This window comes from Algoriphagus ratkowskyi (assembly GCF_002150505.1).
Classification (GTDB): domain Bacteria; phylum Bacteroidota; class Bacteroidia; order Cytophagales; family Cyclobacteriaceae; genus Algoriphagus; species Algoriphagus ratkowskyi.
Map to the genome: position 1 here is coordinate 57,672 of NZ_MSSV01000015.1, position 57,671 is coordinate 115,342.

A 57,671-nucleotide genomic window follows, 5' to 3' on the forward strand; every position below is an offset into this window, starting at 1 on the left:
TGACTGGTATTTTTGGTGCAGAAATTGAAGGAATAGGAGTTGTAACCTGCTTAACTGAGTCGTTTTTTGCTGCTAGGTAATTCAGCATATCCTGTTTAGTCACTCGAGCGTCTTTTCCAGAACCAACAACTTTAGTAAGTTCGGCTTTAGAAATACCCTCTTCCTTTGCAATACTCAATACTAATGGCGAATAGAAACGATCATCTCCTGAGTCGTTAGATTCTTTAGTTTCATCAGAACTGAGTAATGCAGCATTATTTTCAGGAGCTAGATTTACTAATTCTTCTTTTTTCGTACTTGTATCTGCACTAGTATTGGGTACAGCGTTGTTTTCAGCAGCTGTTTCAATAATCGCAATAGGAGCCCCTACAGCGATCACATCTCCTTCTTTCGCAAGTATTTTCTTCAAAACCCCTGCGTGGGTTGAGGGTACTTCCGTATCCACCTTATCGGTAGCAACTTCTAATACAGATTCATCCTGCTCGATGATGTCACCTTCGTTTTTTAGCCAGGTCAGTACTGTACCTTCTGTGATACTCTCGCCCATTTTGGGCATAAGCATTTCTACAATCGCCATGGTTATGATTTAATGATTTATTGGGTTTATTTTCAAGATTTAAAATTAAATTTTAAAAAACTCGATCCCAAACCTTTCAATAGAAATATTATTCGTCATTTCTCTAAAATACAAATTCTTAGCAAATTCAAAACCGCAACTGCCGTCAGTTGAATGTTCAACATCCTATCCTGAGTTAACTGAAGCTTCTTCGTCTCTTGAAAACCATCTCCAGTGCAAGCTATCCAGATGGTGCCCACTGGTTTTTCTTCTGTTCCTCCAGTTGGCCCAGCTACTCCGCTACTAGCCAAACCAAAGTCGGCCTTGAATAATTTGCGAACTCCAGTTGCCATCTCTAGCACCGTTTCTTCACTTACTGCTCCTTTTGAGGTCAATGTATGATTCTTTACATGGATAATTTCTTCCTTGAATTGGTTCTGGTAAGGAATTACCGCTCCTTGAAAATACGAACTACTGCCCGATATACTGGTAATCAAATGAGAAATATACCCGCCAGAGCAGCTTTCTGCCAAAGCAACTGTTTTGTGACTTTCGGTCAAAAGTTTTCCTATAGCAGTTTCCAATGACTCTGAATCGTACCCATATACGTATTTTTCAATACTCGGTAAGACTAAATCAATTTGTTGTTGAATGGCATTTTCGATTTCAGTTTTTTCCGTTCCAAATCCTGTAAGTCTAAGTTTGACATGCCCTAAAGATGGTAAATATGCCAATCTAATGGTGGAAGGAAGTGCATCTTCCCAAAGTCTAATCAAGTCAGCCAGCCAGCTTTCACCAATTCCTACGGTTTTGATCATTCTATGGACAATAACCGGAAGTGGGAAAAGTGTTGGGAGTTTTGGCAAAACGAAGTCTGTCATAAGTTTTTTCATCTCATGCGGTACTCCAGGCATAGACATCCAATAGGTTCCGTTGCGCTCAAACCACATTCCTGGAGCTGTTCCCACTTCATTTGGAACGTAAGTGCAGCAAGCAGGTAAGTGACCTTGTAGCAAGTTTAATGGTGTCATTTCTCTTCCGCGCTTGCGAAAGAACTCTGTCACAGCCTCTACAGCTGCGGTATTTTCCACGATAGCACAGCTGAAATATTCCGCCATCAGTGGCTTGGTGAGGTCATCCTGTGTAGGGCCAAGACCACCAGTAATCAAAATTATGTCAGCTCTAGCTTCTGCTGAAGCGAAAGCTGCTAGAATATCCTTTCTATCATCACCTACAGTCGTTTTCCGAACTACTTTCACGCCCATCAAATCTAGCTCTTGGCTGATCCAATGACTGTTTGTATCCACTATCTGTCCATAGAGCAACTCGTCTCCTATGGCTATGATCTCAGCTCTGACTACTTTCATCTGTTTATATCTGATTTTATATGGTCATCCACTTAGCTTTCGTAAGAAATCTCGCAAATGTTCTTGTCAATTGGCTGTGTAAAGCTTCAAGGACAGGCGATTTGATAGGCTTACCTTACTTCTGATTTTAGAAGAATCTTCGTGAAAATTGTTGGGACAAATCGTTTTAAATAAATCCCCATCGTTTCTTTTCCACCTATATAAACTTCTTCTTTCTTTTTTATGAGCGCATTGAAAATCTCCTTAGCGCAATCCTCAGCACTCATTCCATTTTCCTGCGCTTTGTCCATTTCATTGAGTGGAGTTCCGTCAGCAGTCAATGCGTTTTTGGATACATCTGTTTTAATAAATCCTGGACAAATCATCGTGACGGAAATATTATCCTCGAAATGCTCTAACCTAAGTGATTCGAAGAAGCCATGTAGTGCATGCTTGGCAGCAGCATAGCTTGATCGATAAGGTGATCCAAATTTCCCTACCAAGGATGAAATTACGCCGAACTGGCCAGATTTTCTAGCTATGAAATGGGGGAGAAGCGCCTTGGTAAGGGCTACAGTGCCAAAGAAATTCACTTCCATCAATTTGCGATCCACTTCTAATGGCGTGTCCTTGATAAGAGATCGCTGACTGATGCCACCATTGTGAAGTATTATATCTATATGCCCAAAAGCAGCGATAGCTTCCTTAACTTTTTCTTCGAAAGAAGCCTGATCTATCAAATCGAGCGGAAGTACTTTGCAGTCATGCGGATGTGCACTGTCAGCTTTAACTTGCTCAAGAGCTTCTTGATTTCGAGCCGATAGAATGACCTGATATCCCTCTTTCACGAATTTATAGGCCGTAGCTTCACCGATTCCTGATGAAGCGCCAGTGATCCATATTACTTTCTTAGCCATGTTCTTTTAAATTCTTTCGTAATCTACATACGTGAATGAATACTCATGTCGCTCATCTGCCGGATGGTGTTCTGAAAATGATGTTTTCCAATTCGACTTGTCAAATTCTGGAAAAAAGGCGTCCCCTTCTGGAGAAGCATTTACCTCAGTGAGTTGCATCTGATGTGCATGAGGCAATGCTTCTTTGTAAATTTCTCCACCGCCTATTACATAAAGGTGATCCACATTTTTTGATTCACAAAATGCCAATCCTTCTTCCAAACTGTGAAACACAAAGTGTCCCTCTGGCATTGAATAGTTTTTGTTCCTAGTGATAACGACATGAGTTCTATTGGGAAGCAATCCGTCTAAAGACTCAAATGACTTTCTTCCCATCAGGATAAAATGATTGCTGGTAAGTGCTTTAAATCTTTTGAAATCGTCAGGTAACCTCCAAACCATTTCATTGTCCTTCCCAATTACATTATTTTCGGCAACTGCCGCTATCAAAGAGATTTTCATTATCACAGATTATTTGCCTTGAAGATACTAGTCATGAACTGTTGAAAAAATAAAATGGAACAGAATTACTTCTGTTCCATTCACTTTAATTTTTTTTAGATCGTTCGGCTGAAAAATTAATTCTTTGCTCCGGCCGTCATTAGGTTTGGATATTCAGCCATGGTAAGTGAATTAGCAGAATTTTCATTGATTTCTACCACTTTCATCTCGATGATTCCAGATTCTGTAGAGGTGTAGGTAAGCTCCATAAAGTTTCCTTTTGGCATATTCTTGAATCGCTCAGCATACTTAGCCTGAGCCTTTGAAGTCATCATTGGACTATTGGTGCTCCAGAAAGATGAAAATCCTCCAATTGGCTCATCTGTGATCCAATAATACCCTTCGCCATCTTCATTCTTCACATGATATTCCTCACATTGATATCCTAGAATTTCTTTTGTATTACCAGTTTTTTCTATGGTGACATCCATATCATCGACATCGGAGATTATTTCATCTTCAAGAGTTTCATTAACAGCGTCAAAATCCATCTTATAGGCAAAACTAGATTTCTGACCTTTGTTGTCTAGAAAAATTATTGAAGCTTTATTTTTCATGTCAAAAACCATTGAAGTAACAGCTCCTTTATTTTTGGGGTCTACCAGTTCCATTCCTGTATACTCAGTAGATTTAGCCAGATAAGATTTTAATAAAACGGGGTCAGCTTTCTTGCCTTTTTCATCTGTACTATTCATTTCAAGTACAATATGTCCGAAGAAGTCATATGAGGATTCAGTGTCAACTGGTTCTCCCATACCTTTCATGATTGCGCTCATATCGATACCACTTGCAGTCGCACCATCACTGCCTCCATACATATCAGCAAACAACTTTTCTAGCTGATGCTCAGTGAATTTGGTGGCTTCCTGCTCTACTTTTCTCTCTAATGCATTTTCTATACCTCGATTGGCGGCATTTTGGATTTTTTTAATGAATTGAGCCTCTGCTGAAAATGAGATCAGGACTAAGAAAAACAATGGGATAACGTAATTTCTAAGATTTTTCATAGATATAATTTTAAAAATATGTTTAAATAATATCCATAAGTTCTTAAAAATCAGACTAAAAACGAAATTATTGCCACTTAAATATCCCGGTTGATTTAAGAGAATTTATATCCTCTAAGTAAATCATCGACCTTCATTCGTTTTTTTCCTTCAAGTTGAAGTTCTAAAATCTCCAAAACTCCTTTTCCTGTTTGAACTTTCAAATATGTTTTATTGTCAGTCTCTAGTTCACCTATTGCCTTTTTACTTTTTTGGTCGGGGAAAAATTTGGTCTTGAAGATTTTGCAAATCTTATCATCAAATCTTGTCCATGCCGCAGGATAGGGAGAAAGTCCACGAACCAAATTATGAATGGATTCTGCAGAATTATCCCAATTGATTTCACCTGTTTCTTTGAAAATCTTTGGAGCATGATGTAGCGCTTTTGATTCATCCTGAGGTAAGGCTAGTACGGTATCAGCAGCGATGTCTTCGACCGTTTTGACAACAAGCTTTGAGCCCATAGTCATCAGTTTATCATACACAGAACCTAAATCATCTTCATCTAGGATCGCAACATTTTCCTGATAGATAATGCTTCCAGTATCGATTTCATGCTTTAGGAAAAAAGTGGTCACTCCAGTTTCTTTATCGCCATTGATGATAGCCCAATTGATCGGCGCAGCACCTCTATAGTTTGGCAAAAGAGAAGCGTGAAGATTGAATGTGCCTAGTTTCGGCATATTCCAAACTGACTCTGGCAGCATTCGGAAAGCTACCACGATCTGCAAATCAGCTGCTAAAGCCCGAAGCTCCTCTTGGAATTCTGGAGATTTCAGATTGGTAGGCTGAAGGATGTTCAAGTTTAATTTTAGTGCAGCTTCCTTCACTGGTGAAGGGATTAACTTTTGGCCACGACCCTTGGGTTTGTCTGGGGCGGTAATCACTCCGACGATATTCCAGCCATTTTCCACTAATAACTCTAAAGCAGGCACAGCGAACTCCGGCGTACCCATGTATATGATTCTAAGATTCTTCTTCATGGTAAGGATAAAATGAGATTTGAGGAAAGATATAGGATATGCACTCTCAGTCTAAGTCTCAATTATAGATTAAGTATTGCTTACGAAGTACTCTGTATTTATTCAAGTCAGCTTCCCAACTTGCAGTGATTTCCGCCTCGGTTTTCCCTTCCATAATCATCTTTTTCAATTGGTCCGTTCCAGCAAGTGTATTGAAGAAATTATTGAAAAAAGCCTGACCCTTACCGGATTTTTGGTAGGCGTCCAGAAGGTATTTCAAAGTAAATTCATGCGTCAATAATTCCTTTCGGAGATCCACTCCATAGCATTTCTTGTCCTGTAGAGGCGGCGTTTTAGACATCCCATCAATACTGACCGGAGTGAACGTGAAATCACCGAATTTTGGATCTGGGTAGCCATATACCTGAAAAGGAAATTGGGTGCCTCGACCTAGAGAAACGATGGTCCCTTCGAAAAAGCAAGTGCTAGGATAAAGTTTGACGGATAGATCATTTGGCAAGTTTGGAGAAGGCTTTACAGGTAAATTATAGGGTTTTTGATGATCCCAATTTCCTACTGGAATCACCTTCAAATCTACTGTAAGTCCACCTTTCAACCATTTCTCTCCATTGATCATTTGCGCCAGCTCACCTACAGTCAATCCGTGAACGACAGGGATGGGATGCATTCCTACAAAACTTTCATAGCCTTTTTGACGAACAGGCCCAGCGATGTAATTACCATTTGGATTGGGTCTATCGAAGATGATTACTTTTTTGCCATTTTCTGCAGCCGCCTCCATCAAGTAATGCATCGTGCTGATGTAGGTGAAAAAGCGAGCGCCAACGTCTTGTAAATCGAAAATTAGGATATCCAGCTCTTGAATTTGTTCAGGCTTTGGCTTTTTATTATTTCCGTAAAGGGATATTATTGGCAAGCCAGTTTTGGAATCTACGCTATTGTCGACTTTCTCTCCTGCATCAGCCTGCCCACGAAATCCATGTTCTGGCACAAATACTTTTTTCACTTGCACACCTTTTTCCAGGAGAAAGTCGACAACATGCTTATTGTCACTTTGAGTCAGAATACTAGTTTGGTTGGCAACAATTCCAATTTTTTTTCCTTCAAGTTGCTTGAGATACAGCTCTGGGCGCTCGGCACCTGGCAGGGGAGTTCCTTGCCTAGCCAAAGTGGAGATGGAATTAAGCAGAATTATGAGTGCTACACTCAAAAAGTAAATAAAGGGCGAAAGTTTCGTTTGCTTCATGCTATTTTGCGGTCTAATTGAACAAATTAAAGCAGTCCTTTGAACCTTTCCTATTTCATCGCCAAAAGAATCAGTTTTAAGAAAGCTGGTGGATTTTCGGCCACTATTCACAAAATCGCAGTAGGAAGTCTCGCCTTGGGTCTGGCCGTATCGCTCGTTTCCTTTATGGTTTTGGGAGGTTTTCAGAGTACCGTTTCGGAAAAAGTTTACGGATTCACTGGACATTATCAGGTACAGCGATTTACGATGAGCAATGCATTCGAAGAGGCTCCTTTTTCGCTGAATTCTGACTTTAGTAAAACCTATCAGGAACTCCCTTTCATTACAAAAGTACAGTCATTTGCTCACAAGGCTGCATTAATCAAAGGAGAGGATGAAGTAGAAGGTGTGCTGATGAAAGGTGTGGGTCAGGATTTTGATACGCTTAGCTTCAAAAAGTATGTGATTGACGGCCGGATGATTCATGTTCCCGACGAAGGAATAAGTAATGAAGTGATGCTAAGCCAGTTTATTGCAAATAAGCTCTTGCTAAAAGTGGGTGATAAAATAACACTCTACTTTGTACAAGATCCGCCAAGATATAGGCGAGTGGAAGTTGTCGGCATTTTTCAAACGTATCTAGAGAACTTCGATGAAAAGATCATAATAGGAGAGCTACAGACCATAAGGAATCTGAATAACTGGACGAAGGATCAGATCGGTGGAATGGAGATTTTTGTGGATGATTTTACTAAAATTTCTTCATATTCTCCAGAAATAGAGGAGTATATGGATTATGATCTAAAGTTGATTAGTAGTGAGGATAAATTCGTAGAGATCTTCGATTGGCTGAAGCTTTTGGATAATAACGTCTATGTATTCATAGGTTTGATTGGCTTTGTGGCAATCTTCAATATGGGAGCGATTCTGTTTATTCTGATCATGGAGCGTACTCAAATGATAGGACTACTTAAAGCCTTGGGATCTAGCAATGTTCAGATCCAGAGAATCTTCTTTTGGAACGGAATAAATATCTTGATGAGAGGAATAGTAATCGGAAATGTACTAGGCTTAGGGATTGGCTTTCTGCAAGATCAATTTAAGTTAATTCCTCTCGATGCGGCGAGCTATTACATGAGTTATGTGCCCATAGATTGGAACTGGCCTGCATTTATCTTAATAAACATAGGAATCGTGATACTGACGGCGGCCGTTTTAATTATTCCTGTAATGGTGATTTCCAGAGTGGATCCTATTCGGTCAATCCGCTTCGATTAAGTTGATACGGGATGAAAATGCTCTTAATTTTCATGGACACCACACCAAATCCAGCTTCTTTAAAAATACCAGGGCTCATTTTAGATGTCCCTTTCGTGCGATCCGTGAAGATGATGGGGATTTCTACAATCTTGAATCCTAGCTTCCAAGAAGTGAACTTCATCTCAATCTGGAATGCATAACCAACGAATCGTACTTCGTCCAATTTGATCCCGGCGAGAACGGATTTATGATAGCATTTGAAGCCTGCTGTGGCATCTTTTACAGGTAATCCTGTGATAAACTTCACATATACACTGGCGAAATAAGACATCAAAACTCTGCCCATCGGCCAATTTACCACATTTACTCCGGTGATGTACCGTGATCCAATTGCCAGATCAAAACCTTCATTTGCACAAGCTTGATATAATTTTATGAGATCATTTGGATTGTGAGAGAAGTCCGCATCCATTTCGAAGATGTAATCATAATCTCTCTCCAAAGCCCATTTAAAACCTGTAATGTAGGCGGTACCCAAACCTAATTTCCCTTCACGTTCGATTAGATGTAGTCTGCCCGGAAAGGCTACCTGTTGACTTTTTACCAAGCTTCCGGTTCCGTCTGGACTTCCGTCATCAATCACCAAAAGTTCAAATCCACCATCCAAAGCCATCACGGCATGGATCATCTCCACGATGTTTTCTTTCTCATTGAAAGTTGGAATTAAGACGAGTTTGCGGTGAGTCATAATTTTAATAAATGCCAAAAGTAACGCTAAAGACCGATTTTAGAAGAATTGAGATTGATAATTTTGGTTAAAGTATAGCTTTACATAAAAAATATAGAATGGCGCAACATATAGCAATAGTTAGTTACTTTTCGAAAGGTGCTTACGACACCAATACTACTGACGAAAACCTCATACTTTCTACAATTCTACATGAACTTGGCATATCTCATCAAATCGTAGCTTGGTCAGATTCTACGGTGGATTGGTCTAGCTTCAGCTCTTTGCTCATCAAATCTACTTGGGATTATTTTGACTATTATGAGGAGTTCAAATTATGGCTTGCAACTATTCGTGAATTAGGAATTCCAGTGTTGAATAGCTTGGATACGCTGGAATGGAACTCATCGAAAAGGTATTTGCTGCAAATTGAGTCCAAGGGATTTCCAGTTATTTCTGGACATATTTTGGAAAAAGGAACGGTAATTTCCGCTTCCGCTATTTTCAAAAAGATCTCTTCCGAAATATTGGTAGTCAAGCCGTTAGTAAGTGGTGGTGCCAAAAACACGTTAAAGATTGTAAAGAAAGATTGGGGAAACTATGCTAATCAGGTGCAAGCTTTGGTAGATGAAGAAGCATACCTCGTTCAGCCTTTTGTCAATGAGGTGCAAGAAGTAGGTGAGTACTCACTTATTTTTTTCAATGGAGAATTCTCCCATGCAGTTCTCAAGACACCAGCAAATGAAGATTTCAGAGTACAACACTATTTTGGAGGGACAATTAAATCAGTGGAGCCATCATTGAAAATGCTTGACTCTTGTCAAAAATTGATGGATAATTTTGGGAAAGATACACTTTACGCACGTGTGGATGGTGTTGACTGCGCAGGTGAATTTTTCTTGATGGAGTTGGAGCTGATTGAACCTTACTTATTTCTGGATATTTCAATAGAAGCTTTGGCAAATTACAAGCGTGCAATTGCCACTTGTTTGGCTTAGGTAAAGCAGTTTTCCAGTTGTGCTTTTGCGAGCTCACTGCCTTTCTTAGCAGCAGTTTGAATTAGCTCACAGCCTTTAGAATCTCCCAAATATGTCATACATATACCTTTTTGGGCCATTGCTTCTATGTGGTTTGGCTTTTCTTTGAGCACTGCATCAAAGTCTTCTAATGCCCACTCTATATATCCAGCTCTCATGTAAGCGAAACCTCGGTTATAAATTCCTACTAGGTTATCTGGCTCTCGACTGACATAGGCATTGAAGGAGCCTGCGCATCCCAAAGCATCTCCTTGAAATGCCAAGGCCATGCCTGTGTAGTAATAAGCTTTAGCGTAGTCAGGATCCAATTTCGTTGCCATTCGAAGAAATTCCTCCGCCTTTTTGTACTTCTCGGTCATGATCATGGTTCTACCAAGGAGATATAAAATATTAAAATCTTCGGAATCAAGCATGGCTGCCCGAAGAAGTTTCAGCTCGGCATTTATATAGTCCTTTTGATCAAATAGTAACTTACCTAATCCTGCATATGCCTGGGCATACTGATCATCAATTAAAATAATTCGCTCATAGTCTGCTTTGGACTTCTCCAGTTCGCCGATCTCCTCATAGGAACGCGCGCGGAGGTGAAGTGCCTTTACATCTGTGACATGAAAAAATAAGTATTGATTTAGGTCAGAGATGGCATCCTCATATTTCTGCTCATTGAAAAGATGCTCAATTTTCTGAATGCTACTTGAGCAGGAGCTGCTAATGCAGACTAATAAAAGAATAGTGAATGTACGTAAAAGTCGTTTCATGACTAAATGAACAAAAAAGTAGGGATTAGGAAAAATAAATCTAATGTTATTTTCCTAATCCCTACGAAATTTTCATAAATACCCTTTTCGTAAATTGCAAAGGACTTAATCTATTGACTTCTAAAGAACTCCCTTCGTGCTTGGAAGTTGATTGATATTTCTAGGATCACGCATTACAGCCATTTTAATTGATCTCGCTAGGGCTTTGAACATTGCTTCAATTTTGTGATGCTCATTAGCTCCTTCAGCTTTTATATTCAGATTGCATTTAGCTGTATCTGAGAAAGATTTGAAGAAATGATAGAACATCTCTGTTGGCATATCGCCTACTTTCTCGCGCTTGAATTCGGCATCCCAGACGATCCAAGGTCTTCCACCAAAGTCGATCGCAACTTGTGCCAATACATCATCCATCGGCAAAAGAAAACCGTAGCGGTAGATGCCTTTTTTATCTCCCAAAGCCTTCAAATAAGCTTCACCAAGAGCCAAAGCTGTATCTTCTATCGTGTGATGCTCATCTATATGCAAATCACCATTTACTTTAATCTCAAGGTCTGTGCTTCCATGCTTACCGAGTTGCTCTAGCATGTGATCAAAGAAATGTAAGCCTGTTTTGATATCACAATGCCCGTTTCCATCCAAGTTTAACTTGATATAGATATCGGTCTCAGAAGTTATCCGCCTTACTTCCGCCAATCTAGGAGGCATTTTCAAGAACTCATAGATCTCATCCCAATCCGTAGTGCTCAAAGAAGCTCTATCAGTTGGTTCACCTATAAATATTGCTTTTGCGCCAAGGTTTTCGGCAAGTTTCACATCAGTCAGTCGATCGCCAATCACATATGAATTCGCCAAATCATATTCTTCTGAAAAGTACTTGGTCAACAGGCCAGTTTGTGGCTTACGTGTTGGCGCATTCTCATGCTCAAAAGTTGAATCAACAAGGATTTCAGTAAAGAAAATATTCTCCTGCTCCAATGTTTTCAACATCTTATATTGTGCTGGCCAAAAGGTGTTCTCAGGAAAGGAGTCTGTCCCCAAACCGTCTTGATTAGTCACCATGACCAATTCAAAATCCAATTCTTCGGCAATCTTTCTAAGATTGGAAATAGCCTTCGGCAAAAACTCTAGCTTCTCAAGGCTATCTACTTGAAAGTCAGTAGGTGGTTCTTTGATGATTGTACCATCTCTATCGATAAAAAGAACTTTCTTTTGCATGGGTTATAGGTTGAAGCTTTCGGTATAGATTTTTTTAAGCGCTTGGATAAACGCTGTATTTTCAGTTCTTGTCCCAACAGTGATTCTCAAGCATTCTTCACAAAGTTGAACTTTAGCTCTGTTTCTGACGATAATTTTTTCTTCGATCAGATCATCATACACGTGACTTGCATTTGGCATTTTCACTAACAAGAAATTAGCATGAGAAGGATGAATTTTTTCTACATAATCAAGCTTTGCGAGTTCATTTCTTAAGTAATCACGTTCTTGAAGTATATCAGCGATCATCGCATTGACTTTATCTACATTCTTGAGTGCAGCTAATACTGTCTGCTGTGTCAGTCCAGATATATTGTACGGAGGCTTGATCCTATTAAGGATCTTGATCATATCCTTGCTGGCAAAAGCCATCCCAAGTCTAAGTGAAGCAAGTCCCCAAGCCTTGGAAAATGTCTGCATCACCAACAGATTCTTATACTCATTTAAAAGTGTTGTAAAACTCGGCTCGTCACTGAAGTCAATATAGGCCTCATCTACAACTACAAGGCCATTAAATTCCTGTAAAAGTTTCAATATATCTTCTCTATCTACCTTATTTCCACTAGGGTTGTTAGGTGAGCAGACGAAGATGATCTTTGTGTTTTCATCTACAGCTTGTAAAATAAGATTAGGTTGAAGCTGGAAGTCTGCTGTAAGAGGAATCTTACGAGTTTCCACGTCATTGATTCCTGCACTCACTTCATACATTCCATAAGTAGGAGGTAGGAGTATAACATTGTCTTTTCCTGGATTACAAAAAGCTCTGAAAAGCAGGTCAATTGCTTCATCTGAGCCATTTCCCAAGAATATCTGGGAAGGTTTCACTTGTTTGATTTCAGCGATTTCTGCTTTCAGCTCATGCTGATAAGGGTCTGGGTATCGATTATAATCCTCATCTGTGACAGATCCGTACGGATTTTCATTAGCATCTAGGAATATTCCCTCCTTTCCGGTGTATTCATCACGAGCGGATGTATACGGCAGAAGGTTAACAATATGTGGCCGAAGTAGTGGAGTTAAGTCAAACTTCATTTTTTCTGATTTTTGAGGTAGTTGAGGCGTATTGATACGGCGTTTTTATGCCCATCTAGCAGCTCATTTTCTGCCATGATTTCTATCGTGGGCCCTAAATTCTTCAATCCTTCTGGAGAGATTTTTTGATAGGTAATTTTCTTTACAAAACTGTCTAGAGACACGCCGCTGTAATTCCTGGCATAACCATAAGTTGGCAACGTGTGATTTGTACCAGAGGCATAATCGCCGGCAGATTCAGGAGTGAAGTTGCCGATAAAGACAGATCCAGCATTATAGATGGAATTAACAGCCGATTCTTCCTCTCTAACACTTATTATCAAGTGCTCAGGCGCATAGAAATTAATCAATTCAATTGCCTTTTCAGCACTATTCATGAGTACAGCTCTAGAGTTGGACAAAGCTTTTTTTGCAATATCCTTTCTAGGAAGATCTTCCAGTTGTTCTTCGATTTCTATGATTACTTGCTTTGCAAATTGCTCAGAATCAGTAACCAAAATAACCTGACTATCCACTCCATGCTCAGCCTGAGAAAGTAGATCGGCCGCCACAAAAGCTGCGTTGGCAGAATTATCCGCATAAACCAACAACTCTGATGGGCCAGCCGGCATGTCTATGGCCACTCCATGTTTAGTAGCAGTTTGTTTTGCTGCTGTCACAAATTGGTTTCCAGGGCCAAAGATCTTATCAACTTTTGGGACACTTTCTGTTCCAAAAGTCATTGCAGCTATAGCCTGAGCTCCACCTGCCTTTACGATTTTGGTAATACCAACCAAACTGGCAGTGTATAGAATCGCAGGGTGGATTTTACCTTCTTTGTTGGGAGGTGAACAAAGCACGATTTCCTTACATCCAGCTAGTATAGCAGGGATTCCAAGCATCAATACAGTACTGAATAATGGTGCAGTCCCACCAGGAATGTATAAACCAACCTTTTGAATTGGGACACTTTTCCTGCTACAAACTACTCCGGGCATCACTTCATCAACCAGTTCAGGAGTTTCCTGAGCCCTGTGAAACCGTTCAATATTAGTTTTCGCAACTTGGATCGCTTCTTTCAATTCTGGCGATATAGCAGCTGCCGCTGATTGGATCTCTAATTCCGTTGGGAACAGTGATTCCAACTCCACATGATCGTATTCCAAAGCGAATTTGAAAAGGGCTTTGTCGCCATTTCTTTTCACTTTCCTAAGGATAGGTTTTACGATTTTATTAATCTGCTTGGTTTTAAAAGTTGGTCGAGCCAACTTTTTCGCCCAAGTTTCCTTACTAGGATTGTCCAGGATTTTCATTAGAATGCTATTCTAGGTATGTGCAACTAGTTTGTATGAATTACAGAATCATCTTTTCAATTGGAACGACTAAGATACCTTCTGCTCCGGCAGCTCTGAGTTCCTCAATATTTTCCCAGAAAGTATCTTCATTCAATACCGAATGTACCGAAGACCAACCCTCCTGCGCCAAAGGCAAAATAGTAGGGCTTCTCATTCCTGGAATCAGGCTGGTGATCTTCTCTATGGATTCATTTGGGGCGTTGAGTAGTACATACTTGCTGCTCTTTCCAGCCTGAACAGCATTTATTCTAAAGAGTAATCTTTCTGCGATTTCCCTTTTCCAATCAGGAAGCTCGTTATGAGCTATTAAAACAGCTTCGGATTTAAAAATCTCCTCTACTTCCTTCAAGCCATTCATCATCAATGTAGAGCCAGAGCTTACGATATCACAGATACCTTCTGCCAAACCTATGCTAGGAGCGATCTCAACGGAGCCTGAGATTTCGTGGATTTCTGCATTAATATTTTGGCTTTTGAGGTAATCGCCAAGGATTTTTGGGTAAGAAGTTGCAATGCTTTTTCCTTCGAAAAATTGTACTCCTTCATACGCTTGGCCTTTGGCTACCGCAAGTGATAGTCTGCATTTGGAGAATCCAAGAGCCTTCATCGTAGTGACATTCTTGTCTTTCTCTACAACTTCATTCTGGCCCACAATACCAAGATCGGCTACTCCATCAGCTACATATCCTGGGATATCGTCGTCTCGGAGAAAGAGGAATTCAATTGGGAAATTGGTGGAAGTTGACTTGAGTTTGCCCGTTCCATTATAAAATTTGATACCACATTCTTTGATGAGGCTAAGTGAATCGTCTGATAGTCTGCCGCTTTTCTGCACAGCAATACGGATAATTTTTTCCATGGTCGTAAGTTACGCTAAGAAGTAAAATGTTATAGTAAATGTTGGCGAAAAGCGGAATCCCTATCATCGGCTTCACCGGGTGTGTAAAAATATTCCTCAGGAGGAATGATGGAAATGGTGCACCAAGTTGCCTTGGTGTGCAGTTGCTAAAAAATCAATATTTCTATTGTTGTTTTCCATTATCGTTGGCAAAGATAGGACGTGACTGAGAAAATGCAAATTGAGTGCTGAAATTTTAAGTAATAACTTTTTTAACCGCAGAGCGGCACAGAGTTTTACGCAGAGATCGCAGTTTTCTAATCTATTGATATTTTTCATGAGACAGGAAAAGTGGAGAGAGACTCTTATCTTATTTGAAACCGTTCGTGTGACACGAACGGTGGCGCGGTGAAGTCTTTTTTTATTGTGACAGTTCTTGTGACACGACCAGCGGCGGGGCTTATGTGTCTGAAAACTGTCACTGAAAACTGAGAATGATTACCTACAACCATCACACATATCGCTATTTAAGTAACTCATCCAAGCTCTCCATATCCCCCAGTAATGCTTTTCTAATGGCCTGATTCCAATCTGATTGTATTCCCTTATTTATGCCATTGTTGGTTTGATCGTCGTACGCATCTTGAAACCTATTCATCTCCCGATATGCATCCAAGTAGATGTCATTAAGCGTTGCTTCGAATAGCTTCGGTTCAAATTCTACGCTTTTTAATCGCTGGATCATACGATCAGCAGCAATTCTGGTCAAATCAAAATGTCGTTGCTCATGGTTATTCGCATAGTCATTAGCCGATTTTACCCAAGATTGACCTGGAAGCATATATACCTTGACTTCAATATTTTGCACTATCTCTCCATTATGTATCGAAGCATTACCTGCAATGGACAAACTGCTAAAAATCGTCGCATTGAAGGCGCTCTTGTTTGGGGGTGCTTCGGTAAAGTCCGCCCATGTCAATGGTCGTTTAGGATCATAAAAAACCGTGTCCTTAGTACTTTTCCTTTTTATATCGAGAATATTCAGACGTACACTCTTTGCAAGCAACCTATTGCTGGAATATTGGGTGTTGAGCCATTCGTCAAAGTATTCCCAGCTATTTTCAAAAAGATTCTGAATGGAAATTTCAACGTTTTGCATCTGATTTGCAGGTCTGCCATATTCAGCTTTACTAGTGAAGTCCACCAAATTAATTAGCTTATTTTCATCCACTAAATAAAATCCCAAGCTTAGCTGGACTTCACCTTTGTAGCCTCTTTGTGCTGCTTGATAGATTTCCTTCATTTCAAGCTTATAGATTTTTACCTGAAATTTAAATGAAGGATTAGGCGTAGGGTTTATCCTAGATTGATAAAGAGTAAGTGCTTGCTGGGCTAGCTTTCCATTGAAACTAGCGTTACGCTTATTTCGATCCGAATCATAAATCTGCCCAATAGTCTTTTTCAGTCGGGTATCTAAAACCTCTTCAAACTGATAATCTTTATTGTGAACCGGTTTAGTGCTAGGCGTAAGCTTCAGAATAACTTCTTGTCCCTGAGAATAGCTAAGAGAAATTAGGAGACAAAAAAGGCTGATAAGCGAAAGTTTCATGAATTGGAGAACGATAAAGTACCCAAAAAGTTAAAGCTGCTCGTGAGACACTAGGTTACATACATAGAAAAGAAGCGCAGCTTTTAACTGCGCTCCAAGGGTATCTTTAATTTTTGAATTAGTTGAAAAGCTTGGGAGCAAATATGGCGAGATAATCCCTCCAGTTTGCCCAAGTATGTCCACCTTCACTTTCGTGATACTCGTGTTCAAAATCTGTTTTGTTCAAAATTGCAAGCAATCTTTCGTTTGATGACATTAGAAAGTCATCCTTACCGCAGCCCACCCAGTAGGTACTTACACCGCTTGCTTTCAAAGCAGTGAATTTTTTCTCCAGCTCTGCCATGTCTGCATTTGCATCAAAAATCCCAGAACTGAATACTCCTATATATCCAAATGTTCCTGGGTATTGAAGAGTTGCTGTGATTGTATGTGCTCCGCCCATGGATAGTCCTGCAAGTGCGCGGCCTTCTTTATTGGCTTTTACGCGATAATTCTTTTCGATATAGGGTATCACGTCTTCTACAATACTCTTTTCGAATTGCCCTTGGAACTTCGCTCGACTTTCTCTCGTCATTTCTCCCACATTTGCAACATTTCTTAAAGTGCTGCTTTGCCAAGCGTTACCATTAGTCATGACTATCAGCATTGGTTTGGCTTTGCCTGCTGCTATGAGGTTATCTAAAATGTAATTTGCTCTGCCAAGTGCGCTCCATGCATCTTCATCTCCACCTGCCCCATGAAGTAGGTATAGGACTGGATATTTTTCATTTCCAGAATCATATCCCGGAGGGGTGTACACGTACATTCTTCTGTTCATATCTAAGGATGGAGATTCATACCATACTTTAGAGATGTTTCCGTGAGGAGTATCATTCAATTCAAATAGTTCAGCTTCCTCGCCTGGAACTATAAGCATGCTTGCGTAGCGAACTCCATCCCTTAGCGCTTGCGCATTGGCTGGGTCAATTGCCGCTACACCATCGATGAGGAAGTTGTAGTGGTACATAGTAGATGCAAGTGGGGCAGTAGTTGCAGACCATACACCCTGATCATCTTTCTTTAAGGAGAGCTTTTCCCCGTTATTCATCCAACTTCCGTTGACCGTTACTGCATCAGCATTTGGTGAAAAGACACGGAAAGTAACCGAGTTGTCACTAGCGATTTCTGGAGAGACTACCTTGGGTGCCTGCATAGCACTCATTTCCTGTGCTTGGGCGATTGTCCCTACACTGATTAGGAGCAAAGCCAATATTCCGGATTTTAGATTAGTGAATTTCATAAGGAAGGATTAAGGTTAGTATTGAAACTAAGGAATTTAGGATATCAGAGGCGCACTGATTAGTAATTACGAAGGTTTGATTCTGACATCTATTGTGTCTTGGTTATAATTACATCAAAATGTGAGGATTTCCCAAGAAGGATTATTCTACCGGAGTAATTGATGTGATTTAAGAGAAGAGTAAAAAAGAAGAGGCCTTTTTTTTTAGCCAAAAAGGAAGGAGAGATAGGGTCTTTCCTTGCATTTCCCCAAAAAGTGATCGCTGATTAAATCTAATCGGACGAACTGTGTACGGGAGCGTACAGGTCATCAAATGGCATCACATATTACATCGGGGAATTTACAGTTTTCTAAAAATTAAATTTAGTTAATGCGTCAAATTTGGCCCAATTTTATAAAGTCTTGAATTGTCTTAAAACTGTACGCTTACAATACAGTCGGTTAGAGATATGATCATTATTTATACAGATTCAGGTAAAACCATGACGATCATTTCAAAATATAATTTTGAAATTCTGTTAAAAATCTAAGAAAAAGGAAAATTAACAACAGTGGGGCAAAGATTGTTTTTTAGGTTGGTATGCGCTTCGCAGTAGGGAGAGCACAACACTTCTAAACCAACAAAATTATGAAAGCCTTATTCACAGTAGTATTAGCAAGCGCATTATCTTTTAGCTCATTAGCAGCCAGCGCAAGTGAGGATTTGAAAGCACTTTCCACAGTACATTCAAACTACAAAAAAATTAGCGTCACCCTTACTGAAGGCCTTGGTAAAGCGACAATATCTATTCTTGATGCAGACGGAAAAAGCTTGAGTAGTAGAAACGTACGTGTCAAAAAGGAGAATATGATGGTCCCTTATGATTTGAAGAACCTTCCTGCTGGAGAATATCAGGTGAAAATCGAAACAGGAGCGGAGCAAGTAATTTATACCGTAGAAACTAAAGATAAGCCAGTTGCGACCGAAGCATTGCCTTTGATGGCTTCTGTCAAAATTGTGGACAATAATACAGTCAACCTTTCAGTGATGGGACTTGAGGAAGCAGGAGTAGATGTGAAAATTTATTCAAAGGTTTCTGACGAAGTTATCTATACAGATCACATAATTCAGGCTGAAGGATTCAGAAAAGATTACTCATTTAGCAAAATGAACGTCTCGGACATCTATTTCATAGTGACCGATTCACAAGGAAGAAGTAAAACATTTAATTTCTAAAATTAAGCCAACTAGCACCACAAGCCCTAATTTTCGAATTAGGGCTTTTTTTATGTAAAAATATTAACAACAGAACCCACAAAGGGAAACGCCGAGAGCGCGGCTATTCACTTTCTTTGGATCCATATTTTCATGAATTCAAAAATCGTCGTATCCAGTTCAAAGTTAGAAATTGAAAAGATCTGAAAATACTGAGAGTTTTATCCTGTAAAATCTGCGGGAATGAAATATCCAGTACACTACAACCACTTTTTCCTTTTGAAATAAATGAAGGGTAATATCGCTGAGCAGATCATCGCAAGGATTACCACAGGATAGCCAAAGTCAACTGTTAGTTCTGGCATTGATTCAAAGTTCATCCCATACACGCCAGCAATGAGTGTAGGTAGTGAAATACAGACAGTGACTACGGTGAGCATCTTGAATATATGGTTTTGCTCCAAGTCAATTTTGTTGGAAACATTCTCCTTGAGATCATCCAGCCTGTCAAAATTGAATTGAATGTAATCAGAGATCACAAGCATATCATTCAGTTCAGCCCGGACACTTTCCTTTAAGTCTACTTCTTGCTCCCAATCGCTCTTCATATATAATCTCAAAACACGTCTGGTCTCCAGAAGTGATTCTTTAATCAATAGGTTGTTGAAATTATAGCTGGTGATAATGTCCATGACATTGCTGGAAAAGTCTTTTTCTACCAAAATTTTATTAGCGAGAACTTTGACTTTTCTACTTAAACTCTCTGTGATATCGGCAAAATAATCAGAGATAAATTCGAATTGAAAATTGAAAATACCCTTCAAATCTTTTATTCTCTGCAAGGACTTTATTTTAGCTGGATACAGCTCATTGAAATACGCATCAAGATTGGAGCTTGAGAATAAAAAAAGACCAGTTTGCGTGATGATGATGAAAAGCGGTTCTTCAATCATTCTTTTCTCCTTGCTGTAATAGGGGATGGAGAAGTGAAATGCTGCTTGGAATTCGTTTTCCAAAAAGTGGGAACTGATCTCGATGTCTTCGAAATGCTTCATGATGGTGAAGTCAAGCCCATAATTTTCTTCCAGCCAGCTCAACTCTGATTTGCCATAGTCCAAGAATTGCATGACATGAAAATCCAGTTCGGAAACGGTCAGTTCACTTACGCTTTGTGCTTGAAAGGACTTTTTATTGGCTAGGAGGATTTCGATCATTGGGTTGATTTTAAGTAAGAAATAGTTGCCGCAGCATTATTCTCTATTTTAAATTTTATGTATATCCGCTTTTCTACCAGTAAAGACGGAAAAGCAATCTAGAATTTGTTCAAATTTATAATTGAGGTCACTTCGGTCTTCGGTCATCGGTCTTCCGACCAGATAAACAAAGAATCTAAGGCAACTGGCATCATTACGGATAATCACATTAAATTTAAATTCCTTTCATCTTCTTTTCCCTTACTATCCAAAACGCCACTAATATATTTGGAACCCAGCACAACCAAGCGACTATCTGATAAGCTGGGATAAAATCTCCTTGATGCATTATGATTAGAATTGGCAGCCAAATCCTCAGCGTTACTGCCGCGAAGCATGCTGCATAGCTAAAAATCATCCAGTTTTCGTGAGCATCAAAATTTCGCTTCTTTGCAGTAAGCCATCCCATCATCGTAGTGCCAAGCCAGATAATTCCTAAGGACACGAATCCGAGAATGCTGACGATTCCTCCTGTGGCATATAGTCCTATGTATATTCCAGCGATGCTACTGAAGAATGCGGCGGTGACGTATGCCATTCCGATTTTCTTGTGAATCTTCCTGTTTCTGTCTCGAAATGCCTTAGGGAATTGAGACCAGCCGATCAGTAAAGCGAAACCTCCAAGAATAATGTGGGTGTAGAATGCAGCGTTCCAAATTGGGTTGCTCAGGAGCTCTACTGATTTCTGCTGAAGCAACCCAAAATTCCTGTCTATCACAAAGTAGATTGAAGGGTAGAGTCCTATCGCGATACACAGGAAGGTAAATATCCACCAGCCAAATTTTCTCATGATAGCTTTCATGAATGACCGATGTTAGATCGAGTAACGTTTTGTGTAGGGAATATTTCCATGGAGTATTACTTCGCTAAATATTTCTCTAGCTGGTCAAATGTCCCGCCAAAGCCTTTCTCCATATTATCAATATTTTCTGAGAATATCTGTTTGGAAACATCAGAAGCATTGTGTGGGAAGGAGACTAAATCTATGCGGGTTTTGTCATCTTCCACATAAAACTCCAGATCTACAATCATTTCAAGTGGCCAATCAGCTCCGAAAGGCACTTTAGGAGCTTTAGCTGTTTCACCGGCTTCATTAGAGAAGCTGTTTATAAACTGAAGTTTGGAAGATTCCTTAATGTCTTTGAGCACCCATTTTGCCCACATTTCATTGCCGTCATTTCCTTTGAGCACAAAGTGGAAAATGCCTTCTGGATAAAATTCGAAGGTTTGCACTTCCATCTCATATCCCGCCGGTCCCCACCAGTGTTGGAGGCTTTCTGAAGTGGTAAAAGCATTGTAAACTTCTTCTTTGGATTGGGTAAAGTAGCGGGTGATTTCGAGTTGGGCAGACATGAAGTTGGGTATTAGTGTTTTGAGAAATTTTGCTCGTATTTCATTAAACCAAAAACAGTTATTCTATCAATTTCAGTTTTGTAAATAATCGTGTATCCCATAAAAATCATATCACGAATAGTGACATCATCGAAATAAATGGATTTTCGATGCTTGAGTGGGTGATGCTCAAGAGTTTTGATTTGTTTAAAGAGTTTTTGCTTAAACCTTCAAGCTGCTTCTGGTTTATCACTTGATATATAAGCTATTTGTCTATTGAGTTTCTTCAGAAATAGATCCTGAATCTCAATTTTCATATGATTGTATTTGGTTTTTTATAGGTCATATGGAATCTTGCATAGTTTTTTATCATTCTTCAGTTTGAAGCATGGTGACTTACTCGATTTCATAGCGCTTTATTGTTTCTTCTAAAATTTCGTCAGCTTCTTCTAAAGAATAGGTTTTTGTTTTCCCGGAATTAAGTTTTTGATATTCATTCTGTAATTCTGGTTCTGAAAATCCAAAATGAAGCTCATTTTCGATCACTTGAAGATCTTCTTTATCAAATTGCTGGAGAAGAGATAAAACTTTATCACGAATCTTCTCACTGACTTTTATTTTGATCGTTTCCATCCTGTAAGATAAGATTTTAGACTTTTAAAATAAGTGAATGATCTTGATTTTAAAGAATATCATGCAACCTCAAATGCTGAATCAACATAATAGTCTTTGCATCTTTGATCTCACCTGTATTTATCATCTTTAGAGCTTCTTCAAAAGGCATTTCCAACACTTCGATGTTTTCTTCCTCGTGATCTACGCCACCACCTTCACTGACTTTCATGTCCTTTGAGTACGCAGCGATAAAGAAGTAGAGAACCTCAGTTACTGATCCTGGCGACATATAGGCTTCAAAGACCTTTTTCACATCATTGACCATATAGCCAGTTTCCTCCTCAGTTTCTCTGCGAATGCAGTCTTCTGCATTATCCTTATCCAAAAGCCCGGCACAAGCTTCGATCATCATGCCTGTTTCATTGCCATTGGTGTAAGTTGGTAGTCGAAACTGACGTGTAAGAATTACGGTTTTCTGATCTTGATTGTACAAAAGAATGGTGGCTCCATTTCCCCTATCGTATACTTCTCGGGTTTGTGTAATGTCTTCACCAGATTTCTTCGTGTACGCGTAAGTGATTTTCCGAAGTGTGTACCAATTGTCTGAGAGTACTTCGGTATTGGTGATTTTTACGTCTTTGATCATGTTTTAGACTAGTGTTAAAAATAAACCCAGAGTTGTGGTCTGGGTTTAAAATGATTTTAAAATTTTTAAACATCGCGCGAAGAGAATAATAACTACTGTTTACTATTTCACCTCTCACCTCTCACTACTTACTTCTTACAAATCTTACAATTTACTTCACTAAGAAGCCCTCAGCGTGATCCACCATCTTTCCATCCAGTGTCATATACTCACCCATACAATCAGCTGTCATACAAGAGTGTACAGGGAGAATTCCCAGAAGATCTCCAACTTTTACCCTAGCCAGCAGTTCATCTGAAGCCTTGATGATTCCATGCTCTTGGGAAATACTTTTCAGAAAGGATTTATTCTCAGGAATTGTCCAGCCATTTTCAGTTAGGTAAACAACTTCGCCAAAGTTTTTCAAGCCGTTTTCTCCTACCAAAACATCTTTGGCCAAATGAACTCCTCCACCGTGAATAAGAATTTCTTTGCGATCTCTTTTGATATCCACTACAGGGACAGCTAAACAAATAGCGATGTCTTCTTTATCACAACCTCCCAATTCAGCTTGCATCAAGTCATAGAATACAAAGTTTCCCGGACCCATCTCATCTATGTCGCCGAAGTCTTCCATGACCGCACAGCCTGGCGTATCACCTGTTCGGGTTACTAATTTTGGATATTCAGAATTGTATTTATGCTTCAGCATGCTCAGGGCATTTCGGGTTTGCTCGTACAGCGCCGGTATATCTGGCATATAGTAAGAGTGACCAGCATGCAGGTAAAATCCTTTGAAATTGAGTTTATCCGACTTTTTGGCAATCAACATGATCTCTTCAATCAATCCAAAATCGCTCACTTCCACACCTGTTCTGCCGTAGCCAGCATCGATTTCAATGAAAAAACCTACAGTATGTTCAAGTTGATCTACGAGCATCTGAGTTGTTTCAGCATTGATCAATTGAACAGAAATGGACTGTCTTTCTGCAATTCCATTGAGTTTAGGAATTTCCAGGGGGTTGAAAGGGAAAGCGATATGGATATTCACCCAACCTTGTCCTACAAGGTATTCACCCATTTTTATGGAAGAGACTGTCACTTCAGTGATATTATATTGTTTCGCCCAGTCTCCAATTTGATGAGATTGAGCTGTTTTGAAGTGAGGAACCAGTTTCATATCATGGCGCGCAGCCTTGTCAGCCATTTTCTTAATGTTGGCTCGGCATATTTTTTCGTCGAGAAGTAGCGTAGGGGAGGTTATTTGATCGAGGTAGCTCATTTGTTATAATTGAGTTTTTAAAAGTTTTATTGAAAGTAAGAAAGATTTACGAAGTGAGAAATTCGATTTACGAGATTCCCGAGGAGTTGAACGGGTTTGGTTTTGCTCGCGGCGGCGCAGCGACTCAGCGAAAATTGATTATAAATTTTATGGATACACTTACAATTTATGAGATATCAAAGCTGATAATACCAATTGAATTAGGAGATAGAGCATTTTGGTTTTAGCCCTGAATGGGCTGGATATATAAGCGATGGGTTAAGCCCATCGTAATTAAAAGCGCAAATTCCATAGCCCTGAAAGGGTGTGATCTTAAATTGAATTTGATTCGATTTTTCCAGAAAAGTATTTTGCCCTTTCAGGGCAGGTGGCCTTCTTTGATTTATGTGCGCCATAGAGCAAATATTCAATTCTATTAAGCCAAAGGAACGACCCTTAAACCTTTGCCGCGCCGTTGCGCCGCCGAGAGAATATTTTTTATTGTTTCCGATGTTGCTGGAGTTATGACCTTAGAGAAATTCTCACCGCTATGCACGTAACACCGCCAATTCTATTAAATTTGTCACCCAATATTATCGGCTAAAATCGGCCAAAATAGCATTCTTAATTGCCTCAAAACCTTCATGGAAGCAAAGAAAATACGGAGCACCTTTATTGAGTTTTTCCAATCCAAACAGCATCATAACGTTCCTTCATCACCGATTGTGGTCAAAAATGACCCAACCTTGATGTTCACTAATGCGGGAATGAACCAGTTCAAAGACGCATTTTTGGGTAATGAGATAGCCAAATATTCCCGTGTCGCCAATTCACAGAAATGCCTTCGTGTAAGCGGAAAGCATAATGATCTCGAAGAAGTGGGCGTGGATACGTACCACCACACGATGTTTGAGATGCTGGGTAACTGGTCATTTGGAGATTATTTCAAGAAGGAAGCGATCGAGTGGGCTTGGGAATTATTGACTGAAGTTTATGGCTTGGAAAAAGACAGATTGTACGTATCTGTTTTCGAAGGAGACAGCGGTGATAATCTAGGTTTGGATCAGGAAGCCTATGATCTTTGGAAAGCTATCGTGCCTGAAGAACGCATCATCATGGGTTCCAAGAAGGACAACTTTTGGGAAATGGGTGATGTAGGACCTTGTGGTCCATGTTCGGAAATTCATGTGGACTTAAGACCAGATGCTGAGCGAGCTCTAGTAGCTGGTAAGGATTTGGTGAATAACGATCACGAGCAAGTGATCGAAATCTGGAACTTGGTGTTCATGCAATTCAACAGAGTGTCAGATGGGTCTTTAAAAGCACTCCCTGCAACTCACGTAGACACAGGGATGGGTTTTGAGCGATTGGTGAGAGCTATTCAGCACAAATCTTCTAATTATGATACTGATTTATTTGCACCATTTTTGGCTGCATTAGCGAAGAAATCAGGTAAAGTTTACGGTGAAGATTTGCCAACAGATATTGCCTTCCGAGTGATTGTGGATCACATTCGTGCGATTTCATTTACGATTGCAGATGGTCAGTTGCCATCTAATAACAAAGCGGGTTATGTGATACGTAGGATTCTGAGAAGAGCAGTACGCTACGGATATACATTTTTAGGTTTCACTGAGCCTTTCCTATATGAATTGACTTCGTTGATTGCTGATAATTTTGGAGATGTTTTCCCAGAAGTTAGACAGCAGCAAGAGTTTATTGCCAAGGTGATATTTGAAGAGGAAGCATCTTTCCTTCGCACGCTGGATAATGGACTTAAAATTCTAGATCAGATTAAATTAGAATTGAAAGCAAATAATGACACTGTTATTTCAGGCAAAACTGCTTTTGAATTATATGATACCTTCGGTTTTCCGCTGGACTTGACTTCGTTGATCGCGCGTGAAAATGGTCTTTCACTTGATGAAAAAGGTTTTGCGGCTGAGATGGATGCTCAAAAGACGCGTTCACGTGCAGCTTCAGAATCTGAAACAGGTGACTGGATTATCGTGAATGAGGATAATGGAGTTGAGTTTGTTGGATACGATTATCTTAAGGCGCATTGCCAAATCATTAAATATCGGGTTGTCTCAGATAAAAAAGGTGACAAATATCAATTGGTATTGGACAAAACGCCATTCTATGCAGAATCTGGAGGACAAGTAGGGGATACAGGTTGGTTAATTTCTGAGACTGAAAAAGTCAAAGTAATAGACACCAAGAGAGAGAATGATTTGATCGTACATTTTGTGGAACAACTTCCAACAAATCCTGAAGCACAATTCGGTGCTGAAGTAGATGCGGAAAAACGATTCTCTACAGAAAACAATCATACCGCTACGCATTTGCTTCAAGCAGCTTTGAAAGAAGTCCTTGGAGATCATATTCAGCAACGTGGCTCATTGGTGAATCAGAATTTGCTTCGTTTCGACTTTTCTCATTTCAGTAAGTTGACTGAAGAAGAATTATCGAATGTAGAAGCTATCGTGAATAATAAAATTCGTGATAATATAGCACTTTCTGATCAGAGAAATGTGCCGATTGAAGAAGCTAAAGCTCAGGGAGCAACAGCACTTTTTGGAGAGAAATATGGTGATTTTGTACGTGTAGTTACATTTGATAAGGAGTTCTCTGTAGAACTTTGCGGTGGAACACACGTACCTCAAACAAGTCGAATTGGATTATTCAAGATAATTTCTGAAGCTTCAAGCGCTTCTGGCGTGCGTAGAATTGAAGCAATTACTGCCCAGGTAGCCGAGAATTATTACCGGGAGCAAGAAGATTTAGTGAAGGAAATTCAGGAATTACTGAAGAACCCGAAAGATTTGAAGAAGTCCATAGAAGCTCTACTTCAAGAGCGAAATGACTTGAAGAAGGAACTTGAAGCAGTCCATTTGGAGAAAGCTTCAGAAGTGAAAGTAGAATTGTTGAAACAGTTTGTCGCTGGAGATGGCATTAATACGCTAATCGCCCAAGTTGAGCTGCCTAATGCTGATTCTCTGAAGAAGCTCGCGTATGAGTTGAAAAATGAAATGAATAATGCTTTCGTGATTTTGGCAGCCAAAATCGATGATAAACCTCAGATCGCAGTGATTATTGAAGAGGAATTGATCAAAAGTAAGAATTTAAACGCTGGTCAAATTATACGTGAATTGGCCAAAGAAATACAAGGTGGAGGTGGAGGACAGCCCTTCTTTGCCACCGCAGGAGGAAAAAATCTAGCTGGGCTAGAGAATGTGGTGGCTAAAGCCAGAGAATTGTACCTTTAAAAACACAGAAAATACGCAGTAATGCTTAGCGAAGAATTAAGGAATAAATACCAACTAATCATCGGGCTAGAGGTGCATGCGCAGCTTTTGACTGAGAGTAAAATGTTTGCTGCTGATGCCAATAAGTATGGTAATGCACCAAATACGCAGATTTCAGCAATCACTCTTGGCCATCCAGGTACTTTGCCCAAGGTCAATAGGAAAGCCATTGCATTTGCTATAAAGATGGGATTGGCATGTGATTCTGAGATTACTCGACATAATGTCTTTGCGCGTAAAAATTACTTTTACCCAGATCTTCCAAAAGGCTATCAGCTTACCCAGGACAAAGGACCGATTTGCGTAGGAGGGTATGTACCTGTGCAATTGCCAGATGGCACAAGGAAAGAAGTAATTCTAAATCGGGTGCACATGGAAGAAGATGCAGGGAAATCCATCCACTTAGCAGACGAGCCGGATACTTTGGTTGATTTTAATCGAGCAGGCACGCCGTTAGTTGAGATCGTGACTGAGCCAGTTTTGACAAGTCCAGAGGAAGCATATGCTTTTCTTACGGAAGTGAAAAAGCTGGTTAAATACCTCGATATCTGCGACGGAAATATGGAAGAAGGTTCTCTTCGCTGTGATGCCAATGTATCTGTGATGTTGAAAGGCACCACGGAACTTGGCAAAAAGGTGGAGGTTAAAAACATGAACTCATTCCGAAATGTATTTCGTGCCATCGAGCATGAGCATGAGCGTCTGATCGGCCTGATCGAAGCTGGCGAGGAGGTTATCTCAGAAACCAGAACTTTCGATGCTGATAAAGGAACTACGGCCAGTATGCGTACTAAAGAGGATTTAAATGATTACCGTTATTTCCCAGAGCCAGATTTAAGTCCAGTTGTGATTTCTGATGAATGGCTGAATGCTGTGAAAGCAACTATGCCAGTTTTGCCTAGAGAGCTTCATAAAAAATTTGTTGAGGAATATGGCTTGCCTGATTACGATGCAAGTTTTCTGACAGAATCGAAAGATGTTGCCTTATGGTTTGATGAGCTTTGCTCCAAAACCCAAAACTATAAAGTAGCGTCTAATTGGATGATGGGTCCTGTGAAGTCCTCGCTCAATGATTTGTCATTTGCGATGGAGGATTTTCCCATTGACACCGATTCATTCTCAGCGTTAATTGCTTTGGTGGATGAAGGTCAAGTGAGTTATACAGCGGCTTCACAGAATATTTATCCTGAGATGTTGAAGAGTTCAGGTGAGAGTCCGCTGGAAATAGCGCAACGTTTAAATTTGATTCAGCAAAGTGATGAGTCTTCACTCAAACCAATTGTAGAAGAAGTATTGGCAACAAATGCTGCGAAAGTGAAAGAGTATAGATCAGGAAAAAAGGGTTTGATGGGTTTATTTATGGGACAAGTAATGAAAAAGTCCCAAGGCAAAGCCGATCCTAAAGTAGCTACAAAATTATTGACAGAATTACTAGAAAATTAATCCATGTTAAATCGAATGAATGCAATTGTATTAGTTGTCCTTTTATCTTTTTTCTCCTGTGAGGAAAAACAAACTAAAGATGGAAAGGTAGAGATTTCAGGAACTATAGAAAATGCTCCATCTGGAGCTATCATACTTTCCCAATTCACTGACAGCCGACCTTTAGTGCTGGATACACTTGTTTTGGACGACAAAGGGAAATTTAGCTATGAGGTAGCTGTCGAAACTCCTACTTTCTATGAGTTAAATCTTTATGGGCAGAAATCAGTAAGATTAGCTCTATACAACGAAGATGTTCAAGTAGATTTTGATTTTACTAAGCCAGAAAGTTTGGTGATCAAAGGGTCTGAGGATACAAAGGAGATGGTTAAAATCGAAAATTTGATGGAAGCTTATCAGAATAAGGTTAATGCACTCAATGAGGCTTATTATGAGGCTATGGGTGAAAATGATACCGAAACTATCAAGAAGATTCAGACTGATGCGATGGCTTTGGAGAGTAATCAGTCTACTGAGGTGAAGAAGATGATTAATAGCATGGGTGATAGTTTTGCTTCTTTGGCTGCTATAGGCTTATTGAATCCCAAGAATGAATTCCAGTTTATGGATAGCTTGGCAAATAAATTAGATGAAACTTATCCTGACACCAAGGCAATAGTTCAGCTGAAGCAGCAATTGGATGAAATGAGAGCTCTTTCTATGGGCCAAGTAGCTCCAGAAATTGAACTTCCTAACCCAGAGGGTAAAACTGTTAAGCTTTCGGATTTACGCGGAAAGTATGTAATGATAGATTTCTGGGCAGCCTGGTGTAAACCTTGTCGTGAAGAAAATCCTAATGTTGTAGCACTCTACAATCAATATAATAGCAAAGGTTTTGAAGTATTTGGAGTGTCACTAGACCGTACTAAAGAAGCCTGGGTTGAAGCAATTGCAGAAGACGGGCTGAAGTGGACGCAGGTTTCTGACTTGAAATATTTCAATTCTGCTGCAGCCGAACTCTATCAAGTTAATGCAATTCCTGCTACTTATTTGATCGACCCAGATGGTAAAATTATAGGGAAAGACTTAAGAGGGCCTAGTCTAAGAGCTAAACTGGAAGAGATTTTTGATTAAAATTTCTTTATTAAATCTTTCACAAAAAAATCCTTCTAAGAATTTAGAAGGATTTTTTTGTGAGTAAATATGAAAGGAAGGAAGAAAAAGTACCAAACAGTCCTTCCTTTAAAAATCGTTTCATTGAAAAAGGAATAGTAAAAGTTGTTTATCACCCGTAACAAAATTACTGAAAATATTCATAAGAAAAACAATCTTAAAATTATTCTTATTGATAAAAATGGTAATTTTTCAGGATTAGAATTTAATATTCCTTGTAAATGTCTAAAACTTTCTAACTCAGTTTTTGGCTATTTTTTCATAGCTGGCGATCACACCTCGTACCATTGCAGAACTGAAGCCCTGGTGCTCCATTTCGTTTAAGCCTACTATGGTGCAACCTTTAGGTGTTGTTACCTTATCTATAGCGGCCTCAGGATGCATGTTTTTCTGTATCATTAATTCAGCCGCCCCTTTTACTGTTTGATTTACGATTTTACTAGCAGTGACTGAGTCGAAGCCAATTTGTATTCCGCCTTGGATCATCGCACGCATAAAACGCAGCACATAAGCTATTCCACAAGCACCCAGAACGGTTGCAGCTTCCATCAAGCTTTCGTCTATGGGGATCGTAAATCCGATACCATCGAATAACTCGGATACTAACTTAATTTGATCTGCATCAGCATTTTGAGAACAGACACAGGTCACAGATTCTTGTATATCTGCAGCGATGTTTGGCATTGCACGGAAAGCAATACTCTTAGGGTCTATCACTTCATACATCTCTGACAGCGCAATACCAGTAGCAAGCGAGATGATGATTTGATTTCTAGGATTCAGAGCAGGCTTGATTTCGTTTAGAATGGGAGTGACATTATAAGGCTTCACGCCCAGGATAATGATGTCTGCATTTGCAACGGCCGAGGCATTGTCACTCTGAACATTTACTCCCAAGGCTACAAAATCGCTTAAACTTTCCAAGTGTCTTTTGGTCAGTGTGAGATTGGTTGGATCAAAATCATCCCGTTTCAATAGTCCATTTGCGATGGATGCTCCCAGATTACCACAGCCGATGATGGCTATTTTTACTTTCGAAATCATAGAAAATATAATTTTTGATTGGATTAGTTGCTTAAAGGTAAACAAATAGGCTGTTTTTGTGTGAAATCATAAAATTTTATGCAAGTGTCCGAAAGTTTTCCGTCAGCCAAATTATCGTTATTAGATCAGCTGTAATCTATAAGAAGGGAGTGGGGCCAATCTAGCAAAAACTAAAAACTAGAATGCTTTTAAATTTTATGCGATTAGTAAGGTAGTATAGATTGGTTTTTAACTACATGCACATGTATATCATGAAAATTAAATATTACTTAGTCAAAAAATTTTGACATTAAGACAAGTTTGCTTTACATTAGATAAAATTCCTTTGATACATGATAGATAAATCAATTTTGCACGTGCCTTTACTTTCTCCAGGATGGAAGGTTGTAGGTTATGCCTTTTTACCATTACCTATAATTCTAGCCTTAGGGCTTGCTCTCTCGGGTGCAGCGATTGAGTCTAGTAATCCTTCCCAAATACTTTTTGGTTTTTGGGCGATTGGTTTTGGTTTGTTAAATCTCTGTAGGGACAAGAATGAAGATGAAATGATAAAATCCTTTAGACTTCAGGCATATCAGACTGGGTTTTTCTGGTTGATATGGGGATTAGCAGCATTGATGCTAATCAGCTACTTTGGCACGGGTGGATTTACATCTAATTTCCTCTCCGTTTTTAGCATTCTATTTTTATTAAATGCCTACATCTACGCTGCTTTTCAGTATCAGAAGTATATGGCTACCAAAGAATAAGCCTGTATTAAAGCAGTTTAAGATTTCTATGAAAAACACCTTAAAAGTCGAGCGTGCAAAGCATAACTTGACGCAGCAGGATTTGGCGGAAAAAGTCAGTGTCTCAAGACAAACTATCAATAGCATAGAGGTAGGAAAATATGTGCCATCTACTGTTCTATCTTTGAAAATCTCCAGAGTTTTTGGAGTAGGACTTGAAGAGATTTTCGAGTTGGAGCAGGGGGATTAATATTGTACGACCTACTTAAATTATAGAGGTATTTGTCCACTTATAGAGGTGTACAAGCGCTTTTAAAAAAAATATAGCAGTAGAGAAAAGATGACGAGGAGAAAATTATCGTGGAAGAAAATTTCAAAAAACTTAATCAAAACTGCTTGAAAACTGAATCTTGATCCCTGTAGGCAAAAAGTTGAATAGGAAAACCAAGTTCTGACATTACAATAGGAAATAAATACTTTCTTTGCGTATCCTTTGCGAACTTAGAGATGTAGATTTTCATTTTGAATACCATTTAAATTTTCTCAACGATAACAGACTCAAAAGTCTTAACTTCGATCTTTTATTAAGAATTCCTTTTTGATGCCAAAATTAATCCGAATCACCACTGTACCTATATCTCTTAAACTCTTGCTCGCAGGACAGATAAAGTTTATGAGTGACCAAGGTTGGGATGTATTAATGGTAAGTGCCGATGGCAGAGAGCTTCCTCACGTGATCAAAGTTGAGGGTGGTAGACATAAGATAATTCCTTTTACCCGAAAAATCACCCCTTTTCAAGATCTAAAATGCCTGTGGCTTTTGTATCAGCTGATCAAAAAGGAACGGCCCGACATCGTGCATACCCATACCCCAAAAGCTGGTCTCTTGGGGATGATTGCAGCAAAACTTGCCGGTGTGAAGGTGAGAATTCATACACTTGCAGGTATTCCATTTATGGCTGCTTTGGGAAAAAAGAGGGATTTTTTAAAACAAATGGAGATGGTAACCTACAGTTTTGCTACTCATGTTTGGCCTAATTCTAATGGGTTAAAAAACTTTGTGATTGAGAACAAACTCTGCCTTGCCGAGAAACTGACGGTGATTGGTAAAGGCTCTTCCAATGGTGTTGACTTGGAGAAGTTCAATCGGGAAGTATTGAAGGAAAACCATTTGGTAGCTGCTACGATGCGTATTCTTCCTGGTGAAGATGATTTTATTATTTTGTCGGTTGGCAGATTAGTTAAAGACAAAGGAATCCAAGAATTAGTAAATGCTTTCTTGGGTTCTAAGATTGTAAGTAAATCTAAACTTGTTCTACTAGGAAGCTTCGAGCAAGATTTGAATCCACTTTCACCAGAAATCATTAAAACCATCACCGATCACCCTAGAATAGTACAGATAGATTGGACAGATCATGTCGCTCATTATTTAGCATTAGCAGATGTATTGGTTCACGCATCCCATCGAGAAGGTTTTCCTAATGTGCTTTTAGAAGCAGCAGCAATGGAAGTTCCTGTGATTTGTTCAGATGCAATCGGTAACACTGACGTGATTAGGCAGCAGATGACAGGGTTAATTTTCCCTGTCAAAAATGAAGCAGTATTAAAGGAAGCGATGGAGTTTGCTTATGTGAAAAGGGATAAAATGGCTGAGCTTGCAGACAACCTTTATCAGGAAACCATCGAAAATTATAAACGAAGTAATATCCAAAATGAGATTTTCGCCCAATACCAGCTTATTTTAAAGAGTGCAGATAGCACGGAATAACTTATATTTGGCCATTAAAAACTTGAATTTTATCTTTGAAATCTAGCATGTCGCGAGCGACACATTGAGGATTTTCTCGATACCTATCGGGATAACCTTGGGAGATTCCAGCCCGATATATCAGGAATAATAGTGACCAATATCAAACAAATTAGAAACACATGAAGTACCTGGTTACCGGGACTGCCGGATTTATTGGATTTCACGTTGCGCAGCAACTTTTGGAAAGGGGAGATGAAGTAGTTGGGTTGGATATAATCAACAATTATTACGATGTCAATTTGAAATATGCACGTTTGGAGCATATGGGTATTCAGCGCGAAGAAGTCAAGAAAAACGTAATTGTCCAATCAAATAGCATTCCAGGATATAGATTCATTCAGCTTGATCTATCAGTTAAAGAGCCATTGGTTGAGCTTTTTGCCACAGAAAAATTTGATGTGGTAATTCACTTAGCTGCTCAAGCCGGAGTACGCTACTCCTTGAGCAACCCCGAAGTTTATATAGAAAGTAATATTGTAGCATTCTTAAATATTCTTGAATCCTGCCGCTTTCATCCAGTAAAGCATTTGGTATATGCTTCGTCTAGCTCTGTGTACGGATCAAATGAAAAAATGCCATTTTCAACTTCAGATTCTGTTGACCATCCGATAAGTTTATACGCTGCATCCAAGAAAGCTAATGAACTGATGGCCCATACATATAGCCATCTTTTTAACATTCCAACAACTGGTTTAAGATTTTTTACGGTTTATGGGCCATGGGGAAGACCAGATATGGCATTGTTTCTGTTTACAGAAGCCATCTTGAAAGGTGAACCAATACAGGTGTTCAACTATGGGAATATGAAGCGTGACTTCACTTACATAGATGATATCGTAACTGGAGTAATTAAAGTAGCTGACAGACCGGCACGTCCTAATATTGATTTTGATGGTCAGAATCCTGATCCTGGAAGTTCTAAGGTTCCATATAAAGTATACAATATTGGAAACTCATCTCCAGTTTTATTGATGGACTACATTCATGCGGTAGAAAAAGGATTGGGTAAAAAGGCGGAGATGAATATGCTTCCATTACAACCTGGTGACGTGCCAGCTTCTCATGCGGAAGTTTCGGATTTGGTTCGAGATACGGGATATAAACCAGCCACACCAATAGATCAAGGGGTGAAATCCTTCACTGATTGGTATTTAGACTATTACAAAAAATAAAATGAGCAAATCAATTTTGATTACCGGAGGTGCCGGGTTTATCGGCAGCCATGTTATTCAACTATTCGTTGAAAAATATCCAGCATATACTATTGTCAATCTTGATGCATTGACTTATGCAGGAAATCTGGAAAATTTGAAAGCAGTGGAAGGAGCATCCAATTACACTTTCGAAAAAGCAGACATTCAAGATGAGGCAGCACTAAAAGCTATTTTTGAAAAGCATAGCATCACAGATGTCATCCATCTTGCAGCAGAATCGCATGTCGACAGATCGATCACAGATCCTTTAGCATTTGTGAAAACGAATGTTTTTGGAACAGTGAATCTGCTAAATGCAGCGAAGGAATTCTGGAAGGATAATCTTTCAGATCACCTGTTCTATCACGTGTCTACCGATGAAGTCTACGGTTCATTGCATGATGGAGGGTTCTTTTTGGAAACTACGGCTTACGATCCGCAGTCTCCCTATTCAGCTTCTAAAGCTTCTTCAGACCATTTTGTACGAGCGTATGCAAATACTTATGGTATGAAAACAGTGATTTCGAATTGCTCCAACAATTACGGCCCTAATCATTTCCCTGAGAAATTGATTCCTCTATGCATCCATAATATCAAGAATAACAAACCTCTGCCAGTCTACGGAAAAGGGGAAAATGTCCGCGATTGGCTATTTGTGAAAGATCACGCACGAGCAATTGATACGGTTTTTCATCAAGGCAGAACTGGAGAAACATACAACATAGGTGGTTTCAACGAATGGAAAAACATTGATATTGTTAAGCTTCTTTGTGCCAAAATGGACGAGAAACTAGGTAGAGATGCAGGAACCTCTGAGAAGCTGATCACTTACGTGAAAGACCGTGCTGGGCATGACTTGCGCTATGCAATTGACGCTACGAAGATTCAGAAGGAACTGGGCTGGGAGCCAAGTTTGCAATTCGAAGAAGGCATAGAAATTACCATAGATTGGTTTCTAGCAAATCAGGATTGGCTGGATCGCATCACTTCTGGAGCATATCAGGAATACTATGATAAGCACTACAACAACTAAAAAAAAACCCGATTATAAATCGGGTTTTTTTATGCCTTAAATTTAAGGTTTTAACTATTTGCCTTAGCTTTTCAGTGATAGAATAGCACGATAATAATAGTCGAGCATATCTAAATTATCTTTTACTTTAAAACAACAGGGAAAGTAATATCCAAATCAGATTCGCCGCCAGCCTTAACATATTCTTCAAAGTTTGGATTGGAAGCTCCAGGGAAGCTTTTATCCAAATCATGGCGAAGGATGATCTGCATATTCGCATTGTTAAAACCTGGACTCTGCTGTACAGTTAGTTTTCCTTTCAAACCTATTAACTCACTACCTCCGTCATTATACTGGTAGCTTAAAAATGGTGAGCTATTAAAAGCTGACCCTAAGAAGTAGAATTGGTGGGCCTCACCTTCAGCTTTGATCTCTTCTGTAATGTCTTCATTGGCGACAGAATTAAATACGTCAATAGTCATTTGATACGTTTTGCCTTTTTCGAGCATTACGGTTTCAATATTGGGGGTTGTTCCAATTTCTATTCCTTCTGCATCAGAAGCGGTGAAATCAAATGAATCTCCCACTAAATTTCCACTGGCATCCAATTCATGGAAAGTAAGTGTGACGTCTGTAATTAATTCTCCGTCATTCTCTATTACAGGATCTTCACTTTCACAGCTTGTGAAAGTAAATGAAACTAGAGCTAATGCGATGAGGTAAAGTTTGTTGCTTGTTTTCATGAGGTGTTGGTTAGAATTCATAATTGATTTTAAGAAGAATATTGGTTCCCATATCGTAGGTGAAGTACCGGAAGCGATTCATGTAGTCTTTGTAACTTGTATTGAACAGGTTCTGTACTTGTAGTCCTAGGTTCAATTTATCGTCTGCTAGGTTGAATTGCTTTTGATAGGAAAGATTGAAAAGCGCATAAGCGGGTGGAGGAGGTGCAATATCAAAAGCTGGTTCTCTATTTTGCTTTGCTACCAACACATTACTTACCGTGATTTTATTTGTCGGCGATCCAGCATCCTTCGCGAAATCATAAGAGATTCCCCAATCCATTCTATTGGAAGGAATAAAAGGGAAATAGCTATCGTTATCCGTATTCTTAGCCTGGACAATAGAGCCTTTCAGGTAGCCACTGATCCTATCTGTAAACTCATAACTACCCGCAAAGTCAAACCCATAGAATAATGCGTTGGCTTGCAAGTATTCATAGATATTAAAGGTACCTCTCAGGCTTACAAAAACTTCTCCTGTTGGATTTAGATAAATGTAATCGCTGATAGGATTCAGGTAGGCTGTAAACTCCAAATGAGTTCTTTTTCCATCATATTGAAGTTCGTTGATCCACTTCAGCGATTTCTCCGACTCCAAATCAGAATTCCCAATTTCCACTGCTGCAGCTCCATGATGAAGACCTTCGCTGAATAACTCATTGACATTCGGTGGTCTCCAAGCTGATCCAAGATTGGAATTAAAGGTCAAGTCTGGACTGATATGATAAAGACCACCGATGAACGCTGATAAATTTTGATAATCCAGCTTTGCTGTTCTTAGTTCTTGGCCGATATATCTGGCAGTACTTACATTTCTAAAGTCATATCTCAGTCCTGCTTCTACTTCCAGCGGGCCTTTGGAATACTTTTCCATGGCATAGAAACCCACGTTTGCCATGTCATAGTTTGGAATTAATGGTGTCACTCCAGTACCAGGGATATTGGTATTTGCCTGTTGGATAAAGTTGATCCCCCAAGTTCCACTGAATTCATTCTCATGGGTATGGTTCACATACAGATCGATTGTGTTGGTGAAAAGCTCCAGATCTAAACTTGCATTTTCATTCAGATCACCTCGTCTTTTGTCAAATTCCTGTCTGTGGTTCAGTTGAAACCCATATTGGAAATTCAATTTCCAGCTTTCTGAAATATGGTAATGAGATTTCAATTTAGCCAAATGATGAGTAACACGCTGTTTAGGATTGATGATGGCATAGTCGAACTCCCCGTCAGTAAATGGTCTACCATTTTCAATGATTGCTTCTAAGTCAGAAAGATTGCCTGTGTGCGCATCAGTCAAAATTCCCAATTCGCTTTGAAAAAGGCTGTAATAGGCTTCGATACCTATTTTTTTGGCACTGTAACCTACCGAACTACTTAAGTTTAACTCTGAAACACCTGTGTTACGCTGAAAATACCCTGGTGATTTCACGTTTCCAGATCTTTTTGCGGAGCCTTGAACCCGATATCCTAAGCCCTTGATTTTGTCTGATCCGCCTACATGGACTAGGTTAATATTTCCCATTCTTCCATTGCTTCCAGCGATTAGATTTAGACTTGTCTTGCTTGTTTTTTTAGTTGGAAGAGGAGCTGGATTTACCAAAATCACTCCACCCATTGCCTCAGGGCCATATCTAACTGTCTCAGCACCTTTTACCACTGTGATTTCATCCGCTAAGAAAGGGTCAATCTCAGGTGCGTGTTCAGCTCCCCATTGTTGCCCTTCCAGCCGGATTCCATTATTCATAATCATGATACGATTACTATGCATTCCGTGGATTACAGGTTTTGAGATGCTATTTCCAGTCGAAAAAGTAGAGACACCAGAGATTCTTCTTAGACTTTCACCTAGGTTTTCACCTCTGGATTCTAGTAAGGCTTCACCATAAAGTGCCGATACAGCTGTAGTAGTGGTCACGGCGTCTCGATGGCCGTGCACTTCTACACTTTGTAGTCCTAAAGCTTCTTCTTCTAGCCTGTAGGTTTTGGTGAACGTACCTGATTCTAAAAGAATAGTATCTTTAATTCCTTTATGACCAAGGTATTGTATCGTCACAGTGTATGTTCCTTTGCAAAGATTTCTAACCGTAAAATTGCCGTTTTGATCACTTACGGCCCCTTCTTCAGCCTCGATTACCCAAATGTATGCTGCTTCAATGGGTTCATTGTTTTCCAAATGGATGATTTTCCCTCTAATTGAGAGGTTACAATCCTGTGCTTGGACTTTAAATCCTAGCGACAATATGAGCACTAATAATATTCCTGTTTTCAAATTCACAATGCAAAAGTAAATGTCTTTGGAATTTTAAACCAGAATAAATGAAACAAAGTTGCATTTATAGGATGAGTGGTGAAAAAATGAATAGAATGTTATTGTTTTGAGGGCTATGTATTGTAGAAATTCTAAATAACATTGGTGAATATGTTTCAAATCCACTAGTCTAGCCTGATTAGCTAAAGACTATTTCAGATCTATTACACAATGTCTTCAGCTGGTGAAGACTTGATCTAAATGTAGAAATTCTATTAGCTGCTAAGGTCAATACCTGATTTGTATTCTTTTAAATGTTAGGCCATTTCCTCTTGTCACTGCATATAGCTTCCGAAGCAGAAGGTTATGAATTGATTTAATCCTTAGGATCTAAAGTATAAGTAGTATAACCCAAATCGTGTTCTAAATAAAAAAAAAGACAGCTGGCATCTTGTAGGTAATTACAATTCAAAATCTCTTGAAATTTTCCGTCATTCTGTGACAGTTAATTCTTTACTGAAAAATCTAATTCCTACTTTTAGCCCATGGAATTTGCCATAGTAGATATTGAGACCACTGGCGGCGCAGCCAAATACGGTGGAATTACAGAAGTAGCAGTGCTCATTCACGACGGAGAATCGATTATACGAGAATATCAGACACTTATTAATCCTGAGCAAGCGATTCCCACCTACATCACTGGATTGACAGGGATAGATAATTTTATGGTTCGTCATATGCCTACTTTTTCTGTTATTCAGGACGAACTTTGGGAGCTGCTTAACGATAGAGTTTTCGTTGCACATAATGTTAGTTTTGATTTTGGTTTCCTTCGTGAGGCATTTTTGAGAGAGGGCAGGGAGTTGAAAACGCCTAAGCTATGTACAGTAAAGTTGAGTAGAAAAGTCTATCCAGGATTAGGCTCCTATAGCTTAGGACGTCTTTGCGAAAGCCAAAAAATCCAGATTGAAGCTCGACACCGCGCGATGGGCGATGCGAAAGCGACTGCTATATTGTTTGATCGTATGATCAAATCTGACTACCAAATCATCAATCAATCGCTCAAGAAAAACACGGGAGAATCTTTTCTGCCACCCAATTTCCCCCATTCCAGATTCAAAGAAATACCAACAGGATGTGGTGTTTATTACATGCTAGATGAGCGAGGGAAAGTAATTTACGTGGGGAAAGCTATCAATATCAGAGAGCGATTTAAAAATCACTTTTCAGGGCAGGTATTACCAAATTTGAAATCCAAACTCAAAACAGAGGTTTTTGATTTGAAATGGGAGCTGACAGGAAGTGAATTTATGGCTTTGTTATTTGAAACGCTAGAAATCAAGAGATTATGGCCTAAATATAATTCAGCATTGAAGCTTCCTAAAAATCTTTTCGGGCTATTTCATTATGAAGATAATTCAGGGTATGGGAGATTTCAAATTTCGAAGATTTCCAAATTTTTTAAACCTATCGAATCTTTCTTCTCTATAGAAGAGGCCAATTCATTTCTAAAAGCAGGAATCAATACCTACGGTCTTTGTCCAAAATTATGCGGACTCCGAAAAGTAAATTGTGAGGAATGGGATGAATCAAGATGCGAGGGAGCTTGTGACCTGCACGAACAACCAGAGGTTTACAATAGCAGGATTTCAGAGTTTATCGCTAAAATCAAAGAAAGTCAAAAGGAAATTCTAATCAAGCTGAATGGTAGAGATTCGAATGAAACTACTTATTGCATTTTTGAAAGCGGAATGCTGAGCAAATTTGCCTACATACAAAATGATCAGATCTCAGACGACATTCCCTCTCAACTTGAGCTGGTGACTCAAGTGCCTGAGACCTATTACTTACTCAGACAATTCATCCACCAGCTCAACCCAGAGCAAATTCTAGTGTTGGAGACTAATTGAACAGTATTAAAGATTGTTTGCGCCAAATGTATCTCCCTGATTGATATCTCCCGTATCAAAACCTTTTTTGAACCACTTCATCCGCTGTGCAGATGTGCCGTGTGTGAAGGAATCAGGAACTACTCGGCCTGAGGATTGCTTTTGAAGGCGATCATCTCCGATTGCATTTGCAGCGTTTAGGGCTTCATCCAAATCGCCTTTTTCCATCCATCCAAGTGATTTTTGGCTGTGATTAGCCCAAACGCCCGCTAAGAAATCAGCCTGCAGTTCTAATTTTACAGAATATTGATTGTATTCTTTCTCGCTTACCTGACCTCGAAGTCTATTCATTTCGTCAGTGACCCCCATGATTTTCTGGATATGATGTCCTACTTCATGAGCAATTACATAGGCTTGAGCGAAATCGCCAGGAGCTTTTAACTTTACTTCCATCTCCTTGAAAAAGCTCAAATCTATGTAAAGCTTCTCGTCGGCTGGGCAATAAAATGGTCCTGTAGCACTTGAAGCCATTCCACATGCAGAAGATACTTGTCCATTGAAAAGCACTAAGGTAGGTTCTCTGTAATTTTGGAGAACTTGGTTCCATACATCCTCTGTGTCAGCTAGAATTGTTTCGCTAAAAGCAGCGAGTCGATCTTCCTCAGCAGTAGGAGTATAGTTGGTTTCCGTCGTGAATCCTTGACTTCCACCACCCATGAAATTCCCCAAGAAGGTTAGAGGATTGGTGCCAGTTACTACTGAAATAGCGATGACTATGCCGACGATGATTAGACCCGTTTTGGAAAACAGAATTTTTATCAATGGACCAATTAACATAGGATTAAATCCGCCACCACGCGAACCGCCACCACTAAGACCCCGTCTATCATCAACATTGGAGCTTCTTCTTTTTCCTTCCCATTTCATAGCATAAAAGGTTTTATTTTGTTTAAAATTAACCAAATTGAACAATCGGACATTATCTAAGAACTATTTTTGAAAGAAAAACTTAAACCTAAAATCTATGATCTACAAAACATTCCAAAGACTATCACTTAGTCTCGCATTAATCGGAGCTTTTACACTTGTACAAGCTCAAACCGGCGTTGGAGCCAAGCCCGAAAAGGGTGCCAAGATTTACCTTGATGGAACAAAAAAATCCTTACATAAAAATTGGGAATACTGGCAAGGACCACGATTCGCAGCAGAAAATCCAATCAAATGGCCTGAAGTGAAGGATCCAGTTGATGGGGGGAAAGCAATCAGCAGTAACGATCCTGCTGGAGCTGGAGGGAAATATGGTGCAGCGGATATTGTGACCAAAGACAAGTTTGAGGATTTTCATGCTCATGTTGAGTTTTTTATCAAAAATGAAGGTGGTAATTCAGGGGTATATCTTCAGAACCGCTACGAAGTTCAAATTCTTGACGGAGACTATGGCGATCATGGTTTGGCTGCATTGATCAACGAACATATTCCCACTTCAGAGGAGTATAATGGCTTAGGGAAATGGAATGCATATGATATAGTGTTCAAGGCAGCGCGTTTTGAAAATGGTAAATTAGTTGCCAAGCCTCGGGCCACTGTTTATTTCAATGGAGTAAAAATCCATGAAGATAAAGAGATACAGCAGGTTTGGGGTGGTCCAAACTCAGGTCTTGACGGTGGGAATGATGGTGGGAAAGGAATAACCGACACGCCAGGAGGTTTGAAATTACAAGCGGAAGGTCATGATGTATTTTATCGTAATATCTGGATCAAAAAGCTTGATCTTGATGGTAAGTCTACAGATTTCTAAGAAATTGAAAACACATGAAAAAGCCCTGAATTATTATATTCAGGGCTTTTTCATTTTACATTATTCTAGCTCTCATAAATTCTGAGATTAGGAAAATGAGATTCTAACTTAAGTTAATCACAATTTGGGTTGGTATATTCGTAAAGGGTACTCATCAGATTCGCCAATAGATCTTCGATCGACGATTGGTTCCATGTCAATGGATTCATTCGAATACTTTGGGTTTGGTTTCGGGTTAATATTCCGAATTTTGTACGGTTTAATGAAAAGTTTAATTTGCTTAATCTCTAATAAATGGCTTTAATTTAATGATCATTTATACATTATTTTGTGAATATAGTAGAAGTAAGTTTAAAAATGGTTTATGAATTATAATTTTCTTGTTAAAATTTAAAAATATGGATTTAATAGAAAAATGACTTGTGAATTTATAACAACTGAATATAATCATCGGCCTCTTGACCATTGTCCTTTAATAGCCTTTTATAAAAAGCTCGAATCTGGCATTGAAGCCAATTTCGTCTTCCATCTCCCAATAGCTATCGGAAGGCCTTCCACACTGATTATTAAAGGAATAAAATAGTAGGTGTGATTCCAGCAAATCATCTCACTGAATAATCTCTTTCAAGACACCAGTTCCATAGCCTATCATTTTCCAATCTGAGATTTCCAAATCAATCACCCCCATCATTCCTGGTTGCAAACCCAAGTAATTCTCTCCAGAAATATGAGACAGAAGTAAGCTAATAGTAGGGTTGTGTCCCACGAATAGACAAGAATCAATTGAATTGGAAGTTTTTTCCAAGAATGCTATCATTTCTCCCATGTCGCCGTGATAGATATCTCTATTATAAATACGCTCCTTTATAGTGATGTATTTTTCGATCAATTCAGCAGTCTCCATGGTTCTCTCGGCAGAGGAGCAATACATCAAATCCATCGATTTATGAGTTGAATCTAAATTTTCTCCTAAACGAATCAGCTTTTCTTTTCCATTTTTGGTGAGTTGCCTTTGAAAATCTGAACCTGAAGAAAAACCTGCTTCTCCGTGTCTGAGTAAAAACAATTGCTTCATGATAAGTGGTTTAAAGGCTTAAAAGTATGAGTTACTTTGATCAAAAATCCCACCAAATCGGGGGCCATCAATTTTAAATATTTGGACGAGAATACAATGCCATCTATTTTTAGCTTTTCTAAACGGGCTTCAAACCCCAGAAATATTGCTTTTCTATGTCAAAAAACCTTGTTATCGTCGAGTCACCTGCTAAAGCCAAAACCATTGAGGGATACTTGGGCAAGGACTATAAGGTAGCATCCAGCTACGGTCACGTGCGGGATCTGCCAAAAGGCGATAAAGCGATCGATATTAAAAATAGGTTCAATCCTACCTATGAGGTCACTGCCGATAAAAAAGATGTCATTAAGAATCTTAAGGCATTAGCAAAAGATGCAGAGATGGTCTTTCTAGCGAGTGATGATGATCGCGAGGGAGAGGCGATTTCTTGGCATTTAAAGGAGGTGCTAAAACTTAAGGATGCGAATACCAAACGAATTGTCTTTCGAGAGATCACCAAAAATGCGATTACTAAAGCGATCGAAAATCCAAGAGGAATTGATATCGATCTAGTAAATGCGCAGCAAGCTCGCCGTATTCTGGATAGATTGGTAGGTTTTGAGCTTTCTCCTATACTATGGAAGAAAATTAAGACTGGCCTATCAGCAGGAAGAGTTCAGTCTGTGGCGGTACGTCTAATAGTTGACAGAGAGCGGGAAATAGAAAAACACAACGCGAAATCAAGCTTTAGAATTACAGCGATTTTTGAAGTTGAAGGAAAAACATTCCAAGCGGAACTACCAAAGAAATTTGATACCAAAGCTGAAGCTGAGGAATTTTTAAAGAAGTGCCTTGATTCAAAATTTTCTGTAGCTAATCTTGAGAAAAAGCCAGGGAAGAAAAGCCCAGCGGCTCCTTTCACTACATCTACGCTTCAGCAGGAAGCAAGTAGAAAGCTTTACTTTTCAGTTGCCCAGACAATGTCTGTAGCTCAAAAACTGTATGAAGCTGGTAAGATCACCTATATGAGAACCGATAGTGTAAATCTATCGGATGATGCCATGGCTTCAGCCAAAAAAGCAATCTCTGATTCTTACGGTGATAAATACCATAAATCAAGAAAATTCACAACCAAGTCTGAAGGCGCTCAGGAGGCTCACGAAGCCATCCGCCCTACGGACTTTGCTAACTCCTCGGTTGGCGGCGAACGTAACGAACAGCGCCTCTATGAGCTGATCTGGAAGAGAGCTATTGCTTCGCAGATGTCAGATGCAGAATTGGAGAAGACTATCATTACAGTAGATATTTCAAATCAGCCACAAAACTTGGTCGCTACTGGCGAGATTATCAAATTTGATGGTTTCCTCAAAGTGTATCTTGAAGATACCGATGACGAGCCTGAAGAGGATGATACCAATGAAGGAAAGGCTCTTTTGCCACCTTTGACAATTGGTCAGGCCCTAGCGCTTCAAGAGATGAAAGGTCGTGAGACTTTCTCCAGAGCTTCTCCTAGATATACAGAAGCATCGTTGGTGAAGAAGCTTGAGGAACTTGGAATCGGTCGTCCGTCTACTTACGCACCTACAATCTCTACAATCCAAAGACGTGAATACGTGATCAAAGAGTCTAGAGACGGAACTCCAAGAGATTATGTGGAAATGATCATCAAAAGTGGGGCATTTAAAGACGCCACTAAAACTGAAAATACAGGAGCAGAGAAGCAAAAGCTTTTTCCTACCAACATAGCGATGGTGGTAAATGACTTCCTAGTGGAGCATTTCCCCAATGTAATTGACTTTAGCTTTACTGCGAGGGTAGAGAAGGAGTTTGACAATATTGCCTCAGGAGGACAGGTTTGGCAAGATATGCTTGAATCCTTCTACGGCAATTTCCACAAAAATGTAGAAGATACAGAACTGATTCCTAGACAGGAAATCAATTCCAACCGAGAGCTTGGCAATCATCCGGTAAGTGGAAAGCCGATGATCGCTAGACTTGGAAAATTTGGACCCTTGGTTCAGATTGGTGATTCTGAAGATGAGGAGAAGCAGTTCGCAAGTTTGAAGAAAGGGCAGTTTATCGAAAATCTCACGATGGAAGATGCGCTTGAATTGTTCAAACTACCTCGTGATATCGGGATGTTTGAAGAAAAAAAGATGGTTGCAGCAATTGGACGTTTTGGGCCTTATGTGCGCCACGATGGAGCATTTGTTTCTCTTCCAAAGGAAATGGATCCATTGAGTATCACTGAGGCAGAAGGAATCCAATTAATCACAGATAAGCGTGAAGCGGATGCGAAAAAGCATATCAAATCTTTTGATGAGAATCCTGAGATTCAAGTATTGAATGGTAGATGGGGGCCATACATCAAGATGGGTAAGAATAATTTTAAAATCCCAAAGGACAAGGAAGCTGAAACGCTGACGTATGAGGAGACGCTTCATATCATCGAAAACCAGCCTGAGCCTAAGAAAAAAGGCGGGAAATTCGCCAAGAAAAAGTAAGTAATTAATCAAGAACTCAAGTTCAAATTGATATATGAGCAAGCCTAATTCAATGCTATTTAAGATTGTTTTAGGCTTGTTTTTGTTTTTTGGAGGTACCTCTTCTTATGCTCAGGCAATTTTTAAAGGAACTATTGAAGATATTGAGACAGAAAAGCCTATTCCTTACGCCTCAGTTTTTTTAGCAAATACTACTTTTGGAACCTCATCTGACGAAGAAGGTAAGTTTTCATTGGATATCCCCGATGGGAATTATGAAGTGATCATTCGGATTCTAGGCTATGAAGGCCTCACATTTAACCTTCCTGCTTCTACTGTTCAGCCTCAGGGGTATCGATTTAAGCTGATCTCTGTAGATGAAGACTTGGATGAAATGGAGGTGAGTGACGTGCGCGATCCTTCTTGGTATAGGAATTTAGATGATTTCAAAAAATTTTTCTTGGGAACGTCAGAGAATAGTAGAGATACCGAAATATTAAATGAATTGTCCATGATATTGAATGATCAGTCTATCCCCGGTACGCTCATAGCATCCTCAAGGGATATTCTACAAATCGATAACATTAATCTGGGCTACCGGGTGGAGTATTTGCTTGAGCATTTTCGCAATGATTATAGAAGTGGGATAGTGACTTACAGCGGATTCCCCCTTTTCATACCTGATTCAAATCTTTCAAAGGGCAAACAGCGAAGAGTCGAAAAAAATCGGCTGGAAGCGTACTATGGAAGTATGCAGCATTTTTTGAAAGCTGTATATGATGGTAAAACTGTGGCTGAGGGTTTTGAGATGAGGAGATTATTTCGTGAAAAGGACCCAGATCGTCCAGGTAAATTTATAGACAGGGTTGATAGCATTCTGATTACCTCCATTGCTATTCGTAAAAACATAGGAACGAGAGATTATTTGGAATTTTCGGATCATATTCTAGTCACTTATCTAAATGAAAAGGAGAGTTTTTTGTACGCGCAAGGACTAAGCAGAGGGCCACGAAATAATCAAACATCAATCATGCGAATGGCTGTTGATTCTTTGGAGATTTTTGAAAATGGCAGCCTTTCAGATCCCTTTGGCTTAGTTGTCGAAGGTTACATAGGTTGGGAACGAGTGGGCGATCTTTTGCCCATAGACTATTTACCCACCACAGAATTTAAACGCGGAGTTCAGTAACTATTTTGAATGATCTCGTCCGGGAGGCAACTACCTATATGTCTATATCTAGCTTGATGTTTTTTAAGTAAAGTGCTTTTTCTACGCTGGCATATAGCAATTCCTGATCAATTGGCTTGGTGATGTAATCGTCCATTCCTATAGCATAAACACGGACCTTAGTTTTCTCAGTAGTGTCAGCTGTCACGGCAATAATTGGAATATCCTTAGAATTTATTCCTGAGTGCCCAGCGCGTATTAACTCGGTCGCTTCATATCCATCAATTTCTGGCATTTGAAGATCCATTAGGATCAAGTCATAAGTCTTTGTTTTCATGGCTTCGAGTGCTTCCAAACCGTGATTAGCAAAGTCAAAGCTTACTCCCTTCCATTTTCTTAGGATTGATTTGATCACCAGCTGATTAACCGTGTTGTCTTCAACAACAAGAAAATGTTTTCCTTCAATAAGCTTTTCAGATTGATTAGCAGGTAAGAGATCTTGAGTTTTAGGACTAGTAATAGATTTTTCTAAATCGATACTGATCTTGACCTGAGTTCCTTCATTCTTCACACTCTTTATAGTTATAGATCCATTATGTAGATCCACCAATGCCTTTACGATGCAGAGCCCAATCCCAAAACCTCCGTATTTTCGTTTGTCGTTGATTTGCTCCTGACTGAATGAGTCAAAAACCTGGTTGAGTTTTTCTTTGGCGATTCCAACTCCTGTATCTTCAATTTCCAGTAGGAGAGTAACGATATTTCCTTTCTTTTCCTTGGCATCTACGGCTAATTTGATCTGACCATTTTGGGTGAATTTTGTAGCATTATCCAATACATTAGAGATAATCTGCTTCAATCTTATGGGATCACCGACCAGCTTTATGTTTAAATTGTTGCGCTCTTCGTAAATGAATCCAAGTCCTTTTTCCCGCGATTTTTGGTTGGTGACTACTTTCAGTTCCTGTATGATTTTCTGCAAATTAAAATCACCATGAGCAAGTTTCAATTCACCCTTTTCAATTTTAGAATAATCGAGAATGTCATTGATTGAACCGAGTAAAGACATGGAAGAATATTGAATTACTTCCAAGTTGTTTTTGATTGAGGTATCGTCCGTGCTACTCATTATGGACTTAGACAGTCCTACAATCGCATTCAGTGGAGTTCTAAGTTCATGGCTCATGTTTGAAAGGAAGTAAGACTTAATGTCATTGGATTCCTCTGCACGCATTAATGCGATTTCCTGAATTTCTTCTTTTTCGGTTTTCAGCAAGCGAATTCTATTTGCCATAGAAAGTGAGAGGAAGATTATTTCTGCCCCAGTTCCGATCTTTGAGGCGTTTGCTGTGAAAAATGAATTTGGAATTAGAGAGAAATTGTTCAGAATGAAAATCACAAAACCTAATGTCAGACAGAAAATGCCTATTGTAAAGAACACATCTACTCTTACATCTGTGAGGTAGCTTTTGAAAATTGTGATGATGATCAGAATGAGCGTCAAAAAACCTAAAATATTGACCGTAGGATAATAAAATGCTTGCCCAGCTGTATAGGTCACAATCAAGAGAAAAAGAACCCCATGTGCTATAAATTGCATCTGAAATAAATTCTTAATGACTTTGGAAAGTTCACCTGCCTTGAGATACACGTAACTATACCCACCAAGTGCTAGCGAACTGAGTGTGGCGAAAATTAGAAGGGAGCGATTTGCAAACCAACCTGGCTCCAAGGTGATGTATTGAAAAAAGTAACCATCTAGATTCATGTGAAGAAGAGCAATTGTAACCACGTAGCTCACATAGAAGATGAAACTGGATTCTTTCATTCCAAAATAAAAGAAGAGATATGTAACTCCAGCGATAAAGAGTACGCCGTAGAAAAAGCCAAATATCAATTGATTGAAAAAGGAAGACGAAACCAAAGAGGGTGTATCATAAAGTATTAAGGGAAGACTGATTACTTCTCCATCACTTTGATACTTAATATAAAAATCAGATTTAGAACTCGCTGTAAGGGTGATTGGAAAGATTATCTTTCTATGGTTGAAAGGTCTATCCTCAAACTTTATCATATCTCCACTCAACTGATCTGCGACGACCTTTCCCTCGTGAACTTGGTATAAATGCACCACATCTGTAATAGGTCTTGCGGTTTCTAAATAGAAGGTTTTCGATTGATCAGCCTTGTTATTCAAAGAAAATTTTACCCAGAATGTCTTGTTTGTAAACCCAAGATCTGTGATTGAGTTCTTTAAAAATTTGAATTCTAATGAGCTCTCATTTGCAAGGATATCTTCCAAGGTGTAATCTGGGGTAGATATCTCTGCAATTCCAGCTTGTGCATGCAATGAAACAGGAAATTCTGTTTCATTGCTCAAGGAGATCTGAGAATTACCGTTTTGTGAAATTAGAAATAAGAAACTGAGAACAATGGAGGTACAAAAATGCTTCATTAAGGTGACATATGGGTGAAAGCAATTACGAAGTGATGTAGTTAGGAAATCTTAATAAAGTTAAAATTGTTTGGACTATTTCAAAAAATCCGGATGCTTATAACTAGGATTTGGGTAAGTATAAAAGCCTTCACCCGACTTGGTTCCCAGCTTTCCTTGATGCACATAGGTTTCGAGAAGTGCTGCAAAAGCTCGTGACGCAGGATTTCTTCTAGTACTGGTAATTTGCCATGCTGTATCCAAGCCCACGTTGTCTAGAATACCGAATGGTCCAGCTGACATGCCGAAGTTTACCATCCAGGATTTATCGATAGCTTCTACTTCAGCTATTTCTCCAGTTAATAATCTTCCCGCTGCATCGATCCAAGCTATTAGTAACGTATTGAAAATATAACCTGAATGTTCTTTTTTGATGAGAATGGGAACTTGATTCAACTTTCTGCCAAGGTTTTCGAGCAAACTTATCACCTCTTGAGCTGTTCCTGGATGTGGCATGATGTCTACGACCCTGGAATAGAAAACGTCGTGAAAGTGAAAGGCGCAGAACTTCTCAGGTCTTCCAGATACTTCGGCAAATTGAGAAGGAAGTAGATAGGAAGTATTTGTGGTGAAAATTGTATGTGAAGGAGCAAGCTCCCCAATTTCCTTCCAAACCCTAGTTTTGATAGCGGCATCTTCCACAACACTCTCACTGATCAAATCCACATTCTGTAAGGCAAGATTCAGGTATTGAGAGAATAAGATTTTGTCCATTGCCTGCACTCCCATTTCTTCCGTTATCTGCCGCGTACTTGTTAGATGTGATAGCAGTTTTTTCATAGAACCCATTGATCTAGTTAAGCTTCGCTCATCCAAATCATACATGCTCACGGCATAGCCTGAGATAGCTGCTTGAAGACCAATCCTTGTTCCCAGATTCCCTGAACCAATGATTCCTATGGTTTGAATTGTCATGGATTAAATAGTAAGTCCCCCATCAGCAGTGAAGACAGCACCTGTAGTATATGCAGATGCTGGACAAGCAAGGAATAATGCCATTGCCCCAATTTCATGTGCTGATCCAACGCGTTTAATGGCAAGTTTTTTCATCACCATGCTCATGATTTTCTCATTATTCCACAGAGGCTCTGAGAACTTGGTTTCTATCAAACCTGGGCAGATGACATTCACCCGGATTTTAGCTTCTCCCCATTCCTTTGCCAAAACCTTGGTCATGGAGATCAGAGCGGCCTTGCTTACACTGTAAATGCCCAATCCATGTTCTGGTGATATTCCGCCTATAGAACTAATGTTAATTACAGAAGCATTCGATGATTTCCTGAGGTGAGGCCAGCAAAGTTTGGAGAGTTCGAAAGGCGCCTTCAGATTCACATTCATGATTTTATCGAAAGCTTCAGAGCTTGTTTCATGCACAGGGCCAAATACTGGGCTGGTTGCGGCATTGTTAACCAAAATATCTAGCTGTCCATATTTATCAATAGTTTGTTGAACGAGCGAAGGAAGATCCTCAAGGTTGCCAACATTGCAGGCTATACCGGTAACTTCATATCCTTTTGTTTTTAGTTTAGATGCCATTTCTTCCAGAGCTCCTTGTTTTCGGCTGCAAATCACGACTTTGGCACCAGCAGCGGCAAATATTTCTGCAATGCTGAAACCTATTCCTTTACTAGCACCTGTGATTAGTGCGACTTTTCCTTCGAGGGAAAAAAGTGTAGAGAGATCCATAAGCAGCTTCGTTTTCTTTTTTCAAGGTAATTAAAGATCTAGAGTATGCCCGAACGATTGCAGATTATTCTTAGTTAATTAGGAAATATTGCTAGTCGCAATGAATAGAGTGAACATTATCACTTCGACTAAGAGGCTTGAAGACAGGAGACCGAAAACGGAAGTCAGCTCAATACATGAGTTTATCGATTGTTTTAAATCAATGAAACTCTTGCTAGTAGTACATTGAATAGTTATTCCTTATATCTAAATATCCGATTTTCTACCACTCAAGTGCTCTAAATAATATAAGATTGGAAAACGCTTGATTTGAGTCATATCGGTCATCGGTATTCAGTTTTCCAGCCTGTTAATTAAAGAAAATAAGTATTTCACCAAAGTTGATAACCATAAACCGCAACGTAAAAACCTAAATTAATCATGATAGAAGTAATTTTTGAAAAGACTGGATTGCCTCAAGATGTTTTGCAGGTAAGAGAATCGCCGGCTCCAGAACCAAAAGCAGATGAAGTTCAGATCCAAGTAAAGGCTAGAAATATCAATCCTTCTGACCTCATGTTTATTCAAGGTCGTTATGGAATTCAGCCAACTTTGCCAAGTAGTGCGGGTTTTGAGGCTGCTGGGATCGTAAGTAAATCCGACGCGGAAGGTAAAATTCCAGTTGGCACTCGCGTGATGTTCACAGCACAGGGAACTAGTACTGGAACGTGGAGAGAATACATTACACTTCCAGCCAAGCAAGTAATTCCTATGCCGGAAGGAATGTCATTTGAGGTCGCTTGCCAGGCTTTTGTGAATCCTGTGACTGCAGTGGCGATGGTTAATAAATCAGAACTGAAAGCTGGTGAATGGCTATTGCTCACTGCTGGTGCTTCTGCTTTCGGGAAATTTGCTATTCAAGTAGCCAAGTCAAAAGGAATAAAAGTGGCATGTACAGTTCGTCACGACGAGCAAAAAACTTATCTAGCAAACTTAGGTGCTGATCTTGTGATCAATACTGAGAAAGAAGATTTAAGAAAAGTGATTTCCGATCAGGTAGGAGAAGGTGTTTCCGCAGTATTTGACGCAGTAGGAGGAGAACTTGGAGCCAAAGCACTGTCATGTCTCAAGCAATTTGGAGCGATGTACGTTTTTGGAGTTTTGAGTATGCAAAATATGCCATTGAATACAGGGATGATGATATTCAAGGAAATTACAGTGGAAGGTTTTTGGTTGAGTAGTGTATTGCAGCGAATTTCGAAGGAGGAGCGAGCCAAACTTTATCAGGAAACTCAATCTTTTTTGATGAGTGATGATTCTACCGCAGAAGTTGCGGAGAAGTTTCCACTGTCAGAGGTGAAAGCTGCAATAGAAGCGTACAACAAGCCGGGTAGAAACGGAAAAATCCTACTAGTGAGTTAATTTATTAGAAATAGTTCTACATAAAAAAAGAGATTTGCCATCTTTGCATATCAAATCAAAAATTTAAAAGGAATGAATTGGGATACGCTGGATAAGGAGCTTACCGAAATAGTAGAAAAAAGAAATCAACTTGCCGCTATGGATTATAGTGATGCAAGCTATGACGATTTGGAAGAAGCCCTTCATGATTTGGAGGACGATTTCAACGAAAACTATGAGGATAGACTTGAAACTGAAATAGAAAAAATCCAGGATAAGTTGAAGTCTGATACGGACATCCTTCTGCCAACGGCTTATATCGCCAATGCCTACAAGCCGCTTCTTCCTGATGCGAAAGGTATCATAAGCTATGAGGTCTCTGGAAGCCAAGGAGTTCCTATTGAGTCAGAGCAGTTCGACAAGCAAGATGTTCGGATTGTATTGATTCCAAATCCAGCGAGATTTGTGATGTTGATCAATGGCAAACAGCTGAAAGACCTTTGGAGGAGCAGATAAGAAACAAGTGTCATGTAGTAATACTTAAGTAATAAGATGTTAAATTTTATTTTGACAAAATAATAAATTGGAAAAACCCAGTGTGAAGCTGGGTTTTTTCATGTAAACGGGAATACTTACCCACGAAGAAATGTAAATGATAAATACAACACGAGTAGTAATCACAGGTTTGGGAGCTTTATCTTCCCTTGGAAATGACGTGAATTCTAACTGGCAAAATGCTAAGGAAGGAAAGAGCGGTGCTGCTGCGCTCTCTTATTTTGATACTGAGAAATTCAAAACTCGCTTTGGCTGTGAACTCAAGAATTGGGATCCTACACTGAAGCTAGATAGAAATGATATCAAGCGCTCTGATCTTTACACCCAATATGGCTTATATGTAGCAGCAGAAGCTATGGAAGATGCTGGTTTGGATGTGAGCCAACTTGCTTCACCATTTGATGGCGGTGTGATCTGGGGAACTAGTCAAGGCGGTATGGGGACCTTCGAAAAGGAGATGAAAGAGTTTGTGGGAAATGATCTTACTCCACGTTTCAATCCATTTTTTATCCCAAAATACCTTGTGAATATGGCCTCGGGAGTGATCTCAATGAAGTATGGCTTCATGGGAATCAACTACACACCTGTCACTGCATGCGCATCTTCGAACAGTGCGATTATGGATGCTTTCAATTACATCAAGTGGGGAAAAGCTAAAGTGATCATTACTGGAGGTTCGGATGCTCCGATCACGGAAGCTGCTATGGGAGGTTTCAATGCCTTGAAAGCTCTTTCTACTCGAAATGAAAATCCAATGATCGCTTCTCGTCCTTTCGATGTAGAGCGGGACGGTTTTGTAATGGGAGAAGGAGCAGCAGCTTTGATTCTTGAGGAATATGAGCATGCTAAAAAACGTGGCGCAAAAATCTATGGGGAAGTAGTAGGTGCAGCGATGACGGCTGATGCTTATCATCTCACCGCAACACATCCTCAGGGCGAAGGTGCCTATATGTGTATGAAGTTTGCACTTCAAGAAGCTGGACTGAGTATTCAGGAAGTAGATTACCTCAATGCCCACGCTACTTCTACACCTACCGGTGATCTGAGCGAGATAAAGGCTATTTCAAGACTTTTGGAAGGTACTCATGACAACATGCATATCTCTGCCACGAAATCGATGACCGGCCATTTGCTGGGAGCAGCAGGAGCTATAGAAGCAATATTTTGTGTGAAAGCTATCAATGATGGCATCATCCCACCAACGATCAACACAGAAAATCTTGATCCTGCAATTCCGGAAGGAATACAGATTGTTACTAAGCATGCTTTAGAGAAAAAGGTGAAAGTTGCCTTGAGTAATACCTTTGGTTTTGGTGGTCACAATGCCTCGGTTATTTTTAAGGAGTTTGTGTAGAAGATTTAACCGCTGAGGACACTGAGGTTTCGCAGAGAATTGAATGACCTTTGAGGTGAAATCCCGAATGTAGTAAGACTTCGGGATTCACTTGAAGGTTTTTCGATTTTACCACAAAGTCGCGAATGACGCGAAGAATTCCGCGAAGGTTTTATTGTGCAATTATCTTAATCGAGTGAAATACTGATTGCGCCTTTGGTACAGCTTTTCGGCTGGGTTTTTAAGTCTCTTACCAAAGGCACGATTAGTAATAGAAATGAAAATGGCTCCGTCATAGTTGACGGAGCCATTTTTTATAAAATAAGATATCAAACCTTCGAGGAGATTTCTCCTTCTTTGTCGTCGAGATAGTATCTCAAAGGTTATCAAAACGTTGCGCCGCCGCGCCGCCGCGAGAACCTACCGAAATCCCAACTTCACTCGTACTTTATCAAGTAATTCTGCTCCTACAGCTTTTGCTTTTTCTTCGCCAGCAGCCAACTTTTTCTCTACTTCCTCAGGATGGCTCATGTAGTAATCAAAGGCTTTACGTTCTTCGGAATATTTGGTCAAGATCAGCTCCATAAACTCTTTTTTCGCATGACCATAACCGTAATTTCCCGCTTCGTAACTTGCTCTCATTTGCTTGGTCTGCTCTTCTGAGGCGATCAGACTATATAATTTAAAGACGTTATCCGTTTCTGGATCTTTAGGATCTTCCAAGCCTTTACTATCCGTCACTATGCTATTCACATTTTTCTTCAAGGCTTTTTCCGGAAGGAAAATATCAATGAAGTTATTGTAAGACTTGCTCATTTTCTGACCATCCGTACCTGGAATAGTTTTCACGACTTCGTCAATTCTTGCTTCAGGAAGTGTCAAAATATCTTCTCCCACGATTCGGTTGAAAGTCGATGCAATGTCTCGAGCCATTTCCAGATGCTGCATTTGATCTTTTCCTACAGGAACCAAATCAGCAGAATAAAGGAGAATATCAGCAGTCATTAAGACAGGATAGGTAAACAATCCTGCATTTACATCGGAAAGTTTCTCGGCCTTGTCTTTGAAGCTATGTGCATTTGCAAGCATGGGAAAAGGAGCAAAGCAGTTAAGATACCAAGTCAGCTCTGTCACTTCTGGTCTTCTTGATTGTCGATAGAAAGTTGTTTGCTCAATGTCTAAGCCAAATGCTAGCCAAGCTGCGGCTACTGCCAGTGTATTTTGCTTGCGTAGTTCACCATCCTTGGAAGTGGTCAGTGAATGCAAGTCGGCTATAAAAATATACGACTCTTCTTTATTCTGCTTGATCAATTCGATAGCAGGGACGATCGCTCCAAGAATGTTTCCTAGATGTGGTCTGCCACTACTTTGAATGCCTGTAAGTACTCTTGCCATTGGTCTGATTTTGCTGCAAATTAAGTAAATCAGTCCTTAATACGTTTGAAATTATGCGTTAATTGCGGGCATGATTAGAATAGAAAAGACCTTTGGTACCCTCATCTTACTGTGCTTTTTATCCCAACTTGCAGTGGCTCAAGAATCTATAAATCCAAAATTGATTTGGGCGGTGAATAAGGTGGATTTGGGAACAGTGTTGGAAGAGCAGGGTTTACAGGTGGCGGAATTTCAGTTTACCCATACCCAAGACTCACTTTTTTACATAGAAACTGTTGTGACTGATTGTGGTTGTACTACCGTAGATTATACTAGGGATACCCTGAGAGTGGGAGAAAGTGGAATTTTGCAAGTTTCATTTGACCCATCTTCAGGAGCAGGTTTCTTTTCCCGAATGATAGTGGTGAAAGGCAATTTACAAGGTGTTCAAGATACGCTTTACATTGAAGGAAATGCTATCCCTAAGTCAAGTGATCCAGTGGAAACTTATAGGACTAGGAAAGGTGATTTAGGCTTCCGTCTTTCTAAAGTAAATGTTGGAGAAGTGTTTGCAAATGTGCCGAAACTGAAGCAGGTGGAGGTTTACAATTTTGGTAATACGATTTTTTATAAGGACAGCCTACAATTTAATGGCCCTGAGTATATTAGTGTGATGCAGCTTACAGATTCAATCATGCCGAATGATCGAGGTTTACTTCAAGTGCTCTATGACGGAGCATTGAAAGGAGATCTTGGGTATTTTGAAGATCAAATCTCTATTAATTGGAAGGATAGCACCTCCTATATTGACCTTGATGTTCTGGCAGATGTGTTTGAATATTATGCGCCTTTTGCAAAGGATAACTTGAAAATAGTACCTCAGCTGGTGATAGAACCTAAAGAAATTGATCTCAGAACGATCAGTTCAAAAGATATCCAAGTGAAAAATGTGGTACTAAGCAATCGAGGAAGGCAAGTTCTGGAAATCAAAAAAATTCAAGGCAACTGCGAATGTCTGCGACTAGAACTTCCAAAAAATTCACTTGATCCAGGTGAATCTATTCAGCTCAAAGTGGTTTTTGACCCTAAAGGAAGAAAGGGAATTGATCAGCGTAATATTTACGTCTTCACAAATGACCCACTAAATCCTGTTCAATTGTTTTTATTGAAAAGCAGAATCGAATAGAAATATATTCAGTTACTAAAGAATTATTGACCCTAATTTCCTCAGAAGTAAAATTCATAGCCTTGGGAGATTTGGAATTTGCTGAGAATTCCATAAGAATCTATAATTCGGATGGTATGGAAGTTAGCGCTAGTGTGGAGGTAGTTCATCAAAGTCCTTTACAAATAACGCTTGCGATATCTCGACTTTCCGCAGGAACTTATGTGATTAGGATGGAAAGTCCGGATAGCAGAGTTTTCGTAAGGAAGCTGATTAAGCGGTAGAATTTGACATAAGCCAAATGGAAAAAAGGCTGTTTCTAAAGCCTGGCATTGTCAGACTGAGCATCCCGCGCTATCGGGATCGAAATCCTTTTAGAGGCTTATAGGAGACATTTCGACTTCGCTCATTGTGACTAACTTCTTGTTTATTATGATTTAAACCAGTATTTCATTTAAACAATTAGGCTCCCACAAAATGTTGGAGTCATTTACCTTAATCAAGCTAGTTTGATAAAGTTGTCTTCAAGCTTCACATTAAAATT

52 protein-coding genes (2 of these 52 cut by a window edge) are annotated in these 57,671 nt (G+C 39.6%); 20 read left to right on the forward strand and 32 right to left on the reverse strand.

What is annotated here, in order from left to right:
* From BVH02_RS14840 to BVH02_RS14870, 7 genes are all read right to left on the reverse strand, one after another.
* On the reverse strand, positions 1-577 hold the 5' end (the start) of the coding sequence (locus tag BVH02_RS14840; RefSeq protein ID WP_086502252.1) for a dihydrolipoamide acetyltransferase family protein. It extends 719 nt beyond the left edge of the window; only the first 577 of its 1,296 coding nucleotides appear in the window; its start codon is at positions 575-577; the stop codon falls past the left edge of the window.
* A gap of 95 nt (positions 578-672) precedes the next feature.
* Complete coding sequence (locus BVH02_RS14845; RefSeq protein WP_086502253.1) at positions 673-1,923, reverse strand: competence/damage-inducible protein A; 1,251 nt, start codon at positions 1,921-1,923, stop codon at positions 673-675.
* Positions 1,924-2,033: 110 nt separating this feature from the next.
* Positions 2,034-2,819 carry an SDR family oxidoreductase gene (locus BVH02_RS14850; RefSeq protein ID WP_086502254.1) on the reverse strand — a complete coding sequence of 262 codons (786 nt, stop codon included), beginning with the start codon at positions 2,817-2,819 and terminating at the stop codon, positions 2,034-2,036.
* A 6-nt stretch (positions 2,820-2,825) separates the two neighbouring features.
* On the reverse strand, positions 2,826-3,320 hold the full coding sequence (locus BVH02_RS14855; RefSeq protein ID WP_086502255.1) for a dihydrofolate reductase: 495 nt from the start codon (positions 3,318-3,320) through the stop codon (positions 2,826-2,828).
* A gap of 116 nt (positions 3,321-3,436) precedes the next feature.
* Positions 3,437-4,366, reverse strand: coding sequence for a DUF4412 domain-containing protein (locus tag BVH02_RS14860; protein ID WP_086502256.1), 930 nt, complete (start codon positions 4,364-4,366; stop codon positions 3,437-3,439).
* A 95-nt stretch (positions 4,367-4,461) separates the two neighbouring features.
* Positions 4,462-5,388 carry a methionyl-tRNA formyltransferase gene (gene fmt / locus BVH02_RS14865; protein WP_086502257.1) on the reverse strand — a complete coding sequence of 309 codons (927 nt, stop codon included), beginning with the start codon at positions 5,386-5,388 and terminating at the stop codon, positions 4,462-4,464.
* A 58-nt stretch (positions 5,389-5,446) separates the two neighbouring features.
* Positions 5,447-6,634 (reverse strand): exo-beta-N-acetylmuramidase NamZ family protein, encoded by a 1,188-nt coding sequence (locus BVH02_RS14870; RefSeq protein WP_086502258.1) that lies wholly within the window; start codon positions 6,632-6,634, stop codon positions 5,447-5,449.
* A 39-nt stretch (positions 6,635-6,673) separates the two neighbouring features.
* On the opposite strand from BVH02_RS14870, the gene BVH02_RS14875 reads away from it, so the two are divergent.
* Positions 6,674-7,891 carry an ABC transporter permease gene (locus BVH02_RS14875; RefSeq protein WP_086502259.1) on the forward strand — a complete coding sequence of 406 codons (1,218 nt, stop codon included), beginning with the start codon at positions 6,674-6,676 and terminating at the stop codon, positions 7,889-7,891.
* Here the strand turns inward: BVH02_RS14875 and BVH02_RS14880 are convergent.
* Positions 7,866-8,621: a polyprenol monophosphomannose synthase gene (locus BVH02_RS14880; protein WP_086502260.1), complete on the reverse strand. Its 756-nt coding sequence runs from the start codon at positions 8,619-8,621 to the stop codon at positions 7,866-7,868. The two genes, BVH02_RS14875 and BVH02_RS14880, sit on opposite strands and share 26 nt — an antisense overlap.
* Before the next feature lie 98 nt (positions 8,622-8,719).
* On the opposite strand from BVH02_RS14880, the gene BVH02_RS14885 reads away from it, so the two are divergent.
* Positions 8,720-9,598: an ATP-grasp domain-containing protein gene (locus BVH02_RS14885; RefSeq protein ID WP_086502261.1), complete on the forward strand. Its 879-nt coding sequence runs from the start codon at positions 8,720-8,722 to the stop codon at positions 9,596-9,598.
* Here the strand turns inward: BVH02_RS14885 and BVH02_RS14890 are convergent.
* From BVH02_RS14890 to BVH02_RS14920, 7 genes are all read right to left on the reverse strand, one after another.
* Positions 9,595-10,395 (reverse strand): tetratricopeptide repeat protein, encoded by an 801-nt coding sequence (locus BVH02_RS14890; RefSeq protein WP_086502262.1) that lies wholly within the window; start codon positions 10,393-10,395, stop codon positions 9,595-9,597. The genes BVH02_RS14885 and BVH02_RS14890 overlap by 4 nt on opposite strands.
* Before the next feature lie 120 nt (positions 10,396-10,515).
* Positions 10,516-11,613, reverse strand: coding sequence for a bifunctional histidinol-phosphatase/imidazoleglycerol-phosphate dehydratase HisB (gene hisB, locus BVH02_RS14895; protein ID WP_086502263.1), 1,098 nt, complete (start codon positions 11,611-11,613; stop codon positions 10,516-10,518).
* Between the two features lie 3 nt (positions 11,614-11,616).
* Complete coding sequence (hisC, locus tag BVH02_RS14900; protein ID WP_086502264.1) at positions 11,617-12,684, reverse strand: histidinol-phosphate transaminase; 1,068 nt, start codon at positions 12,682-12,684, stop codon at positions 11,617-11,619.
* Complete coding sequence (gene hisD, locus BVH02_RS14905; protein ID WP_086502265.1) at positions 12,681-13,976, reverse strand: histidinol dehydrogenase; 1,296 nt, start codon at positions 13,974-13,976, stop codon at positions 12,681-12,683. Before hisD ends, hisC begins: the two co-directional genes overlap by 4 nt.
* Before the next feature lie 40 nt (positions 13,977-14,016).
* Entirely contained in the window at positions 14,017-14,877 is an 861-nt protein-coding gene (gene hisG, locus BVH02_RS14910) for an ATP phosphoribosyltransferase (RefSeq protein ID WP_086502266.1), read from the reverse strand.
* Between the two features lie 502 nt (positions 14,878-15,379).
* Entirely contained in the window at positions 15,380-16,465 is a 1,086-nt protein-coding gene (locus tag BVH02_RS14915; protein WP_086502267.1) for a DUF922 domain-containing protein, read from the reverse strand.
* Positions 16,466-16,583: 118 nt separating this feature from the next.
* Positions 16,584-17,744, reverse strand: a complete 1,161-nt coding sequence (locus BVH02_RS14920; protein WP_086502268.1) for an alpha/beta hydrolase-fold protein — start codon at positions 17,742-17,744, stop codon at positions 16,584-16,586.
* A gap of 628 nt (positions 17,745-18,372) precedes the next feature.
* Between BVH02_RS14920 and BVH02_RS14925 the strand changes: the two genes are divergently transcribed.
* On the forward strand, positions 18,373-18,960 hold the full coding sequence (locus tag BVH02_RS14925) for a copper resistance protein CopC (RefSeq protein ID WP_086502269.1): 588 nt from the start codon (positions 18,373-18,375) through the stop codon (positions 18,958-18,960).
* Between the two features lie 239 nt (positions 18,961-19,199).
* Here the strand turns inward: BVH02_RS14925 and BVH02_RS14930 are convergent, their stop codons facing one another.
* The 6 genes from BVH02_RS14930 to BVH02_RS14955 form a co-directional block, all read right to left on the reverse strand.
* Complete coding sequence (locus BVH02_RS14930; RefSeq protein ID WP_086502270.1) at positions 19,200-20,153, reverse strand: CorA family divalent cation transporter; 954 nt, start codon at positions 20,151-20,153, stop codon at positions 19,200-19,202.
* Between the two features lie 214 nt (positions 20,154-20,367).
* Positions 20,368-20,994 (reverse strand): DUF2306 domain-containing protein, encoded by a 627-nt coding sequence (locus BVH02_RS14935; RefSeq protein ID WP_086502271.1) that lies wholly within the window; start codon positions 20,992-20,994, stop codon positions 20,368-20,370.
* A gap of 56 nt (positions 20,995-21,050) precedes the next feature.
* Positions 21,051-21,545, reverse strand: coding sequence for an SRPBCC family protein (locus BVH02_RS14940; RefSeq protein WP_086502272.1), 495 nt, complete (start codon positions 21,543-21,545; stop codon positions 21,051-21,053).
* Between the two features lie 375 nt (positions 21,546-21,920).
* Positions 21,921-22,157 carry a hypothetical protein gene (locus BVH02_RS14945; protein ID WP_086502273.1) on the reverse strand — a complete coding sequence of 79 codons (237 nt, stop codon included), beginning with the start codon at positions 22,155-22,157 and terminating at the stop codon, positions 21,921-21,923.
* Between the two features lie 49 nt (positions 22,158-22,206).
* Positions 22,207-22,785, reverse strand: coding sequence for a GDP-mannose pyrophosphatase NudK (nudK, locus tag BVH02_RS14950; protein WP_086502274.1), 579 nt, complete (start codon positions 22,783-22,785; stop codon positions 22,207-22,209).
* Positions 22,786-22,936: 151 nt separating this feature from the next.
* Positions 22,937-24,046, reverse strand: coding sequence for an alanine racemase (locus tag BVH02_RS14955; RefSeq protein ID WP_086502275.1), 1,110 nt, complete (start codon positions 24,044-24,046; stop codon positions 22,937-22,939).
* Between the two features lie 623 nt (positions 24,047-24,669).
* Here BVH02_RS14955 and alaS point away from each other — a divergent pair.
* The 3 genes from alaS to BVH02_RS14975 are packed head-to-tail and all read left to right on the forward strand — an operon-like array spanning position 24,670 to position 29,889.
* Positions 24,670-27,294: an alanine--tRNA ligase gene (gene alaS, locus BVH02_RS14965; protein ID WP_086502277.1), complete on the forward strand. Its 2,625-nt coding sequence runs from the start codon at positions 24,670-24,672 to the stop codon at positions 27,292-27,294.
* A gap of 21 nt (positions 27,295-27,315) precedes the next feature.
* Complete coding sequence (gene gatB / locus BVH02_RS14970; protein WP_086502278.1) at positions 27,316-28,776, forward strand: Asp-tRNA(Asn)/Glu-tRNA(Gln) amidotransferase subunit GatB; 1,461 nt, start codon at positions 27,316-27,318, stop codon at positions 28,774-28,776.
* A 3-nt stretch (positions 28,777-28,779) separates the two neighbouring features.
* A complete protein-coding gene (locus BVH02_RS14975; protein WP_086502279.1) occupies positions 28,780-29,889 on the forward strand; it encodes a TlpA disulfide reductase family protein in 1,110 nt (369 codons plus the stop codon).
* Positions 29,890-30,168: 279 nt separating this feature from the next.
* On the opposite strand, the gene proC is transcribed toward BVH02_RS14975, so the two are convergent.
* Positions 30,169-30,972 carry a pyrroline-5-carboxylate reductase gene (proC, locus tag BVH02_RS14980; RefSeq protein WP_086502280.1) on the reverse strand — a complete coding sequence of 268 codons (804 nt, stop codon included), beginning with the start codon at positions 30,970-30,972 and terminating at the stop codon, positions 30,169-30,171.
* 332 nt (positions 30,973-31,304) lie between these two features.
* On the opposite strand from proC, the gene BVH02_RS14985 reads away from it, so the two are divergent.
* Both BVH02_RS14985 and BVH02_RS14990 read left to right on the forward strand, forming a co-directional pair.
* Positions 31,305-31,721 carry a hypothetical protein gene (locus tag BVH02_RS14985; protein ID WP_086502281.1) on the forward strand — a complete coding sequence of 139 codons (417 nt, stop codon included), beginning with the start codon at positions 31,305-31,307 and terminating at the stop codon, positions 31,719-31,721.
* A gap of 28 nt (positions 31,722-31,749) precedes the next feature.
* Complete coding sequence (locus BVH02_RS14990) at positions 31,750-31,950, forward strand: helix-turn-helix transcriptional regulator (RefSeq protein WP_086502282.1); 201 nt, start codon at positions 31,750-31,752, stop codon at positions 31,948-31,950.
* Positions 31,951-32,086: 136 nt separating this feature from the next.
* Here BVH02_RS14990 and BVH02_RS21910 read toward each other — a convergent pair whose 3' ends face one another.
* On the reverse strand, positions 32,087-32,221 hold the full coding sequence (locus BVH02_RS21910; protein WP_262481343.1) for a hypothetical protein: 135 nt from the start codon (positions 32,219-32,221) through the stop codon (positions 32,087-32,089).
* Positions 32,222-32,301: 80 nt separating this feature from the next.
* Here BVH02_RS21910 and BVH02_RS14995 point away from each other — a divergent pair, with 80 nt between their 5' ends.
* From BVH02_RS14995 to rfbB, 3 genes are all read left to right on the forward strand, one after another.
* Positions 32,302-33,468, forward strand: coding sequence for a glycosyltransferase family 4 protein (locus tag BVH02_RS14995; RefSeq protein WP_086502283.1), 1,167 nt, complete (start codon positions 32,302-32,304; stop codon positions 33,466-33,468).
* Between the two features lie 161 nt (positions 33,469-33,629).
* The gene (locus tag BVH02_RS15000; protein ID WP_086502284.1) at positions 33,630-34,682 is read left to right on the forward strand and encodes an NAD-dependent epimerase; all 1,053 of its coding nucleotides are present in this window, start codon (positions 33,630-33,632) and stop codon (positions 34,680-34,682) included.
* 1 nt (position 34,683) lies between these two features.
* On the forward strand, positions 34,684-35,736 hold the full coding sequence (gene rfbB, locus BVH02_RS15005) for a dTDP-glucose 4,6-dehydratase (protein ID WP_086502285.1): 1,053 nt from the start codon (positions 34,684-34,686) through the stop codon (positions 35,734-35,736).
* Positions 35,737-35,858: 122 nt separating this feature from the next.
* Here the strand turns inward: rfbB and BVH02_RS15010 are convergent, their stop codons facing one another.
* Positions 35,859-36,458, reverse strand: a complete 600-nt coding sequence (locus BVH02_RS15010) for a hypothetical protein (protein WP_086502388.1) — start codon at positions 36,456-36,458, stop codon at positions 35,859-35,861.
* Positions 36,459-36,468: 10 nt separating this feature from the next.
* Positions 36,469-38,775: a TonB-dependent receptor gene (locus BVH02_RS15015; protein ID WP_086502286.1), complete on the reverse strand. Its 2,307-nt coding sequence runs from the start codon at positions 38,773-38,775 to the stop codon at positions 36,469-36,471.
* Between the two features lie 518 nt (positions 38,776-39,293).
* Between BVH02_RS15015 and BVH02_RS15020 the strand changes: the two genes are divergently transcribed.
* Complete coding sequence (locus BVH02_RS15020; protein ID WP_086502287.1) at positions 39,294-40,658, forward strand: exonuclease domain-containing protein; 1,365 nt, start codon at positions 39,294-39,296, stop codon at positions 40,656-40,658.
* Between the two features lie 6 nt (positions 40,659-40,664).
* Here the strand turns inward: BVH02_RS15020 and ypfJ are convergent, their stop codons facing one another.
* A complete protein-coding gene (ypfJ, locus tag BVH02_RS15025; protein ID WP_086502288.1) occupies positions 40,665-41,564 on the reverse strand; it encodes a KPN_02809 family neutral zinc metallopeptidase in 900 nt (299 codons plus the stop codon).
* Positions 41,565-41,661: 97 nt separating this feature from the next.
* Here ypfJ and BVH02_RS15030 point away from each other — a divergent pair, with 97 nt between their 5' ends.
* The gene (locus BVH02_RS15030) at positions 41,662-42,435 is read left to right on the forward strand and encodes a 3-keto-disaccharide hydrolase (RefSeq protein ID WP_086502289.1); all 774 of its coding nucleotides are present in this window, start codon (positions 41,662-41,664) and stop codon (positions 42,433-42,435) included.
* A gap of 607 nt (positions 42,436-43,042) precedes the next feature.
* On the opposite strand, the gene BVH02_RS15035 is transcribed toward BVH02_RS15030, so the two are convergent.
* A complete protein-coding gene (locus tag BVH02_RS15035) occupies positions 43,043-43,510 on the reverse strand; it encodes a SixA phosphatase family protein (RefSeq protein WP_086502290.1) in 468 nt (155 codons plus the stop codon).
* A 155-nt stretch (positions 43,511-43,665) separates the two neighbouring features.
* Between BVH02_RS15035 and topA the strand changes: the two genes are divergently transcribed.
* Together topA and BVH02_RS15045 are read left to right on the forward strand one after the other, a co-directional pair.
* The gene (gene topA, locus BVH02_RS15040; RefSeq protein WP_086502291.1) at positions 43,666-45,993 is read left to right on the forward strand and encodes a type I DNA topoisomerase; all 2,328 of its coding nucleotides are present in this window, start codon (positions 43,666-43,668) and stop codon (positions 45,991-45,993) included.
* Positions 45,994-46,027: 34 nt separating this feature from the next.
* The gene (locus tag BVH02_RS15045) at positions 46,028-47,161 is read left to right on the forward strand and encodes a carboxypeptidase-like regulatory domain-containing protein (protein WP_086502292.1); all 1,134 of its coding nucleotides are present in this window, start codon (positions 46,028-46,030) and stop codon (positions 47,159-47,161) included.
* Between the two features lie 34 nt (positions 47,162-47,195).
* On the opposite strand, the gene BVH02_RS15050 is transcribed toward BVH02_RS15045, so the two are convergent.
* The 3 genes from BVH02_RS15050 to BVH02_RS15060 form a co-directional block, all read right to left on the reverse strand.
* Positions 47,196-49,520, reverse strand: coding sequence for a hybrid sensor histidine kinase/response regulator (locus BVH02_RS15050; protein ID WP_223271875.1), 2,325 nt, complete (start codon positions 49,518-49,520; stop codon positions 47,196-47,198).
* A gap of 150 nt (positions 49,521-49,670) precedes the next feature.
* The gene (locus BVH02_RS15055) at positions 49,671-50,549 is read right to left on the reverse strand and encodes a 3-hydroxyacyl-CoA dehydrogenase NAD-binding domain-containing protein (RefSeq protein ID WP_086502294.1); all 879 of its coding nucleotides are present in this window, start codon (positions 50,547-50,549) and stop codon (positions 49,671-49,673) included.
* A gap of 3 nt (positions 50,550-50,552) precedes the next feature.
* The gene (locus BVH02_RS15060) at positions 50,553-51,320 is read right to left on the reverse strand and encodes an SDR family NAD(P)-dependent oxidoreductase (protein WP_086502295.1); all 768 of its coding nucleotides are present in this window, start codon (positions 51,318-51,320) and stop codon (positions 50,553-50,555) included.
* 420 nt (positions 51,321-51,740) lie between these two features.
* Here BVH02_RS15060 and BVH02_RS15065 point away from each other — a divergent pair, with 420 nt between their 5' ends.
* The 3 genes from BVH02_RS15065 (at position 51,741) to fabF (ending at position 54,609) form a co-directional block, all read left to right on the forward strand.
* The gene (locus tag BVH02_RS15065) at positions 51,741-52,721 is read left to right on the forward strand and encodes a zinc-dependent alcohol dehydrogenase family protein (protein WP_086502296.1); all 981 of its coding nucleotides are present in this window, start codon (positions 51,741-51,743) and stop codon (positions 52,719-52,721) included.
* Between the two features lie 72 nt (positions 52,722-52,793).
* Positions 52,794-53,216, forward strand: coding sequence for a hypothetical protein (locus BVH02_RS15070; protein WP_086502297.1), 423 nt, complete (start codon positions 52,794-52,796; stop codon positions 53,214-53,216).
* A 136-nt stretch (positions 53,217-53,352) separates the two neighbouring features.
* The gene (gene fabF, locus BVH02_RS15075; protein ID WP_086502298.1) at positions 53,353-54,609 is read left to right on the forward strand and encodes a beta-ketoacyl-ACP synthase II; all 1,257 of its coding nucleotides are present in this window, start codon (positions 53,353-53,355) and stop codon (positions 54,607-54,609) included.
* A gap of 399 nt (positions 54,610-55,008) precedes the next feature.
* Here fabF and trpS read toward each other — a convergent pair whose 3' ends face one another.
* A complete protein-coding gene (trpS, locus tag BVH02_RS15080; protein ID WP_086502299.1) occupies positions 55,009-55,983 on the reverse strand; it encodes a tryptophan--tRNA ligase in 975 nt (324 codons plus the stop codon).
* Positions 55,984-56,053: 70 nt separating this feature from the next.
* On the opposite strand from trpS, the gene BVH02_RS15085 reads away from it, so the two are divergent.
* Together BVH02_RS15085 and BVH02_RS15090 are read left to right on the forward strand one after the other, a co-directional pair.
* Entirely contained in the window at positions 56,054-57,148 is a 1,095-nt protein-coding gene (locus BVH02_RS15085) for a DUF1573 domain-containing protein (protein ID WP_086502300.1), read from the forward strand.
* 26 nt (positions 57,149-57,174) lie between these two features.
* Complete coding sequence (locus BVH02_RS15090) at positions 57,175-57,411, forward strand: T9SS type A sorting domain-containing protein (RefSeq protein ID WP_086502301.1); 237 nt, start codon at positions 57,175-57,177, stop codon at positions 57,409-57,411.
* Between the two features lie 215 nt (positions 57,412-57,626).
* Here the strand turns inward: BVH02_RS15090 and BVH02_RS15095 are convergent, their stop codons facing one another.
* A protein-coding gene (locus tag BVH02_RS15095; RefSeq protein ID WP_086502389.1) for a helix-turn-helix domain-containing protein crosses the window boundary here: on the reverse strand, positions 57,627-57,671 show its end. Its footprint extends 282 nt past the window's final position; only the last 45 of its 327 coding nucleotides appear in the window; its start codon lies beyond the right edge, outside the window; its stop codon occupies positions 57,627-57,629.

What these genes read in the sequence shown, in the direction of transcription:
- BVH02_RS15065 (WP_086502296.1), top strand. Translation starts at nt 51,741, where the DNA reads ATGATAGAAGTAATTTTTGAAAAGACTGGATTGCCTCAAGATGTTTTG.
- BVH02_RS14940 (WP_086502272.1), bottom strand. Translation starts at nt 21,545, where the DNA reads ATGTCTGCCCAACTCGAAATCACCCGCTACTTTACCCAATCCAAAGAA.
- BVH02_RS14915 (WP_086502267.1), bottom strand. Translation starts at nt 16,465, where the DNA reads ATGAAACTTTCGCTTATCAGCCTTTTTTGTCTCCTAATTTCTCTTAGC.
- proC (WP_086502280.1), bottom strand. Translation starts at nt 30,972, where the DNA reads ATGATTTCGAAAGTAAAAATAGCCATCATCGGCTGTGGTAATCTGGGA.
- BVH02_RS14885 (WP_086502261.1), top strand. Translation starts at nt 8,720, where the DNA reads ATGGCGCAACATATAGCAATAGTTAGTTACTTTTCGAAAGGTGCTTAC.
- BVH02_RS15070 (WP_086502297.1), top strand. Translation starts at nt 52,794, where the DNA reads ATGAATTGGGATACGCTGGATAAGGAGCTTACCGAAATAGTAGAAAAA.
- BVH02_RS14975 (WP_086502279.1), top strand. Translation starts at nt 28,780, where the DNA reads ATGTTAAATCGAATGAATGCAATTGTATTAGTTGTCCTTTTATCTTTT.
- BVH02_RS14855 (WP_086502255.1), bottom strand. Translation starts at nt 3,320, where the DNA reads ATGAAAATCTCTTTGATAGCGGCAGTTGCCGAAAATAATGTAATTGGG.
- BVH02_RS15055 (WP_086502294.1), bottom strand. Translation starts at nt 50,549, where the DNA reads ATGACAATTCAAACCATAGGAATCATTGGTTCAGGGAATCTGGGAACA.
- BVH02_RS15020 (WP_086502287.1), top strand. Translation starts at nt 39,294, where the DNA reads ATGGAATTTGCCATAGTAGATATTGAGACCACTGGCGGCGCAGCCAAA.
- BVH02_RS15000 (WP_086502284.1), top strand. Translation starts at nt 33,630, where the DNA reads ATGAAGTACCTGGTTACCGGGACTGCCGGATTTATTGGATTTCACGTT.
- BVH02_RS14920 (WP_086502268.1), bottom strand. Translation starts at nt 17,744, where the DNA reads ATGAAATTCACTAATCTAAAATCCGGAATATTGGCTTTGCTCCTAATC.
- hisD (WP_086502265.1), bottom strand. Translation starts at nt 13,976, where the DNA reads ATGAAAATCCTGGACAATCCTAGTAAGGAAACTTGGGCGAAAAAGTTG.
- fabF (WP_086502298.1), top strand. Translation starts at nt 53,353, where the DNA reads ATGATAAATACAACACGAGTAGTAATCACAGGTTTGGGAGCTTTATCT.
- BVH02_RS14890 (WP_086502262.1), bottom strand. Translation starts at nt 10,395, where the DNA reads ATGAAACGACTTTTACGTACATTCACTATTCTTTTATTAGTCTGCATT.
- BVH02_RS15060 (WP_086502295.1), bottom strand. Translation starts at nt 51,320, where the DNA reads ATGGATCTCTCTACACTTTTTTCCCTCGAAGGAAAAGTCGCACTAATC.
- trpS (WP_086502299.1), bottom strand. Translation starts at nt 55,983, where the DNA reads ATGGCAAGAGTACTTACAGGCATTCAAAGTAGTGGCAGACCACATCTA.
- BVH02_RS15035 (WP_086502290.1), bottom strand. Translation starts at nt 43,510, where the DNA reads ATGAAGCAATTGTTTTTACTCAGACACGGAGAAGCAGGTTTTTCTTCA.
- topA (WP_086502291.1), top strand. Translation starts at nt 43,666, where the DNA reads ATGTCAAAAAACCTTGTTATCGTCGAGTCACCTGCTAAAGCCAAAACC.
- BVH02_RS14945 (WP_086502273.1), bottom strand. Translation starts at nt 22,157, where the DNA reads ATGGAAACGATCAAAATAAAAGTCAGTGAGAAGATTCGTGATAAAGTT.
- alaS (WP_086502277.1), top strand. Translation starts at nt 24,670, where the DNA reads ATGGAAGCAAAGAAAATACGGAGCACCTTTATTGAGTTTTTCCAATCC.
- hisB (WP_086502263.1), bottom strand. Translation starts at nt 11,613, where the DNA reads ATGCAAAAGAAAGTTCTTTTTATCGATAGAGATGGTACAATCATCAAA.
- BVH02_RS14985 (WP_086502281.1), top strand. Translation starts at nt 31,305, where the DNA reads ATGATAGATAAATCAATTTTGCACGTGCCTTTACTTTCTCCAGGATGG.
- BVH02_RS15030 (WP_086502289.1), top strand. Translation starts at nt 41,662, where the DNA reads ATGATCTACAAAACATTCCAAAGACTATCACTTAGTCTCGCATTAATC.
- rfbB (WP_086502285.1), top strand. Translation starts at nt 34,684, where the DNA reads ATGAGCAAATCAATTTTGATTACCGGAGGTGCCGGGTTTATCGGCAGC.
- fmt (WP_086502257.1), bottom strand. Translation starts at nt 5,388, where the DNA reads ATGAAGAAGAATCTTAGAATCATATACATGGGTACGCCGGAGTTCGCT.
- BVH02_RS14870 (WP_086502258.1), bottom strand. Translation starts at nt 6,634, where the DNA reads ATGAAGCAAACGAAACTTTCGCCCTTTATTTACTTTTTGAGTGTAGCA.
- BVH02_RS14850 (WP_086502254.1), bottom strand. Translation starts at nt 2,819, where the DNA reads ATGGCTAAGAAAGTAATATGGATCACTGGCGCTTCATCAGGAATCGGT.
- BVH02_RS14880 (WP_086502260.1), bottom strand. Translation starts at nt 8,621, where the DNA reads ATGACTCACCGCAAACTCGTCTTAATTCCAACTTTCAATGAGAAAGAA.
- gatB (WP_086502278.1), top strand. Translation starts at nt 27,316, where the DNA reads ATGCTTAGCGAAGAATTAAGGAATAAATACCAACTAATCATCGGGCTA.
- BVH02_RS14860 (WP_086502256.1), bottom strand. Translation starts at nt 4,366, where the DNA reads ATGAAAAATCTTAGAAATTACGTTATCCCATTGTTTTTCTTAGTCCTG.
- hisC (WP_086502264.1), bottom strand. Translation starts at nt 12,684, where the DNA reads ATGAAGTTTGACTTAACTCCACTACTTCGGCCACATATTGTTAACCTT.
- hisG (WP_086502266.1), bottom strand. Translation starts at nt 14,877, where the DNA reads ATGGAAAAAATTATCCGTATTGCTGTGCAGAAAAGCGGCAGACTATCA.
- BVH02_RS14845 (WP_086502253.1), bottom strand. Translation starts at nt 1,923, where the DNA reads ATGAAAGTAGTCAGAGCTGAGATCATAGCCATAGGAGACGAGTTGCTC.
- BVH02_RS14995 (WP_086502283.1), top strand. Translation starts at nt 32,302, where the DNA reads ATGCCAAAATTAATCCGAATCACCACTGTACCTATATCTCTTAAACTC.
- BVH02_RS14990 (WP_086502282.1), top strand. Translation starts at nt 31,750, where the DNA reads ATGAAAAACACCTTAAAAGTCGAGCGTGCAAAGCATAACTTGACGCAG.
- nudK (WP_086502274.1), bottom strand. Translation starts at nt 22,785, where the DNA reads ATGATCAAAGACGTAAAAATCACCAATACCGAAGTACTCTCAGACAAT.
- BVH02_RS14955 (WP_086502275.1), bottom strand. Translation starts at nt 24,046, where the DNA reads ATGAGCTACCTCGATCAAATAACCTCCCCTACGCTACTTCTCGACGAA.
- BVH02_RS14935 (WP_086502271.1), bottom strand. Translation starts at nt 20,994, where the DNA reads ATGAAAGCTATCATGAGAAAATTTGGCTGGTGGATATTTACCTTCCTG.
- ypfJ (WP_086502288.1), bottom strand. Translation starts at nt 41,564, where the DNA reads ATGAAATGGGAAGGAAAAAGAAGAAGCTCCAATGTTGATGATAGACGG.
- BVH02_RS14930 (WP_086502270.1), bottom strand. Translation starts at nt 20,153, where the DNA reads ATGATCGAAATCCTCCTAGCCAATAAAAAGTCCTTTCAAGCACAAAGC.
- BVH02_RS21910 (WP_262481343.1), bottom strand. Translation starts at nt 32,221, where the DNA reads ATGAAAATCTACATCTCTAAGTTCGCAAAGGATACGCAAAGAAAGTAT.
- BVH02_RS14925 (WP_086502269.1), top strand. Translation starts at nt 18,373, where the DNA reads ATGAAAGCCTTATTCACAGTAGTATTAGCAAGCGCATTATCTTTTAGC.
- BVH02_RS15010 (WP_086502388.1), bottom strand. Translation starts at nt 36,458, where the DNA reads ATGAAAACAAGCAACAAACTTTACCTCATCGCATTAGCTCTAGTTTCA.
- BVH02_RS15045 (WP_086502292.1), top strand. Translation starts at nt 46,028, where the DNA reads ATGAGCAAGCCTAATTCAATGCTATTTAAGATTGTTTTAGGCTTGTTT.
- BVH02_RS15085 (WP_086502300.1), top strand. Translation starts at nt 56,054, where the DNA reads ATGATTAGAATAGAAAAGACCTTTGGTACCCTCATCTTACTGTGCTTT.